This is a genomic window from Shewanella sp. UCD-FRSSP16_17, assembly GCF_001675935.1.
GTDB lineage: Bacteria > Pseudomonadota > Gammaproteobacteria > Enterobacterales > Shewanellaceae > Shewanella > Shewanella japonica.
Genome location: NZ_LZFV01000003.1, coordinates 57,672 through 105,322, shown reverse-complemented (window position 1 = coordinate 105,322; position 47,651 = coordinate 57,672). Strand labels below are relative to the sequence as shown.

At 40.1% G+C, this 47,651-nt stretch carries 47 protein-coding genes and 1 rRNA gene; 15 read left to right on the top strand and 33 right to left on the bottom strand.

The features are described 5' to 3' along the window. Positions 1 to 195, bottom strand: a 16S ribosomal RNA gene (locus tag A9267_RS07960); the annotation flags it as partial. A 500-nt stretch (positions 196 to 695) separates the two neighbouring features. Next, positions 696 to 2,123 carry a cytochrome c oxidase accessory protein CcoG gene (gene ccoG, locus A9267_RS07955; RefSeq protein WP_065108837.1) on the bottom strand — a complete coding sequence of 476 codons (1,428 nt, stop codon included), beginning with the start codon at positions 2,121 to 2,123 and terminating at the stop codon, positions 696 to 698. A gap of 167 nt (positions 2,124 to 2,290) precedes the next feature. Between ccoG and A9267_RS07950 the strand changes: the two genes are divergently transcribed. Then, entirely contained in the window at positions 2,291 to 2,638 is a 348-nt protein-coding gene (locus tag A9267_RS07950; RefSeq protein ID WP_065108836.1) for a hypothetical protein, read from the top strand. Between the two features lie 83 nt (positions 2,639 to 2,721). Further along, entirely contained in the window at positions 2,722 to 3,624 is a 903-nt protein-coding gene (locus A9267_RS07945) for a 1,4-dihydroxy-2-naphthoyl-CoA synthase (RefSeq protein ID WP_065108835.1), read from the top strand. Positions 3,625 to 3,740: 116 nt separating this feature from the next. On the opposite strand, the gene A9267_RS07940 is transcribed toward A9267_RS07945, so the two are convergent. Then, a complete protein-coding gene (locus A9267_RS07940; protein WP_082972281.1) occupies positions 3,741 to 4,889 on the bottom strand; it encodes an endo-1,4-beta-xylanase in 1,149 nt (382 codons plus the stop codon). Positions 4,890 to 5,219: 330 nt separating this feature from the next. Between A9267_RS07940 and A9267_RS07935 the strand changes: the two genes are divergently transcribed. Together A9267_RS07935 and A9267_RS07930 are read left to right on the top strand one after the other, a co-directional pair. Next, entirely contained in the window at positions 5,220 to 5,951 is a 732-nt protein-coding gene (locus A9267_RS07935; protein WP_065108834.1) for an NUDIX hydrolase, read from the top strand. Positions 5,952 to 6,160: 209 nt separating this feature from the next. Beyond that, entirely contained in the window at positions 6,161 to 6,355 is a 195-nt protein-coding gene (locus A9267_RS07930; protein ID WP_055025422.1) for a DUF2061 domain-containing protein, read from the top strand. 18 nt (positions 6,356 to 6,373) lie between these two features. Here A9267_RS07930 and A9267_RS07925 read toward each other — a convergent pair whose 3' ends face one another. Further along, positions 6,374 to 7,573 carry a potassium/proton antiporter gene (locus A9267_RS07925; protein WP_065108833.1) on the bottom strand — a complete coding sequence of 400 codons (1,200 nt, stop codon included), beginning with the start codon at positions 7,571 to 7,573 and terminating at the stop codon, positions 6,374 to 6,376. Between the two features lie 552 nt (positions 7,574 to 8,125). Between A9267_RS07925 and A9267_RS07920 the strand changes: the two genes are divergently transcribed. The 5 genes from A9267_RS07920 (at position 8,126) to A9267_RS07900 (ending at position 12,005) form a co-directional block, all read left to right on the top strand. Then, positions 8,126 to 8,935 carry a phosphate ABC transporter substrate-binding protein gene (locus tag A9267_RS07920; protein ID WP_055025424.1) on the top strand — a complete coding sequence of 270 codons (810 nt, stop codon included), beginning with the start codon at positions 8,126 to 8,128 and terminating at the stop codon, positions 8,933 to 8,935. Between the two features lie 100 nt (positions 8,936 to 9,035). Further along, positions 9,036 to 9,941, top strand: a complete 906-nt coding sequence (gene pstC, locus A9267_RS07915; RefSeq protein WP_055025425.1) for a phosphate ABC transporter permease subunit PstC — start codon at positions 9,036 to 9,038, stop codon at positions 9,939 to 9,941. A 2-nt stretch (positions 9,942 to 9,943) separates the two neighbouring features. After that, positions 9,944 to 10,813, top strand: a complete 870-nt coding sequence (gene pstA, locus A9267_RS07910) for a phosphate ABC transporter permease PstA (protein WP_055025426.1) — start codon at positions 9,944 to 9,946, stop codon at positions 10,811 to 10,813. Between the two features lie 58 nt (positions 10,814 to 10,871). Continuing rightward, on the top strand, positions 10,872 to 11,621 hold the full coding sequence (gene pstB, locus A9267_RS07905; RefSeq protein ID WP_055025427.1) for a phosphate ABC transporter ATP-binding protein PstB: 750 nt from the start codon (positions 10,872 to 10,874) through the stop codon (positions 11,619 to 11,621). Positions 11,622 to 11,753: 132 nt separating this feature from the next. Next, the gene (locus tag A9267_RS07900) at positions 11,754 to 12,005 is read left to right on the top strand and encodes a hypothetical protein (protein ID WP_055025429.1); all 252 of its coding nucleotides are present in this window, start codon (positions 11,754 to 11,756) and stop codon (positions 12,003 to 12,005) included. 32 nt (positions 12,006 to 12,037) lie between these two features. Here the strand turns inward: A9267_RS07900 and A9267_RS07895 are convergent, their stop codons facing one another. The 11 genes from A9267_RS07895 to A9267_RS07845 all read right to left on the bottom strand — a co-directional run bounded on the left by A9267_RS07895 (position 12,038) and on the right by A9267_RS07845 (position 22,990). Further along, positions 12,038 to 13,315 carry a winged helix-turn-helix domain-containing protein gene (locus tag A9267_RS07895; RefSeq protein WP_065108832.1) on the bottom strand — a complete coding sequence of 426 codons (1,278 nt, stop codon included), beginning with the start codon at positions 13,313 to 13,315 and terminating at the stop codon, positions 12,038 to 12,040. A gap of 125 nt (positions 13,316 to 13,440) precedes the next feature. Then, positions 13,441 to 14,283 (bottom strand): ABC transporter permease, encoded by an 843-nt coding sequence (locus A9267_RS07890; RefSeq protein ID WP_065108831.1) that lies wholly within the window; start codon positions 14,281 to 14,283, stop codon positions 13,441 to 13,443. Then, complete coding sequence (locus A9267_RS07885; protein ID WP_065108830.1) at positions 14,267 to 15,217, bottom strand: ABC transporter ATP-binding protein; 951 nt, start codon at positions 15,215 to 15,217, stop codon at positions 14,267 to 14,269. The genes A9267_RS07890 and A9267_RS07885 overlap by 17 nt, the downstream gene beginning before the upstream one ends. A 2-nt stretch (positions 15,218 to 15,219) precedes the next feature. Beyond that, entirely contained in the window at positions 15,220 to 16,536 is a 1,317-nt protein-coding gene (nosD, locus tag A9267_RS07880) for a nitrous oxide reductase family maturation protein NosD (RefSeq protein ID WP_082972279.1), read from the bottom strand. Between the two features lie 4 nt (positions 16,537 to 16,540). Beyond that, the gene (locus tag A9267_RS07875; RefSeq protein WP_225442133.1) at positions 16,541 to 17,044 is read right to left on the bottom strand and encodes a nitrous oxide reductase accessory protein NosL; all 504 of its coding nucleotides are present in this window, start codon (positions 17,042 to 17,044) and stop codon (positions 16,541 to 16,543) included. 93 nt (positions 17,045 to 17,137) lie between these two features. Next, positions 17,138 to 18,085, bottom strand: a complete 948-nt coding sequence (nrfD, locus tag A9267_RS07870; protein ID WP_065108829.1) for an NrfD/PsrC family molybdoenzyme membrane anchor subunit — start codon at positions 18,083 to 18,085, stop codon at positions 17,138 to 17,140. Between the two features lie 2 nt (positions 18,086 to 18,087). Continuing rightward, the gene (locus A9267_RS07865) at positions 18,088 to 18,792 is read right to left on the bottom strand and encodes a 4Fe-4S dicluster domain-containing protein (protein WP_055025512.1); all 705 of its coding nucleotides are present in this window, start codon (positions 18,790 to 18,792) and stop codon (positions 18,088 to 18,090) included. A 57-nt stretch (positions 18,793 to 18,849) separates the two neighbouring features. Continuing rightward, positions 18,850 to 19,548: a tetratricopeptide repeat protein gene (locus A9267_RS07860; protein WP_065108828.1), complete on the bottom strand. Its 699-nt coding sequence runs from the start codon at positions 19,546 to 19,548 to the stop codon at positions 18,850 to 18,852. Between the two features lie 49 nt (positions 19,549 to 19,597). Then, entirely contained in the window at positions 19,598 to 20,389 is a 792-nt protein-coding gene (locus A9267_RS07855) for an FKBP-type peptidyl-prolyl cis-trans isomerase (protein WP_443018789.1), read from the bottom strand. 60 nt (positions 20,390 to 20,449) lie between these two features. Next, entirely contained in the window at positions 20,450 to 20,875 is a 426-nt protein-coding gene (locus A9267_RS07850; RefSeq protein ID WP_065108826.1) for a rhodanese-like domain-containing protein, read from the bottom strand. Between the two features lie 93 nt (positions 20,876 to 20,968). Further along, complete coding sequence (locus tag A9267_RS07845) at positions 20,969 to 22,990, bottom strand: cytochrome c3 family protein (RefSeq protein ID WP_055025438.1); 2,022 nt, start codon at positions 22,988 to 22,990, stop codon at positions 20,969 to 20,971. Between the two features lie 477 nt (positions 22,991 to 23,467). Here A9267_RS07845 and A9267_RS07840 point away from each other — a divergent pair, with 477 nt between their 5' ends. The 6 genes from A9267_RS07840 to A9267_RS07815 all read left to right on the top strand — a co-directional run bounded on the left by A9267_RS07840 (position 23,468) and on the right by A9267_RS07815 (position 29,044). Further along, positions 23,468 to 25,456 carry a heme lyase CcmF/NrfE family subunit gene (locus A9267_RS07840; RefSeq protein ID WP_065108825.1) on the top strand — a complete coding sequence of 663 codons (1,989 nt, stop codon included), beginning with the start codon at positions 23,468 to 23,470 and terminating at the stop codon, positions 25,454 to 25,456. Beyond that, complete coding sequence (locus tag A9267_RS07835) at positions 25,453 to 25,890, top strand: cytochrome c-type biogenesis protein (protein WP_055025440.1); 438 nt, start codon at positions 25,453 to 25,455, stop codon at positions 25,888 to 25,890. The genes A9267_RS07840 and A9267_RS07835 overlap by 4 nt, the downstream gene beginning before the upstream one ends. Continuing rightward, positions 25,883 to 26,488: a TlpA family protein disulfide reductase gene (locus tag A9267_RS07830; protein ID WP_065108824.1), complete on the top strand. Its 606-nt coding sequence runs from the start codon at positions 25,883 to 25,885 to the stop codon at positions 26,486 to 26,488. Before A9267_RS07835 ends, A9267_RS07830 begins: the two co-directional genes overlap by 8 nt. Before the next feature lie 181 nt (positions 26,489 to 26,669). Beyond that, positions 26,670 to 27,029: a hypothetical protein gene (locus tag A9267_RS07825; RefSeq protein ID WP_065108823.1), complete on the top strand. Its 360-nt coding sequence runs from the start codon at positions 26,670 to 26,672 to the stop codon at positions 27,027 to 27,029. Between the two features lie 150 nt (positions 27,030 to 27,179). After that, positions 27,180 to 28,046: an AraC family transcriptional regulator gene (locus A9267_RS07820; protein ID WP_065108822.1), complete on the top strand. Its 867-nt coding sequence runs from the start codon at positions 27,180 to 27,182 to the stop codon at positions 28,044 to 28,046. Positions 28,047 to 28,249: 203 nt separating this feature from the next. Continuing rightward, complete coding sequence (locus A9267_RS07815) at positions 28,250 to 29,044, top strand: nuclear transport factor 2 family protein (protein WP_443018788.1); 795 nt, start codon at positions 28,250 to 28,252, stop codon at positions 29,042 to 29,044. Between the two features lie 94 nt (positions 29,045 to 29,138). Here the strand turns inward: A9267_RS07815 and deoD are convergent, their stop codons facing one another. From deoD to mnmG, 18 genes are all read right to left on the bottom strand, one after another. Next, positions 29,139 to 29,849, bottom strand: a complete 711-nt coding sequence (gene deoD / locus A9267_RS07810) for a purine-nucleoside phosphorylase (RefSeq protein WP_065108820.1) — start codon at positions 29,847 to 29,849, stop codon at positions 29,139 to 29,141. Positions 29,850 to 29,905: 56 nt separating this feature from the next. Beyond that, positions 29,906 to 31,132 carry a NupC/NupG family nucleoside CNT transporter gene (locus A9267_RS07805; protein WP_065108819.1) on the bottom strand — a complete coding sequence of 409 codons (1,227 nt, stop codon included), beginning with the start codon at positions 31,130 to 31,132 and terminating at the stop codon, positions 29,906 to 29,908. Positions 31,133 to 31,622: 490 nt separating this feature from the next. Beyond that, positions 31,623 to 33,452, bottom strand: a complete 1,830-nt coding sequence (glmS, locus tag A9267_RS07800; protein ID WP_065108818.1) for a glutamine--fructose-6-phosphate transaminase (isomerizing) — start codon at positions 33,450 to 33,452, stop codon at positions 31,623 to 31,625. 28 nt (positions 33,453 to 33,480) lie between these two features. Further along, positions 33,481 to 34,254 carry a DeoR/GlpR family DNA-binding transcription regulator gene (locus A9267_RS07795; protein WP_065108817.1) on the bottom strand — a complete coding sequence of 258 codons (774 nt, stop codon included), beginning with the start codon at positions 34,252 to 34,254 and terminating at the stop codon, positions 33,481 to 33,483. 173 nt (positions 34,255 to 34,427) lie between these two features. Further along, positions 34,428 to 35,795, bottom strand: a complete 1,368-nt coding sequence (gene glmU / locus A9267_RS07790; protein WP_055025448.1) for a bifunctional UDP-N-acetylglucosamine diphosphorylase/glucosamine-1-phosphate N-acetyltransferase GlmU — start codon at positions 35,793 to 35,795, stop codon at positions 34,428 to 34,430. Positions 35,796 to 35,989: 194 nt separating this feature from the next. Continuing rightward, positions 35,990 to 36,418, bottom strand: a complete 429-nt coding sequence (locus A9267_RS07785; protein ID WP_055025449.1) for a F0F1 ATP synthase subunit epsilon — start codon at positions 36,416 to 36,418, stop codon at positions 35,990 to 35,992. A 33-nt stretch (positions 36,419 to 36,451) separates the two neighbouring features. Then, the gene (gene atpD / locus A9267_RS07780) at positions 36,452 to 37,843 is read right to left on the bottom strand and encodes a F0F1 ATP synthase subunit beta (RefSeq protein WP_055025450.1); all 1,392 of its coding nucleotides are present in this window, start codon (positions 37,841 to 37,843) and stop codon (positions 36,452 to 36,454) included. Between the two features lie 33 nt (positions 37,844 to 37,876). Then, entirely contained in the window at positions 37,877 to 38,737 is an 861-nt protein-coding gene (gene atpG / locus A9267_RS07775) for a F0F1 ATP synthase subunit gamma (protein ID WP_055025451.1), read from the bottom strand. Positions 38,738 to 38,788: 51 nt separating this feature from the next. Further along, on the bottom strand, positions 38,789 to 40,330 hold the full coding sequence (gene atpA / locus A9267_RS07770; protein ID WP_065108816.1) for a F0F1 ATP synthase subunit alpha: 1,542 nt from the start codon (positions 40,328 to 40,330) through the stop codon (positions 38,789 to 38,791). A gap of 14 nt (positions 40,331 to 40,344) precedes the next feature. Then, entirely contained in the window at positions 40,345 to 40,878 is a 534-nt protein-coding gene (gene atpH / locus A9267_RS07765; RefSeq protein WP_055025453.1) for a F0F1 ATP synthase subunit delta, read from the bottom strand. A 16-nt stretch (positions 40,879 to 40,894) separates the two neighbouring features. Continuing rightward, a complete protein-coding gene (atpF, locus tag A9267_RS07760) occupies positions 40,895 to 41,365 on the bottom strand; it encodes a F0F1 ATP synthase subunit B (RefSeq protein ID WP_055025454.1) in 471 nt (156 codons plus the stop codon). Positions 41,366 to 41,392: 27 nt separating this feature from the next. Further along, complete coding sequence (atpE, locus tag A9267_RS07755) at positions 41,393 to 41,650, bottom strand: F0F1 ATP synthase subunit C (protein ID WP_012157432.1); 258 nt, start codon at positions 41,648 to 41,650, stop codon at positions 41,393 to 41,395. 32 nt (positions 41,651 to 41,682) lie between these two features. Then, a complete protein-coding gene (atpB, locus tag A9267_RS07750) occupies positions 41,683 to 42,504 on the bottom strand; it encodes a F0F1 ATP synthase subunit A (protein WP_055025455.1) in 822 nt (273 codons plus the stop codon). A 12-nt stretch (positions 42,505 to 42,516) separates the two neighbouring features. Further along, a complete protein-coding gene (locus tag A9267_RS07745) occupies positions 42,517 to 42,900 on the bottom strand; it encodes an ATP synthase subunit I (RefSeq protein ID WP_055025456.1) in 384 nt (127 codons plus the stop codon). Between the two features lie 224 nt (positions 42,901 to 43,124). Beyond that, positions 43,125 to 44,018 carry a ParB/RepB/Spo0J family partition protein gene (locus tag A9267_RS07740; protein ID WP_055025457.1) on the bottom strand — a complete coding sequence of 298 codons (894 nt, stop codon included), beginning with the start codon at positions 44,016 to 44,018 and terminating at the stop codon, positions 43,125 to 43,127. A gap of 15 nt (positions 44,019 to 44,033) precedes the next feature. Then, a complete protein-coding gene (locus tag A9267_RS07735) occupies positions 44,034 to 44,816 on the bottom strand; it encodes a ParA family protein (RefSeq protein ID WP_055025458.1) in 783 nt (260 codons plus the stop codon). Positions 44,817 to 44,873: 57 nt separating this feature from the next. Beyond that, complete coding sequence (gene rsmG, locus A9267_RS07730; protein WP_055025459.1) at positions 44,874 to 45,494, bottom strand: 16S rRNA (guanine(527)-N(7))-methyltransferase RsmG; 621 nt, start codon at positions 45,492 to 45,494, stop codon at positions 44,874 to 44,876. 119 nt (positions 45,495 to 45,613) lie between these two features. Continuing rightward, positions 45,614 to 47,503 (bottom strand): tRNA uridine-5-carboxymethylaminomethyl(34) synthesis enzyme MnmG, encoded by a 1,890-nt coding sequence (gene mnmG / locus A9267_RS07725; RefSeq protein ID WP_065108815.1) that lies wholly within the window; start codon positions 47,501 to 47,503, stop codon positions 45,614 to 45,616. Positions 47,504 to 47,651: the final 148 nt, after the last annotated feature.

The window sequence follows — 47,651 nt, the reverse complement described above, 5'->3', positions numbered from 1 at the left end:
TCCCCCGTAGGGCGTATGCGGTATTAGCAGTCGTTTCCAACTGTTATCCCCCTCGACTGGGCAGATCCCTAGGCATTACTCACCCGTCCGCCGCTCGTCAGCAAAGTAGCAAGCTACTTTCTGTTACCGCTCGACTTGCATGTGTTAGGCCTGCCGCCAGCGTTCAATCTGAGCCATGATCAAACTCTTCAATTAAAGTTTTTTGAGACTAAGTCTCGGCTCAATGAATTCTGATTACATTATGCAGACTCGGAAGAATCTACATCCTGTTTGTTACATATTGCTATGAACACTCATCGTTACATTGATAATAATTTTGATTGCCACCTAAGTGAGCAATTTCGATTAACTCAACACCTGTGAGTGTCCACACAGATTTACTTGTTTGATTGTTAAAGAGCGTTGACCGTGTTGGTCAGGGATGCGTATTCTACACCTCCCGCTGTCAGCGTCAAGTGTTTTTTCAAACTTCTTTTCGCCGTTGATTTAAGGTGGTTAAAACCGCTTCAAATCAAGCTGACTCAGTGTTGGCTAGTGCCTGTTGCCGTGTCAGTGGATGCGCATTATAGGGAGATTATGAAACCGTGCAAGGGCTAAATTGAATTAATTTAATAAAACAGGGTTAACAGCTGAGATTTTGAACGAAACGCATAAAAAAGGGGCTAAACAGCCCCTTTTACCCATAATACCTAGGTTTAATCACCGAAGAACCTTGACTCTTGTTTGATAGAAACAGGCTTTCCATCGATATTTGCAACCACAATTAGATTAATTTTTGTCACTGTTCGCTCTAAAGCACCTGGATCAACCGCAATACTGACAGGAAGCGTTAATACTTCTCCAGCTTGTATAGAAACGTCTGTCGGACCGGTCCACTGATAGTTATCTAAACCTGACATCGAAAGTTGATACTCTTGGGCTTGTTCAGTTTTGTTGAGCAGCTTCAATGTATACGTATTTTCTACAAGCCCGTCATTAGTAATACGATATAAAGCGTTTCTATCTCTAATGACATCCATACGCACTGGCGCAATAGTCGCGCTAGCATATACAAAGACGAGTATCATGACTGTTAGCGCTACGCCATAGCCAACAAGTTTTGGTCTAACAATTGTCTCTTTAATATTCTCAAGTTTATTTTCGGTGGTGTAACTTATTAGGCCTTTGTCATAGCCCATTCTTTCCATGGTCGTATCACAGGCATCAATACAAGCACCGCAATTAATGCACTCATATTGCAAGCCATTACGAATATCGATTCCGGTTGGGCACACTTGCACACATAAATCACAATCTATGCAGTCGCCCAATCCCATTTCTACAGGGTTTGCTTTACGAGATCTTGGCCCTCGAGTTTCACCACGCTTTGCATCATAACCAACTATATAGGTATTCTTATCAAACATAGCAGCCTGAAAGCGAGCATAAGGACACATATGAATACACATAATCTCGCGCATCCAACCAGCATTACCATAGGTTGCTAAAGTAAAGAATACGACCCAGAAGTAGATGCTTAGATCTGCGTTTAGGCTGAAAACATCAATGTAGACTTCACGACTCGGTACAAAGTAAGACACAAAGGTCATTGCTGTTAATAGTGAAACAAGTACCCAAGAAGTATGCTTCGCCGTTTTTCGCCAAAGTTTATTAAAGCTCCATGGCATTTGATCCAACTTGATACGCTTATTTCTGGCACCTTCGAATTTTTCTTCAAACCAAATGAAGATGAACGTCCAAACCGTTTGTGGGCAAGTATAGCCGCACCATACCCTGCCTAGATAAGTGGTCACAAAAAAGAGGCCGAATGCAGCGATAGTAAATAGTGCTGCTAGCAAAGTCAGATCTTGAGGCCAAATAGTCAAACTAAAGATATGGAATTTCTGTTCACCTAGATTAAACCAAACGGCTTGACGGTCTCCCCACGGTAACCATGGCAATATCAGAAAGAATGACATGGTTGCCCAACCAATACGTCTTCTTACTGTTGTCCAAAGTCCGGTTACAGCACGCACATAAATACTGTTACTTGGATTGAAACGATCTGCTTTATTAGCATCTGGCTGATGGATTTTAATCCGCTTTTGTTTGGAAAAATCTTTAGATGTCGATTCTTTTGTCATCTCGATGCCTTACTACTTAAAAAGGGGCAAACTCTATTGTGATTGCAGAAAAAGTTAATATTTTAAATAATAATCAACTGAAACTGCTACACACTCGTTTACAGAGTGTTAATTGAGTATATTATACTCGTATTATTCATGGTTATTCACTTTAATTGGACTAAATGATGAGAGGTTGGATCCTAATCGCACTGATTGCCGGTGTAATTTACTACTTTGCTACCGAAACCGATAAACTCGATGAGCCGATAGCTGAAATACAATCAGTTATGGACAATGCAGATGATAAAATATCTTCAATGACAGGCACAAAAATCATTAGAAAAAGTGACAAGGTCATTAAAATACCTTCAGGTGTAATAGAAAGATTGTCAGGTAAAGAGGTTAACGCGTTTAAAGACATTTTCACTGACAATGAATCGGTTGCCAATTTTAAGTCAGAATATTGTGGTTTTGGATCAAAACATCCTATTTTTGGTAAAGATAACCTTCAATTAATCTGTGACAAGATTTAATTCGAGCTTTACGACATCTGTAATTGACCTGAGATTTAAATCAGCCTAGCCTTTGGATAATCGTTTGAAAAAGGCTAGTAAACATGACTCAACAGGTTTCAGATATTTTTGACCCTTCTCTTTGGGACACAGTTAGTGGTTTCGACTTTGAAGATATCACTTATCACCGAGCAAAAGATCAAGGCACTGTTCGTATTGCGATAAACCGCCCTGATTGCCTCAATTCTTTCCGACCTAAAACAGTTGATGAGCTTTATACTGCGTTAGATCATGCTCGTCAATGGTCAGACGTTGGCTGTGTGCTCATTACCGGTAATGGTCCATCAGCAAAAGGCCAACACTCTTTCTGTGCCGGAGGAGATCAACGCATCCGCGGTAAAGACGGCTATAAGTATGAAGGGGCAGAAGAAGGTAAACCTGATGTCGCCCGTATGGGTCGCCTTCATATATTAGAAGTGCAACGCTTGATTCGTTTTATGCCGAAAGTGGTTATTGCAGTAGTTCCTGGCTGGGCTGTTGGCGGAGGTCATAGCTTACATGTTGTTTGCGATTTAACCCTTGCTTCAAAAGAGCACGCCGTTTTCAAACAAACCGATCCTGATGTCGGCAGTTTCGACTCTGGATATGGAAGTGCTTACTTAGCCAAAATGATTGGTCAAAAACGTGCTCGTGAAATTTTCTTCCTTGGGTTTAATTACTCAGCCGATGAAGCATTCGATATGGGCATGGTTAACCGCTCAATTCCTCACGCAGAGTTAGAAACAGAAGCTTTAGCTTGGGCAAAAGAAATTAACAGCAAATCGCCAACTGCCATGCGTATGCTTAAATATGGCTTTAACCTGCCAGATGACGGTTTAGTGGGTCAGCAACTATTCGCAGGAGAAGCGACTCGCCTTGCTTACGGGACTGATGAAGCACAAGAAGGTCGTGATGCCTTTTTAGAAAAACGCGACCAAGATTTTTCTAAATTCCCTTGGCACTACTAAAACAAGCTTAATTAACTTTAAGTTACTTGTTTCGCCAATAATTGAAAAAGGCGTGGCTTACTTCATCGTAAGCCACGCCTTTTGACTATAAATGCTTACCCTCAATCAAACCTGATTTAGTTTATGATATCTTTTACAAACGGTTTTAATTGCAGCTCACGATCAAATAGCAATGGGTAATCTGTTCGGCCTGTCATTGGCCAATCGTTTCTCCAAGTTTGACCATCATCGACACCCCAAAATGTCACACGATCGATTTTTTGTTGGTGCTTTATAAATAAATCAATGATTTGCTTATAACGCTGCGCAAGTTGTTGCTCAACATCTGAAGGAAGTCCGTCAGCATAAGGATTAAACTGTTGCTGCAATGCCATATCTAAGCTGATATCTGCGCCTTGATTGTCTTCATCTGGAAAGGGCAATACTGATACATCAACCTCTGTAAACATAACGGTGACGCCTGTATCAGCAAATGCATTAATTGAATTTTCAACTTCATTCAAATCAGGATAATCCAATGCATAATGCCCTTGAATCCCAACACCATCAATGCGAATACCTTTTGATTGAAGCTGCTTAACTAACTTAACTACCGCTTTACGTTTTGCAGGCTTAAATAAATTGTAGTCATTGTAATAAAGCGCAATATCAGCATCAGCTTGATGTGCATATTCAAACGCTTTTTCAATATAGTCAGGGCCGATGATAGCTAACCACTTTGAATCGCGAAGTGTACCGTCCTCATTAAATGCCTCATTAACAACATCCCATGCTTGCACCTTGCCTTTATATTGCCCTAACACGGTATTGATATGTGACTGTAGTCTTTCAAGTAAAGAGTCACGCTCAAGTAAATTCCCCTTCCCGTCTTCAAATACCCAATCTGGCGTCTGCTGATGCCATAACAATGTATGTCCTACCATATACATGCCATGTTTCTGACCAAAACTCACCAATTTATCAGGCGTACTAAAGTTATATTGCTGAGGGCTTGGGTGAATTTCTTCCCATTTCATAACATTTTCAGCAGTTAAACTATTAAACTGCTGAGCAACCAAATCTAATACACCTGGTTTCTTATCTAAGATTTGCGCTTCACTTAATGCTGCACCGATTTTAAATTGTTCAGCAAAATGATCTTTTAATTGTAACTCTGTCTTAGCGTCAGCGGCTTGCAGAGTTACAGGCAAAAGTAGGCAAGCAAGTAATGGTACAAACCTCTTCAAACCAGCGCAGCTTATTAGCGAATTATCAGGTACAAACATATCAATCCCTTTATGTTAATAGTAATAATGAAGTCGCATTTCGATAATCTAAGAAGTGAGGACACTATTCGCTTCATAGGGTAAAACGGACAAAATCTAACAAAACACAACTTATTGTTAAAATGACTATTACATATAATATTCCTAAAACCAAGATTCATTTCAAGTGATTTTTTGTAAACAACAGAATTCGTTGCGCCCAAAGTGCGCTTAATTTACTCTTATTGACTAAAATTTATTTTTCTTTTTATCGTGATTTCATTAGATTAAGCTAAATAACCTTTATATCTGACCGATATAGCCAACGTTTTACATATGCTAGGTACTATGATGACAGTAAAGCCGATTTTAAATGCCAATGAGTTAGCCCAAGAAGAAGCTTTGCCAAAAAACACCATCACGAATGTGTCGGTGGATAATCTTATTTTCTCTATGCATGAAGGTAAGCTGAAAATTCTATTAGTGAAATACAATAGAGGATTAGCGGCAAACAAGTGGGGTCTTATTGGTCATTGGGTAATGATGGATGAAAACCTTGAAGATGCCGCATCGAGGGTTGTGAAACAAACGACAGGTGTCGATAACTTATATTTGGATCAGCTAGGCGCATTTGGTCAAGTCGATCGATACCCTACCCGTCGCATCATTACGGTTGCCTTTTATTCTTTAGTCCGTTTTGATGAAACACGTTTAGCCATGGGCAATAACGCCTATGAAATTGAATGGTTTGATGTCTATAACTTACCGCAGCTCGTTTTCGATCACGCAGAAATTATTAAAAGCTCACTAAGTAATCTTAAATATAAAGTCCACCACGAACCAATTGGCTTTAATTTATTACCAGAGAAATTTACCCTGCTGCAGTTACAAGAGATTTACGAATCAATTCTTAACAGTAAGCTCGATAAGCCTAACTTTCGACGCAAGATATTAAAAATGAATCTATTGATCAATTGCAACGAAAAACAAAAGAACGTAGCTCATCGCGCTGCCGCATTATTTTGTTTTGATAAAGTGGTTTACGAACAGCTTAAACAGTATGGATTTAACTTCGAGTTTTAATTCAATCCGCTAATGAAACGTTATTAAGTCGCCCAAGATACGCTTAAGCGACTTTTTTAATCTTCTAAATCAGATAGATATACACGACCCGACGAGATACTCCAGTTTAATCGAATAAACCTTTTGACTTAATTTGTAAAAAACACTTTAAATGGTAATGATAACTGTTATCATTTGAGTGGTTAAAAACAAACTTATTCGAGGTTCACATGAAAAAAACCATGACTTTCGCTATTTTGCATTTCAGTGTTGCATTCACCATTACATATTTACTAACTGGAAGTATTGTCATTGGTGGTGCTGTGGCATTAATAGAACCTGCCGTAAATACCATTGTTTTTTATTTCCATGACAAAGTTTGGAATAAAATAGAGGCAAACAGCTTAGCTAACGCTATCAGCTAGTGCCTCATATTAAGAAAACTACTTTGCAGGTTTGTCTTTTTCAAGTCCTAGCTTATTTGCCAATGGCGCTATCGCTCCACCTTGAATAAAGATAGAAAATAAGACAAAGAAAAACACCATATGCACAATATCAATTGCGCCTGGAACACCAGCTGCAGCAGGTATTAACGCAAACACAATAGGTGTTGCCCCTTTTAGGCCTATCATAGAAATGAATAGTCGCTTTTTCCAACTGGCTTTTACAAAAGGTAAATAGCACAGTTGAACAGCAAGCGGCCTTGCAACAAATATGAGTAACAAAGCTGGAAGTATAGATATCCATAATACGGTCATCAGCGTCTGTGGGAATATTTGTAGACCTAACACAATAAACATTAGTGCCTGAGCCAACCATGATAAACTGTTAAAAAAGTGCAAGTTAACTTGCTGCCCTCTTTTAATACCGTTCCCAATAACGACACCCGCAATGTAAGAAGCCAATAATATATTGCCCCCCAATAAATCAGCACCGTAAGTCGCAATGATAAAGCTGGCTAATACAAACACAGGTATCAAGCCATACTCTGACAAACTAATCTTATTTAGTAGTGTTACAGCAAGCTTACCAATTAAAAATCCGACGATAATTGCAACAGCGATTTGAGTAAACAAGCTCAAACTTAAAGAAGATATAGTAACCGATTGTGTTGAAGACAGTGCCATCTCGGTTAATACAATAACCATGAGCATAGCTACTGGGTCATTGGTTGCTGACTCAAACTCCAAGACGGTGTCGGTTTCTTCTTTTAACTTTAACTTTTTCGACTCTAAAATCGAAAATACTGCCGCCGCATCCGTTGAAGACACAACAGCGGCAAATAGTAGGCAAATTACAAAATTGAAGTCGAGCAGCAAATATAAAATACAAGCGAAGATGAGAGTGGTAAATATCACCCCAAAGGATGCCAAAACGCCCCCTTCTTTATACGCTATCTTAATTTTATCCGTCGAGGTATTAAGGCCACCAACAAAAACAATCACATTTAGCGCTAAGCCACCAATCCATGCTGTTTTGTCCAAATTGTCATAAACAAAATTAAACTCTCCATTACCAAGTGAAAGACCCACTCCCATAAAGATGAATAGCGACGGGATCCCTAAGGTACGAGATGGATGATGCAATAAAATGCCAATAACGATCAGAATAGACATTCCAATCATAATCATTTCTGTGGTCATAACGTCCCTTTTTATTTTGATAAGAAAATGAACTGAGAAGGCCACCAAAATCAAACTTAAGTTATAAAGACATCGCAGCTTATAACTTAATTATTGGCAGTGCTTGAGTGTAATAAAACTTTAATAAAAATTTTTACGCTAAATAATTTGGCGGCAATATAACATCAATCCTCAAACCCACCTTAACTTAAACTTAATCCAAGATTAACACTAAAAGCATTTTGCGCTTATTCAGTCAAATTGAACACCATTACACTTCAATAATACTTGGCTTTGAACCCTTTAATAGCAATTTAAGGTATTCAGCGTTTTTTTTGCTGAATTATAGTTAATAAACACATCCACCACACATAAATATAACATAAAAAAAACATAAACTTAGGTAGCTTTAGATAATCCAATTCCAACAAAGAACACTGTAACTTAACTGTCATATTGATCTGTCTTAATGCACTCGCTTCAAATTACAGCGAGAAAGAAGCACCCTAACTTTCAATATCCAAGATGGGTATTAAGTACAAATTTAAGTACAAATAATAAGTGGAATTTGTGATGAAAAAAGTGATTGGTTTATTAACTGCTGTTGGCTTAATGACGGCACCTCTTGTTCAAGCTGGTACAGTAACAGTATCTGGTTCAACATCTGTTGCACACGTTATGGAAGTGCTAGCAGAGAACTATCAAAACACTGCTAAAAAGAATGTTGAAGTACAAAGCACTGGCTCTTCTGCTGGTATTCGTGCAGCGAAAGACGGCACCAGCATGATTGGTATGTCTTCTCGTAACATTAAAGAAAATGAGTTAAACGATACAACAAAAGAAATCGTTATTGCTCGTGACGGTATTGCTGCTGCAGTAAACAAAGCAAACCCAGTTCAAGACTTAACTCAAGAGCAAATTTCAAAAATCTACCGCGGCGAAATCAAAAACTGGAGCGAAGTAGGTGGCGAAGCTCGTCCAATCGTTGTAGTAACTCGTGAAAACGGTTCTGGTACTCGTGGCGCTTTCGAAGAAATCATGGACTTACAACGTACTGTTAATGGCCACAAGGTAACGGCTATTACACCTACAGCTCAAGTAGGTAATGGTAACGGTATGATCAAAACAATCGTTGCGAATAACCCATACGCCATCGGTTATATCTCTCTTGGTTCAGTTGATGATTCTTTAGTTGCTCTAAGTGTAGGTGGCGTTGAAGCTACTGACACAAACATTGCAGCTGGCGAATACCAAATTGCTCGTCCATTCATCGTTTTAGTGAATGACCAGCCACACCCGAATGCACAAAGCTTCATCGACTTTATCATGTCAAATGACGGTCAAAGCATTGTTGCTGAAGAAGGTTACATCCGCGTTCAGTAATAACTGACCACGGTATATTAAGAGGAGCTTATGCTCCTCTTTTGTAGTTTCTATCAAATATTAAAAATGATTAATCATCAGTACGACCTCGAGGCATATGATGAATACAGCAACTAAAGTCCAATCACAAGGACTGCAACTTGCACCAAAAAAAGCCATGGACATAAAAGAAATCTTCTTTCATGGCCTTTTCCTATGTTGCGCTATGGTTGGCGTACTATCGGTTTCCACCATCGGATGGTTTGTATTTAACGAAGGTTTACCAGCATTTAAAGAAGCAGGTGTTACTGAGTTTGTAACAGGTAAAGAATGGCTGCCACCAGCACTTTATGGCATTTTACCTATGATTGTTGCCTCAATGATATCAACAGCTGGTGCTGTAATCATTGGTGTCCCTATTGCTATTTTAACCGCTGTATTTTTGGCAGAAATTGCCCCTAAATGGTTAGCAGATTTAGTTAGACCAGCAGTTGAGTTACTGGCTGGCATTCCTTCTGTTGTATACGGATTTTTTGGATTGGTGATTATTGTCCCAGCCATTGAAACGATTTTTAATATTCCTGCTGGTAACACCATTTTGGCGGGAATCATTGTGTTGGCAATTATGATTTTGCCAACCGTCATTACTATTTCAGAAACATCTATTAGAGCCTTACCTTCAGTGTATAAGGAAGGTGCGCTAGCCTTGGGCGCATCACATATATACAGTATTTTTAAAGTACTGATCCCTGCCGCTAAAAGCGGCATCTTTACAGGCGTTGCACTGGGCGTTGCTCGTGCAATTGGTGAAACCATGGCCATCATTATGGTTATGGGTAACGCACCGGCTATGCCAGGTTCGTTATTGGAACCTGCACGTACACTTACCGCTAACATCGCAATGGAAATGTCTTACGCAACAGGCATCCATTCAAGTGCACTGTATGCAACAGGTATTGTCTTATTGGCATTTATCGTTTTGCTTAACGGTTCATTGTTATACCTAAATCGCAAGAGAGCGTATTAATCATGTCTAAGTTTACTCAATCAAACTCATTAGTATCGAGACAGAATCAAGATAAATTACTTCATGGCGCTATTTGGGCTGCTGCCGGTATCACTATCTTATTTTTGTTATGGGTGGTTTGGCACATTCTCTCAAATGGATTAAGCCATGTTAGTTGGGAGTTTATTACTGGTGCCTATACCCGCATTGGCGAAGCTTCTGGTATTTGGGCGATGATTGTATCGACCGTATATATGGTACTACTGTCATTAGCTTTCGCAGCACCAATTGGCATTATGACGGCGATATATCTAACTGAGTACGCCAAGCCTGGCAGTAAAATTGTGCAAGTTATCCGTTTTTGTACTGAGTCACTCGCAGGTATTCCATCGATTGTTTACGGCTTATTCGGTATGACATTCTTTGTCACGACCTTAGGCTTAGGCTTTTCAATCTTGTCGGGTGCATTAACGCTAGCGATGTTGATTTTACCCGTCATCATTCGTACTACGGAAGAAGCCTTAATGGCTGTCCCAATGAGCTACCGTGAAGGTGGTTATGCATTAGGCAGTAGTAAAATTTACACTATTTGGCGCTTAATATTACCAAGCGCTTTACCAGGTATTGTTACATCGGTCATTTTAAGTACTGGCCGCGTTATTGGAGAGTCAGCACCAGTATTTTTAACCGCTGGTATGGTGACTCAAATTCCTGACTCTGTATTAGATTCAGGCCGAACATTGACTGTTCATTTATATAAGTTAACCCAAGAGTTATTTACTCAGCACGAATGGGATCAAGCTTATGCCACTGCAACCATCTTAATTGTATTGGTATTAGCACTAAATTTAGCAACCAAAGTCATTGCTACCCGATTAAATAAATCTTCTTAGCATTAAACAAACGAATAGTAATAACACGTAAAACATCGTGTTAATTAAAGGCCAGATCATGAACAAACTTGAAGTAAGCAACTTAGACCTATTTTACGGCGAAAACCATGCGTTAAAAGATATCTCAATTAACATCCCATCACGCCAAGTGACGGCTTTAATTGGGCCATCAGGTTGCGGAAAGTCAACACTGCTACGCACGCTAAACCGAATGAATGACTTGGTTGCAGGAGTCAAAATTACAGGCACTGTGGCATTCGAAGGTGAAGATATTTATGCCGACGTTGATGTAAAAAACCTAAGAATGCGAGTAGGTATGGTGTTTCAAAAGCCAAACCCTTTCCCGATGAGTATTTATGAAAACATCGCTTTTGGCCTTAAAGCCCAAGGCGTTAAAGATAAAGCTGTATTAGATAAAGTTGTTGAAGACTCATTACGTGGCGCAGCTTTATGGGAAGAAGTTAAAGACAGACTAAATACACCTGCTTTTGGTTTATCAGGTGGTCAACAGCAACGTTTGTGTATTGCCCGCGCGATTGCGATGGAGCCTGAAGTTATCTTAATGGATGAGCCAACCAGTGCACTTGATCCAATCGCAACCCATAAGATTGAAGAGCTAATGGATGAATTACGTAAAAAGTTCACCATTGTTATCGTGACTCACTCAATGAACCAAGCAAAGCGCATCTCGGATAGAACAGCTTTCTTCTGGATGGGTGAATTAGTAGAGCAAGGTGAAACGCACCAAGTATTTAATAACCCACAAGACTCACGCACTCAGGGTTATGTTAGTGGTGAGTTTGGTTAAACAATTTTCTATTTACTTGCTAATGACTAAGCCTTCAATAACATATTGAAGGCTTTTTTATTCGCTTTTAATCACTATCAACTCTACTGCGTTTGATTTACCATTTACTCTTCATTGATATCAGGAGCTATTTTGGCTAAACCAAACGCTAAAGGACCAACCCGCACCGTCGATATTTTTTGTGCTAAATGTAAAACCCAGCTATTTAAATACCGCAAGGGCGGAAAAGGTGCATTAGTTAAATGCTTCAAAGAACGTATTGTAGATGACTACACTAAAACCCCTTGTGTGTGTCCACAGTGTGAAACACCTTTTGCTCGAGATACCTTGGTTCGAGGCACGCCTGCTTTTAAAATAATTGGTGGCAAAGTGACGATGAAATAATCGTTCATCTTTGGTTAAAGGGAAAAGTCTTATTATAAGGAGACTTTTTCATAACGAGTCCAAGTAATAATGTTCTTAAATAGCGGGATTATCCAAACCGCAGTGCCATTGTCATGATAAAGCCGATAAAAATAGAGCTCTTTATCTTTCACATGATGTTTGCGAATACCACGATAAAAGCTCATTGCAGACTCACTCACTTGTTCAGGTAAAATAATATTTTTTTGCTTTACCTTCACCTGAAAGACATCAACTTCAATATCACCAATAGATTGCCGATACTGCTCAAAGTCGCCACGCAATTTATACTTTATCGGCGTCGTTCGACAATCTTCATCTGTTAAACAAATCGAATAATAAAATTGTCCACTTAGTGGTGCTTCGTAGATCATCGAAAGCCCCATATCGACTCTAATCAATAACTTATCGGCAACGGGAAAATAAACATCTGAAAAGTAGTGATGTTTATCTATTTCACCATCACTATAATCGACAGGCAGTATTTCTCTATTCACACGGATACGATTTTCCATACTGTCACGCAGTTGATAAAAATGCTCCATATTCAACCCTGCTGGAGTCTCATCTGTAGCAGCAATATTCATCGTATTGGTTTTTATGCAACTCTCTTCAAAATCTAAACACACGGCAAATGAATGAATATTATCATCAGCAAGAGCAAAGCCTTTAAACTGCTCAAAATGAGCAGATTCATTGCTCTCTGGAGCTAAATGTTTTTGCCACAATGACGCATGGGGCTGGGGTTTATTCTTAGGGTATAAAACGGGAACAGATTCTTTTACCCCACCAATATTTAATGAAATACTCGAGTGAGCATTCCAGCTAGAGGCTCTTTTTAAAACCTGATGGTAGTCACTGTAATACCATTGATAGGCGATGATAATAATCGCGAAGACTACGCCCGCAACCTTAATTAGCAATGACACATCAAATAAAGCAGCTTTAATGGATTGCGGATCGTTAACGGCCAACATCGTTACATGAGACTTAGCAACAATACGTATTTGATAACCACGTCGAGCAATGGTCTTTAGTTGAACTTCAGAATAGGGTTCAAGCTTTTTACGTAACGTACTAATACATTGAGTTAATGAAGAATCGGATACAACGCGACCAGGCCATCCCTGTTTTACAAGTGAGTCTTTAGTAGAAATAGCACCTGGTTCAATAAATAAATGCGCTAATACCGCAGATTCAGAAAATGTTAAATCAATAACCTGATTATTAGTACGATCAATGAGTTGCTTCGCATCTGGCGCGAGCTTTAGATAAGAGGTTATGTTTATCACTGTTCGCCTATAGTCTTATGGTTAATATGACATAGGATCAGCATAATTCAGACGGTATACGATTACTGTGACAACTTACTCAAATAACTAAGTAAAAGCAGAATAAACACTGCAAAATCAATTAACTAACTAGATTTAAATGCAACACTTGTAACACAATGCTTCAACGCAAATAACAGTAAAACAAGCCACAAACAAAGTAAGCCGAACAAGAATGGAACCGTTAACTGTATTTGGCTTAAGGCTCCTTTATCAGCAAAACTGGCATCTATTCCTAACATATTAATCGCTCGATATATGTCAGCAGGGTTAAGAAGCATCATAAAACTAACGAAGCGCTGTGCCTGCAGGCCAAAATCAGCAACAAGTAATGCAAGCAACAACAGATCAAATACCAAAACAAAAGCAAACCACACCATAAATAAAAAACCTAACACTTTCCCCTTTTGCTGAGCATGAACACTCACGAGATAGCTCAGTAAAATAAATACTAAAGCGAGTAAACAGCTACTAATAATCAACTGGCCGTAAAAGCGAATAACTAGTGCAGTATCCGCTTGTTCACTTAACAACCAAAATAATAGTCCACTACCACCATAGGTCAGTGTAATCGCGATTATCAGTAAACCTCCGTGAGCAACAAATTTCCCCAATAAAATATCAATCTGGCTTATCGGATAGGTGAGTAAAAGGGACAAGGTACCCGCCTCCCTTTCACCGACAAAAGCATCATAACTAATTAGTATTGCTACGAGCGGAATAATAAATACCGATAAACTGGTTAAACTACTAATTGTGGAAATAAGGGTCCCACCAGCCAGTTCACCACTCACAGCGCTCCCAGCTAAAGTTACCGTAAATGATAAGCCGCCAAACAACACAAATAGTACAACGCTCCAATGGTTACGTATGCATTCTTGACGTTCTTTTCTGGCAAGAATGTTGACCATTTCAACATGCAATGACATCTTTTACCTCCTGCTGCTGAAAAGGCTGATTGGCAAAACTCAACCCGCCTGTTGTAAGTCGCTGCACCTTCATTTTGTGATGATAAATATCAGTCAAACTAGGTAACTGAATATCAAATTCATATGTGGAACATATTTCAGTAAGCAATTGAATAACTATCGATTTATCTTCAGGAAAACAACGCAAAGTTCCTTGAAAATAATATGGGGACAATACCGGTTTTTTTAACACAAGAGTCTCTATATTTGGCACTATAAACGTCACCATGCAGCCACTTTGAGCCGCCAAGGCGTTAATAGATCCATAAGCTAATTGCTCACCACGCCCTAACATCAATGCGACATCTATGTGTTCTTCAATCAAGGCTAACTCATGAGTACAAATAACCACTGAGCAACCTTGCTCTCTTAACTGATTTATTTTTTGATATAAAAATTGAGATGCTTGTGGATCTAAACCTACAGTAGGTTCATCCAATAGGAGCAATTGAGGAGAGGCAATAATTGCTTGAGCAAAGCCCAGTCTTTGCTTCATACCTTTAGAGTAATATTTGACTTGTTTATGCTGACTTTCCAAAAGACCAAACTCTTCAAGTGTACGAGTAACAAGTTGAGTATTCACGCCTTTTAAGTCAGCAAAAAACTGCAACACTTGTTTACCTGTCATATTGTCATAAAACTGAATATTTTCAGGCAAATAACCAATTTCCACTCCGCCACATAATTGTTTTATTGGCAAGCCTAGAATATTAACCGTTCCTTGCTGTGGTTCGATCAAGCCTAATAGAATTTTAATGAGTGTCGATTTGCCTGCCCCATTATGACCAAGCAATGCCATCAACTGACCTCTAGCGAGCGAACACTGAATGTTTTTCAAAACAGGTTTACCAGAAAATGAATGTCCTACCTTATCTAGTTCAATTGCATAGGTCATGATTAATCCTTAATTGATAAATCTAATGAAGAGACTAAAGGGTAACTATCTATCACCCCGTTATAATCAATTTTTATCAATAACTTATCTAACCACTTGAGCAATATAACTACAGGACTTTCCATCAAAAAGTGGGCCTCAGGATAAAGCCAAAAAAGCTTATCGAGTCGATCATTAGGTAAATGAAACTGCTCGCCTATTCCATTACCCGTTATATCCCATCCTTGATAATCACTCCAATAGTTCCCTTGTTGATTTTCGCTCCACTCAACGCGTATGTCGCCAACATATCTCACTTGAGTTTGATTATTGATAAAGTGATTTAAAAAAACTCGATTTAACTCTCCGCCTAACGCCATAGCGACACCGATATCGCAAGCACTTATCAGATTAGACTGCAAAATATTTCCTTGAGAGCCATAAATAAATATCCCTTTACCTGACTCAAATAAATCTGTCGGATCCCCACCTTTCCAATGTATATGGCGTACATCATTATTTTTTACCAAGGAGTCTTGGGTCAGATTAAGTAACACACCAAATTCGCTTGCATGACTGGCTTGATTGTCAATTAGCTGAATATTATTAGCACTCATTAATGCGTACCCACCTAAAACTTGGGTGGCGATATTCTGGCTAGCCATATCTCCTTGGGTATACATATAATGAATAGCGTACTGTAACCCTTTGAAGTGGTTATAATTCACTACACTATGGCCACCCGACTCGAGATAAACACCGTCTCTGACATTAATGATTTGGTTATTGAGAATTTGGGCATTTTCGCTCTTTTTCAGGTGAATACCATCACCGCGATCAAGTATTGCTAACTGATGATTACCAATAAACTGGTTGTGTTGAATTAAAATATGTTCTATTTCTTCGGCATAAATGCCAAATCCATCTCCTGATAGAACAATGTGTTCGATAACAATATTTTCTTGGCCTTTATCGATAAAAATCCCTGCATTGTGTTGATATAAATCCTCCCCCCAATTCTGCAAATGCAAATGGCTCAAATGAACATTAGGAGCATAAATGCTAATCGCATTTCCTTGACTATTGGCCTCTATAATTGCCCCTTCACCAGTTAAATAAATGCTATGGTTAATCAAGAAGTTGCCGCGATAAATACCAGAAGCCAGATTAATGGTGTCACCGTGCTCCACCCGCTTCAATGTATCGGTTAATTCTGTCGCAGTCGTCACTTTATATACTGTAGACTGGCCCTTTTGTGCCGCCATGCTTGTTTGCATCATTCCTAACAAACAAATAAAGACGAATACTTTACTTATTACCGCAGCATTACCAGAGCACATTCCATTAATCCTCAGCCAGTAATGCTAAATCAATCTGCTCAAAACGAATGACCTTACCACCATAATTAGCAGCAAACTGATTCGCCCCTTGTTCAGAAGCAAAACTTGCCACAGCAGTCCCCATAACTGCTTCTTTGCTAGACCCATACACATACCAAGCAGAGTTAGCAGATATGAAATGATGATTACTTGGCTTTGCCCAATCTGTTTGCTCAATATCATGTACAGACATCTGTACTATTCGCCGAGTATTTTCTGGCTGCAAAGCATAATTAAACATATCTCTGGTAGAACAAAATTTCGGATTAACAGAACTATTGGCTAACTCAAGCACGCCTTTAGGGCCAGGGTACTTGGTGATCATCATGCCACACATATGACAGCGATCATGTTCGCCAATATGAGGGTGGTAAGCATGAGAATTGTCATCATTAGGACTTAAACAACCCATTAGAAATATGCTCAACATGACAACAGAAACTAACATTGGAGAAAACACGTTATACATAGAATCACCGAAAATGAGAGCAACCCCCCAACCCGATAACTTATCCGCTTAACATAGAAAGGATAAAGTATTTGGTTGAGGACTTGCTTTGCGTTAAATAGCGAAGTTTTGGCCAGCGTAAAGGATGAACATTCGTAAGCACATCATACCGCTGACAACACAGATGCCAGATAGGTAGAAGGCTTTAGCCGAATGACTAAACTTTGTGCCTGTTGCAAAATTAAGTAAAAGTGGACCACCAAAACCTATTCCTACAACACCAAACCAAAAAACAGCAGCCCATGATCCTGTTATAAAAGCATCAAAGGCATATTGAGCGCCTGCATTCCCTGTCGCTAATGACATAATAATCATGAATAGAAACAAGGCTTCAGCAAACATAATTGGCCATTCAGCACCGTGAAGCACTTTCATATCTTGGCTATGTAAGTCTTCTTTAAAAACACTCACAGCCACCATTTTTGCAGCTGCAGCACCAGCGGATAAGCCAGAAGCAACAAACAGTGCCGGTAAGACTGACGTGTTAATCATAGGGAATCGCACTAAAGCCGAAATTAAAAAACCTGTGTATGCACAAACGGCTAACGCCAATGCCAAAATCGCCATTTCACAAGGACGACGAATACCACGTAGTTTTTCAATTAATGGCATCAATGACGCTAACATTGATGATTCAGCAATTTCTTCTTCTAAGGCAAACAACAGATTTAATGCCACCAGTGGAATATACGCCATCAACGCAATCACCCCGACCGACATCACTGAGTTCAAGTTGTAATAAACCAAAATTCGCCAGAAAAACAATGGATTGGTTAAGTCCAAGACTAAACACAACATGCCTAACGCAATGGTTACAAATGACACCAAAGAAGCAGCTTTTAAAAATGGCGTATTGATAGTTTGTTTTTTATAAAAGCGAATAAACAGTGCAACAGCTAATGCGCCACCTGAAATCCCTGCAAAAAACAAATAAACAGCAATTGGCCAAGGCCATGCAACCCCTTCAGATAACCCCATTGAGAACTCAATTGTTCCATCCATGACTACACTCCTAATTTAACAATTGGGATATAACGTAAGCTGGGTTCAGTTCCTAAGTGCGACTTTATTCGCACAGAGTCCTTAACCTTCAATAACCGGCTCACATATGAAGTGGGATCATTGGCATCACCAAAGATTAATGCATCATATCGACACTGCTGCACACACGCTGGTTGTTCACCTTTGCTTAATTGGCTGTTCAAGCAAAAATCACAATTGTCGGCAACATCAGTATCTTTATTAATAAAGCGAGCATTATATGGACAGGCAGCAATGCAGTATTTACAACCCGCACACTTACTATCATCCATGGTGACAATGTCAGTGTCAGGATCGCGATGAGCAGCCCCTGTCGGACATACTGCTACACACGGGGCATTTTTACATTGCTGGCAAGATACCCGCACATATTTACGCTGACACTCACAGTTATCTTGACCACACTGAGCACATTTTTGCCCATCGATTCCGCCGTTTTGCTGCTCCGTTTTCAGCTTTGCTTCACCTTCGGGTAAATGGTTAGCTTTATTACAAGCTAACTTACAGTCACCACAGCCGACACACTTGTTTTGGTCAAAAACCATGACATAGTGAGGTTTATTCTCGGCATCACTGTCTTTGGTTGAACTACACCCCATGGGGGCAAGTATCAATGAACCCACTCCTAAGCATTTTAGGAACCTTCTTCTTTCTATATTTTCACTCACAACATCCTCCATCTGTCAGCCATATTGCTGACTTATTGCAACCTTTATTGGGTGACTCTACTCAGATGCAGTCACGGCTTGGTTAGCTATTTCTTGCTCAGCTCTAGAAATCGCATTTTTTATAGATGTTCGGTTAACGCTTAGGTTGTTGCTATCCAATAACTGATGCCAATGCTCAATTGCCTTTTGAAAGTCCTTATTCAAAAATGCATCTGTCGCAATGAGTAACAGCGATTGAACTTCATTTGGGTCAATTGCAAGCGCTTGAGATAACACGATAGTGACCTCCAAGCTCATGTCTCGACCATCACGGTAATAAAGCGCATTTGCTTTCATGCCTAACACTTCAGCATCTGTCTTTATTTCCAGTAATTCATTTAATGTTTGTACCGACTTGTCATACATACCGCCTTCTGCATATGCATTAGCCAAGTTAATTAATGCCAGGCGATTATTGGGGTCGGTATTAACTGCTCGGGCATTTTTATTAATATCCGCAGCAATAAGGTAATCAATGTGCTCTGCTACGTATCCTGTATTCCAATCATTAAAACGCCCCAATTGGCTATAAATGGCGATGGGTACCAGCAGAATTATGAGACAAACAACAAACAGCACCTTGTCATCTTGCTTGGCAAGGGGAACAGATGACTCGGATGAACCTTGCATTTTTGGAGTAACGTATTGGACAGAACGCCATACGATAGTGATGAAAAAGCACAAGGTTCCAATGATGGCTATCAATAAACTATTCATATTTATCTCGACTGCTGATACCACAAACAGATAGGTAAACTCATTGAAATTAATTGCTTGAAGAGCCCATCATTCCACCCATGCCCATACCGCTAAGTCCCATACCATGAGAAGACTCGCTAGGTGACTCAACTTTTAATAATTCAACATCGAAAATTAGAACTGAATTTGGCGGGATAATGCCGACAGTATCATTGCCGTAAGCAAGTTCTGTGGGAATAGTCAGTCGATATGTTGAGCCTTCCGGCATCAACCCAATGCCTTCTTTCCAACCGTCAATAACGGTAAGTAATGGGAAACGATTAGTTTCATTACGTTCATATGAGTTATCAAATTGAGTGCCATCAATGAGCTGGCCTTTGTAATGCACAGTGACCACATCTGATTCAAGTGGGACTTTTCCCTCACCTTGCGTAATGACTTCATACTGCAAACCTGATTCTGTGACCTTTATGTTGTCATTGGTTTTATTGCTCGCTAAAAATGCACGCCCTTCTGCTAAATTTTTACTTGAAAGGGCAGCTAAACGCGCTTCTTTTTCTTTATTAAGCATTTCAGCGCGGGAATTTAAATGAGTCAAAATATCTTCATCTGACATTGAGGTTTCATCTTTTAGTGCATCCACCACACCTTTAATGACGGTATCAACGGTAATATCTCCACCTAACTCCGTTTGATCGTAAATTCGACTCGAAATATATTTACCCACTGACGCTCCCAAGGCATAAGAGACGTTTTCAGTTTCTTGTTGACTACTAGCAGCTGTAGTCATAAAAGCCACGCTACATAACAAAGCAACGCTGGTGGTTTTACATGTTTTCTTCATCATTGTTTTCATCATATTTCTCTCTGAGTTACACTTAATTGATTTCAATTTTTTAACCAACGCACTATTTATGGCTTACGGCATCTCTACGGCTCTACCTGATAGTCGCCAACCATAAATACCATCATGCATTTGCATGACATTGCTATAGCCCAACTTCATGACTTCATGTGCTGCGATTTCACTGGCATTACATAAGCGATTAGCACAATAAAAAACCATGTAGGTTTGTTTGTTTTCAGGTAAAAGTTCTTTCCAATTACTCACATTGAAATAGGTTGCCCCAGGGATATAACCCTCAGCCCAAAGCTCTAAGGTATTCACATCAAAAAACAGTACTTCAGGTTGCTCTAGCAAAGCTTCGCCTTGCGCTAAGCTAATGGTTTGCAATGTATGTTCATATTGGTGCGCAGGCCCAAAATCGCCACCACTGCCAGCATTCGCATTAAAGCCTGTTACTCCCAGCATGACTGCGATAGCAACGCCAATATATTTGACCATCTCACTCTCCTTCTAAGCGACTTAAAGAGCCTCGGTGTTGCGGTGCGCTGCAACACCGAAGCTACTGGCTAAGCCATATTGATTAAACGGGTTTTAAATACTGTTTTTATCAATAATTTTCTGTGCCTGTGTTACGTAAGTCAGTGCTGCATCAAGGCGTTTTTGGCTATAACGGAAACCATGAACACCCCAAGAACCATCGGCTTTAATTAGATCAACCGTTTCTTGTGCTTTTTCAGTCAATAACAAGACCTGAGTTTTGTCTTCGATTGATAACTTAGTGACTTCTAGTAGCTTATCGATGCGAACCAGTGCTTGTTCAACTTCAGCAAACGTTTCTTTAATTGGCTTCTGCCATTTTTGAACTTCGCCGTAGATTTGAACTTGGTCCTTGTAATGAAGACCCGTATCGAGTTCAGACTGGAATTGACTGTGACAACCTTTATTTTCGACCACGTCGTGATCAGAGATTGCGGTACGCGCACAAGACCACATTAAGTCTAAATAAGTGCGTCCTTCTTCATTCTTAGCCACTGTCCAGCCTTTCCCACCTTCAGGGCCTTGAATGCGTGGTTCACCTTCTGGTGGATTTAATGTTTTACGTTCTGGGTCAACATCAATTTTCCACATGTGGGATTTACGCACGGCGTCAAAGCCTGCTTGATCAGGGAATTGCATCGCTTTAAAGTTTTCACAACTACCCATGTTAGGCATGTGACAACTTTGACAGGTCTGCTGCGAGTGAGTGTCGGTATTGCTAGCAATTAATGTTTGCGCAGCATGACAGTCTGTACAGTCTTTTTTGAGCTTAGGTTTGGTTACACCTGACATCCAACTGCCATCAGTCACCTCATGTGGGTCATGACATGTTGTACAACGCATACCTTGTTCATAATGCTTAGAACCAAACATTTGTGAGCCTTCGGTACCACAAGATGGACAAAGGGATTTCATTTTCACCCCAAAAGCAAGCTCTGGTTTGCCTTGCTCTGCCGCATACTCTGTCATGGTTGGGTCATACTCAAAACGTTGATGACAACGTTCACAGTTAGACTGCATTCCACCAGTACCACCATCTAAGTGACCACCAGCGCCATGACACTCTTCACAAGCAATACCTCGTGAAATCGTATGTTCTTGTAATTTTTTAGGATCACCTAATGCATCAAAGAACTCATCTTTAGATTTAAAGTCAAACTTAAAGGTATGGCAGACTTCACAATAAGAACTTGCCGGCTGGAACAGCATTTCTGTACGGTATTTTGCACCATAAGAACTCATGCCTTGTTGGTGAGATCCTGAAGCACCGAAGTCCGCCACTGTGAGCGGAAACTCAGGAATAACATCATTAATTTTTTTAGACATTTCTGGTGTAAGCCACTCAGCCCACCCACGTGAGAATTGGTTTGCACCTGCCACCATTTTACCAGTGCCATCTCGAAGTAACCCACCTTCAATATGATAAGTACCACGCACTAACCAGCTATCAATAAAGCCATATTTTGTTCGCGGTGTTCCCACCGTGGCATAGATTGCATCAGGGGTAATACCATCAGGCAATATTGAGGTATCTTTGGTGTCATACATGGTTTTGTTTAGGTCATTATCCACTTCAGGGTGTTCACCTGGAAAACGGATGGTTTTCGCATGACGTGAACGCGACCATTTCTCATATTGCAGCGCATGACATTCAGCACATTTTTCTGGGCCAACAAAGTTATTTGGGTAATCAAGAATTGATTTGGCCCCTAAACGGTATTGAATAGCGCGAGGCTTACCATCTAACTTACTGTAGTCTTGACTGTAACCGGTATCTAGATACTCTTCACCGCGGTCACTAATATGGTAATCGCCAACTAAATTCCCAGCTTGCTGATATTTAAACATAGGATGATTTTCAAAAAGAAAATCAAACAACTCAGCTTCTTGAACAATATAGTCTTGAAGTGTTTTTACACCATTAATTTGTTCTGTACCTTCATACTTTGCTAATGATTTTTTTGCAGTTTTTCCCATTTCTGGAATGCTATTGTATTTACCTGCAGCATTTACATTGGCAATGGCACCAAAACAACATAGCGCACTTAACGCCACCTTGAATTTCCATTGTTTCATCATTCACTCCTAAATTTCTTTTGGTTTTTTTATTTGTAATACCTATCACTAACAGTTCATCCATTTCGCTATTAGTCACTTGGATTAACTAAACCTAACCGTCCATCAAACGATTCTTTACAACTGAGCAAGGCTTATTCTTCATAAAAAAACCGCTAAAAATTTGACCTAGAGCACAACAAAAAATTGATCCAATATCAAAAGTTACCAAAAACAAATAATCAATATAAAACAGACAGATAAATAACCAAGCAGTGGATTTTTGAAACATTTAAGCATGACTTTAAACTATCAAAACTTAACAATTAGCCACTTAAGAAATAAAAAGTTGCCACCTACAAAACACCATAAAGTTAACTTGTGGCCGCTCACAAAATGATTAAGGAAATTGAATTATCGTCAGGTAGCGTAAAGCAGAAGAGTATGAAGCAGTGCTTATGACACTGTTTTTTAATAATTAATCTATTAGGTGACTTTATGGCTGCAGAGATAGGCTTACTATTACTCATCATCAGTTTAGTAATATCATTCTTAGTGGCCACACTAGGATTTATCGCCCCTCAATTTGAAAAAAGCCATCATTTATGTGCATCAGCTAACCAGCTCATCCCATCGTTAGTGCATCTCAATGCGTTTGCTCTAACCATGTCGATATTGATTCTGGGTCATGCTTTTTGGGTCAATGACTTTTCTCTTACTTATGTGGCGAACCATTCAAATACGCAATTAGCCAACATATTCAAAATTGCTGCAGTATGGGGAGGACATGAAGGCTCAATGCTATTTTGGATTGTCGTAACTGCACTTTGGGGAAGTTTTACTTGTTTCAACACCCCAAAAATGAACCACTTTGCTTATTACTTTAACGCTGTCATAGCCAGCATCTTATTTGGTTTCTTATTATTTTTACTCTTTACTTCAAATCCATTTGAACGGTTATTGCCGGAAATACCGATAGAAGGAAGAGATTTAAACCCTATTTTGCAAGACATTGGACTGGTTTTTCATCCACCCCTTCTTTTCATTGGTTATGTTGGTTTATCAATTTGCTTTTCAGGGGCTATAGCCACATTACTTTGCCATAAATCGAATATTCAAGAGCACTGTAAACGAATACAACCATGGGCAATAATCACTTGGATAGCTTTAACTGGCGGTAATGCATTTGGTTCTTGGTGGGCATATAACGAATTAGGATGGGGTGGCTGGTGGTTCTGGGATCCTGTGGAAAATGCTTCATTTATTCCTTGGATAGTTTGCACCGCATTAATCCACTCATTAAGGTTAAATCAAAAAACGAATCAAGCGTATTTGAGCAGCTTGTTCCTGTGTATTTTTGGTTTCTTTGTCTGCTTACTTGGCACATTTTTAGTGCGCTCTGGTGTTGTTCAATCAGTGCATGCATTTGCCTCAGATCCTACTCGAGGTGCTTCAATATTATCGCTAATGTTAATCTACTCAACACTTGGTTTTACGTTATTAGTTGCCAAAATCCCTGTGATTGCCAGCATAAAACCTACCCAGGGAATGACCAAGAGTACATTAATGGTCATTGGTAATTGCTTACTATTAATCACTGCGCTAACGGTGTTGCTTGGCACCTGCTATCCACTTTTATTTGAGACCGTTACCGGGCGAGTTATTTCTGTTGGCGCACCTTATTTTAATAGTGTATTCGTACCATTATTAACATTAATGAGTATTGCCATGGGCGCAGCCCCCTTTCAACCTTGGTTAAAGGAAAACAAACGCAATTCAAAAGGACTGCTCGTACTTGGCGCTATCGTATTTTTGTTAGCAATATCAGTTAATCTCCATCTATTAGAGCAAATCGAGTTTAATTTTATATGTGGTGTTTTTTGTATTATTTGGATGACCACCTGTACTGGCTTATTGCTACTTCAGCGATATTTACAAACTCAAAAACTAACCCTCAATGTTGTTGCCATGCTATTAGGGCATACAAGTGTTCTAGTCGCCATTACTGCGGGAACTATTGTTTCTTATTTTGAGCAAGATGAACTGCTACGAATGGGTCCCGGCCAAGGAAAAGAGGTTGCTGGGTATAATTTTATTTATCAACAAACTCGACATGTCGATACTCGAGCATTTACTGCTGTTGAAGCCGTTATTGCAGTTGAAGATCTTGACGGCAAACTTATCAGTTACATCACCCCTCAACGTAGAACCTTTAAAAGCAATGCTGTAGAACTTTCTGCAGCAGGCATTTATCACAGCTTTTTAAGTGACATGTACATTTCTATGGGAACCCAACTCAGTGATGATGAATACCTGATCCGTATTAGTTATAAACCTTTCGTAAATGGCTTGTGGTTAAGTGCTTTTATGATGATGTTAGCTGGTGGAATCGCATGCGTGGTGCACCATCGGCAACAAAGACTCGTTAAAACATATAACCCGCAAAACTCCCATCCATCACTACTGGTTAATAAGGTTAAGCCATGATTAAACTTCTCATGTTTACGCTAATGTTATTTAGTGCAGCAAGTATTGCGGCTGAGCAGATTACTCCCGAACACTTTCAATCAAATAGCCAAGCAGAAATTAAAACAACTGCATTTGATATTGCTAAATCTTTGCGCTGCCCAGTTTCAGCCAATCAAAGTCTGTTTGAGTCCCAAACTAAAATAGCTCATGAGCTCAAAGGCGAAATATTTTTGCAATTACAGCAAGGCAAAACGAAGCAACAAATTATCGATTTCATGGTCAACAGATACGGCGAAAAAATTCATTACATGCCGATATTTTCATGGGCTACTGCGGGGTTATTTTTACTTCCACTTTTATTGGTTTTATTCATGATGGCCTGGTTTATTCGACTTAATCAAACCTCTCGACATTCCCTGCATTATCAAAATATGGAGTCTACTAATGAATAAGTTATTTGCAACGTTCGGTGTCGTTATTGCCTGTTACTTACCTTATTCTCAAGCGACAATGCCTGAGGAGAAAATATATTCTACGGGTGAGAATATTGAAAAGCCGATGATAATGTCTCGGTTTATTGAAATGACCCATGCACGTAAAGTCGAACATGTGCCATTTACTGATCTTTCAGGTAATGAAGTTTCACTTCAAGCTCATCAAGGTAATCTCGTTATTATGAATTTATGGGCGACGTGGTGCGCTCCCTGTATCAAAGAAATCCCCATGATGGATAAAATAAGAGTCGATAATAAACATCGAAACTTAGTTGTCTTGCCTTTATCAATTGATGAAGAACATGAAAAAGTCGCCGCTTTTTTAACGCGTCATCAACTTGAAGGTTACCCAACTCTGATAGATCCCCAGCAACATGCCAACAAAATGCTGCCCATCAATGTGGTACCAGCGACCTATATATTTGATGGAAATGGCCATTTAGTCGGTTTTTTAAGAGGTTATTTAGATTGGGGAAATAAAGATGTGCAGCCTTTTATTGAACAGCTTATTGAAAAATACGCTGATCCCAGCCCTTTAATCGCTAAAGCGAATTAATCATCGCGTATAAAACAAGCTCAAAATATACGCATTTGCGGATTTTAATAGATAAAAAAGCCTAAAAAATATCTGCAGAAGGAGCTTGTTAACAAAATCCGTATCGTTCTTTAATTAACATTTTGCGTTATCAACATCTATTTTTATGAAAAACCAATCCAATTAATAAAGGTTTGAAATTATGAAAAAACTAATAACCGCAGCTATTGTCAGTACTTTATTTACTAGTCCTGTGTTTGCAGCCAAACAACTTTCAACAGAAGATGCAATTGGTATGGCAGGCTTAATGATATGCGATGTATTTTATAGTGATATTGATACTAAAGAGTCTGCACAACAGGCTGCCATCATCAAAAAATTGGTAACAGAACAATATAAAACGGGTATAGAAGACATGATGATGACGCAACAGACCAGCGATGAATTAGATCTTTATATTGCTCAATTTAAAGCATCAGATGAGCCCAAGAAAGTACAATTATGTCAGGATGCAATTAATTACACGCAAGACAGTACTGTCGCAAGTTTAGGAATGAGGTAATCACTTTATCACCTAAGTATTTAGCTAAGTATTTAGCTAAGTATGCACATATTATCGCGCAACCTAATCATGATGAACTTTCATCCCATGACTTGCTAGGGAGTGTCTAATTCCACTACACTTTTATGATTGAACTAGTGGAGTTTAACGTTGAATATACCCGATATTGGCTTTAACCATCAGCAATCAGATGAGGAAGAACTTGAGATAATTGATCTTGCATCATTATATCAAAGAGCCAATATCGACCACGACCCACAGCTTCCTCATAAAGTGAACTTCTTTATGCTCATTTATATTGAGCAAGGCGAAGGCGTTCACATGATTGATTTCAATGATTACCCTTTTTGTGCAGGCTCTGTCTTACTAGTCCAGCGAGAACAGGTTCATGCGTTTGATTTTTCTACTAAGCCGCAAGGTAAAGTGCTTATTTTCACACAGGCATTTTTAGATCAAGTCCATGCTAATATGCGCTTACCTAAATACACCCCAACACACCTTAATCAACAGCACTCACCACTATTAAAACTTGATAAACAAACTTACCAACGAACCCGTTTATTGATTGAGCAAATCACTGTTGAGTTTAATCATCAACAAACTGATCCTCTCATCGTTATGTATCTGTTCTCAGCGCTGGCATTGATATTACATCGATTAAGGCCTGCAGCGAAACATGACAACATGTCATTAGAGCAAAATGTAAAACTTGCACGCTTTTTTGAGTTAATGCAGCAACACTTCCGGAAAACTCGAGATGCAAGCTGGTATGCCAACCAAGTTAATACCACTTATAAAACCTTAAATCACATTTGTAAGCTGGCAACAGGATTAACCGCCAAACAAATGATTGATGCTTTTACTGTTATAGAGATAAAACGACATATAGTCATCAGTAAAAAGCCTTCTCAGCAAGTTGCTTATGATTTTGGTTTTGACGATGCCAGCAATTTTGTTAAGTACTTTAAAAATCAAACTAATATCACACCAAGTCAGTTTTTAAAGCAGGTTGGATAATAATAAATATCCTGCTTTAGGTTCGATATTCACCATTTTTACACTCAAATACACTCTGCCAAGTGACCCCAGCGATCGCTAATATTGTTCTCAAGCAAATTGAGGACAACACAATGACAACACCTAATCTTGTTAAACATTCACTTTTAGCGGCCAGCCTTTTTAGCCTTATCGCATGCACATCAAATCAGGAAGTAATCACTATGACAGACTCAAGCGCACAAACATTATCTAATAAGCAAAAAGCTGTAGCGGTTATATCAAGTATCGAAACGGGCGAGCAAACAGCAATTGGTTACATCAATCCAGAAAAGTATATCCAACATAACTTAGCTGTTGCCGACGGATTAGCAGGGTTTGGGGCTGTACTGCAGCAACTCCCTGAAGGAAGTGCAAAAGCCAAAGTTAAACGTGCATTTCAAGATGGTGATTACACCTTCACTCACACAGAATATAACTTTTTTGGTCCTAAAGTAGGTTTTGATGTATTTCGCTTTGAAGAAGGTAAAATTGTTGAGCACTGGGACAACCTGCAAGCAATCGCCCCAGCTAATCCAAGTGGTAGAACGCAGCTCGACGGTGCGACTGAAGTAACCGATTTAGATAAAACTGATTCGAATAAAGCGATTGTTGCTGATTTTGTCGCAACCATATTAATGAAAGGTGATATGAGCAAGATTAATCAATTTATTGATAATGATGACAATGCTTATATTCAACACAACCCAGCAATTGCAGACGGCCTTAGTGGCTTAGGTAAAGCGTTAGGTGAACTTGCTGCTGCGAATATGCCTATGGTGGTCAGTAAAAACCATAAAATACTCGGAGAAGGTAACTTTGTATTATCGATTAGTGAAGGAACCTTTATGAATCAACACGTTGCTTTTTACGATTTATTTCGCTTAGATAATGGTAAAATCGTTGAACATTGGGACACCATTGAAACCATTCCCGCTCAAACAGAGTGGCAAAACAATAACGGTAAATTCGGCTTTTAATATTCAGCTTAATCACAGATAAAACAACAATGCCGAACTTATTTCGTGACAGAAGTAAGTTCGGCATACTTATGTTCAAGCAGAATGAACTCGGTTATTCGATATGACTAACTGCCTCTAAAGTCAGTTTAATCATTTCATTTAACGTTTGTTGACGTTCTTCCGCTGTTAAGTGAAGACCTTGTCTAATATGATCGGTCACCGTCATCATAGCAAGTGCACGCGCGCCATATTCTGTTGCGACGCCATAAAGACCTGCCGCTTCCATTTCAACACCTAAAATGCCGTATTTTTCCATCAAGTCATATCGGCTTTCATCTTCACAATAGAATAAATCCGAAGAATATAGATTACCTACGTGATAACTTGCACCTTGTTTTTCTGCTGCATCAGTTGCTAAGCGCAATAAACCAAAGTCAGCAATCATGGCAAAATCAGTATTAGCAAAGCGAGTGCGGTTAACGGTAGAGTCGGTACTCGCGCCCATTGCCATTACCACATCCATTAGTTTGATTTTGTCACTAACGGCGCCGCAAGAACCAATACGGATAATGTTTTCTACGCCGTATTCGGTAATAAGCTCTTTGGCATAAATAGAAATCGAAGGGATCCCCATACCTGAACCCATTACAGAGATAGTTTTACCATTATATTCGCCAGTGTAACCCAGCATATTACGTACATCTGTCACAAGTCTTGGGTTATCTAAAAAGTTTTCTGCAATGTACTTTGCACGTAACGGATCGCCAGGCATTAATACTGTTTTAGCGAAGGCGCCCTCTGGGGCATTAATGTGTGGGGTCATGCTCTTACTCCAATGTTGCCAACTAAGACCTTAGCTGGCATAAAAATATTAGTGTTCTAGTTAGCTAAACTAAATAATAAGCCTGCAATGGTTCCGCTCATTAAGTTAGCTAATGCTGCAGCAATCAATGCTTTCATACCAATTTCACTTAAATCATGGCGGCGCTCAGGGCACAGAGCGGCCAGTCCACCAATCACCATGGCTAATGAACCAAGGTTAGCGAAACCACATAAAGCAAAACTGATGATAATTTGAGTTTTAGGCGTCAAATCTTCGGCGACTTTTAAGAAATCAATATAAGCAACAAACTCATTGATCACCATTTTCTGGCCAATAAATGAGGCTGCTTGAGTCGCCTCACTCCACGGTACTCCCATTAACCAAGCTAATGGTGCTAACAAATAACCTAAAATTGCTTGCATGGTGATATCACCATGACCAAACCAACCACCAACACCGCCAATTAAGCCATTAACCATGGCTATTAAGCCAACAAAGGCAATGAGCAGAGCTGATACCGCAAGCACTTGTTGCATCCCCATAGCTGCGCCGCTTGCTGCTGCATCCAAGACATTGGTAGGCTTGTCTTCTTGTTCATCCATGACTTGCTTAATATCATTGCGTGGCGTTTCTGTTTCAGGCCACATTAACTTGGCGAAGAGTAATCCTGCTGGAGCCGTCATAAAGGCTGCGGTAAGAACGTATTTAATGTCCACGCCCATTTGTATGTAACCAATCATAGTGCCACCAGCAACAGAAGCTAAGCCACCAGTCATCACAGCAAACAACTCTGAACGGGTCATATGTTTAACAAATGGTCTCACCATTGATGGCGCTTCAATTGGGCCGACAAAAATATTGGCGGTTGCTGATAATGATTCAGCACGGCTAGTGCCTAATAGTTTAGAAAGTCCACCACCAATAACGCCGATAATCAGTTGCATAATGCCGAGGTAATATAGCACTGCAATCAAGGCACTAATAAACACCACAACAAACAGAACGTTAATAACAAAGATAAAACCAACACTGAATTTAGCTAAATCACCAAATACAAACGCTAAGCCTTCATTACCATAGTTGATCACATGCATTACTGCGCTAGATGCGCCATCCAACATGCTTTGCCCCATCGGTAAATACATGACAAATGCACCAAATGCGATTTGAAATGCGAGTGCACCGATTACCGTTCTTGGCTTAATTGCACTGCGTTTTTCTGACAATAAAATAGCTAAACCAATCAAGGCACACATGCCTAGTAAACTGATGAAAACTTCCATACATTTTTGACTCGTGAAACGATTTGATACATGCAGTTTATCGAGCAAATAAACGGACTCAAGCCTTGTTTGTCGTCAAAAATAACTATTTTAGTAAAAGATAAGAATGTGGAGAAAATGCCGAAATAGCACCTAAAAAACCAAAACAAATACTGCATTTAACAAATATGAAAAACACATAAAAATCACAAAAAAAACATTTCCAAACCAATCCATAAGATGTGTAAACATTCACTTTTCACTCTGTAGAGAAGCCATATTTAATAAAGCAAAATTTCGCTCTATTAATTGTGTTATTGGCATATCAATTCTGAAATTAAACTACTTTAAATTGAGTAAAAATAGCGCATTTTTGCGCTTAATAAATACAAATAAAAAACCTCCATATAAGTAAGACTTACCTGGAGGTTTAAAGGCTGCACTAATCACAGTTTTGATGCGTGATTTTTACTTTAACTGTGCACGAGTGTTTTGCTAACACGCCAAAATATTATTCTACCGTGACTGATTTCGCTAAGTTACGTGGCTGATCCACATCAGTGCCTTTAATTAATGCCACATGATATGACAATAACTGTAATGGAATAGTATAGATAAGCGGCGCCATAAACTCATCGCAATGTGGAACCGGAATCACCTTCATGGTGTCATCAGATTCGAACTCTGCATCTTTATCAGCAAAGACGTACATTAAGCCACCACGGGCACGGACTTCTTCAACATTTGATTTAAGCTTTTCAAGCAATTCATTATTTGGCGCAACAACAATAACCGGCATATCGGCATCAATCAGTGCTAATGGGCCGTGCTTTAGCTCACCCGATGCATAAGCTTCAGCATGAATGTAAGAAATCTCTTTTAGCTTAAGCGCACCTTCCATCGCGATTGGATATTGATCGCCACGACCTAAGAATAAAGCATGGTGCTTGTCAGCAAAGTCTTCTGCAAGTTCAGCAATCGCATCATCTAAACTTAACGCTTGCTCTACTTTAGCTGGCATAGATTGTAAGCTTTGAGTGATCTCAGCTTCCATCTCTTCGGTCATGCCGTTATGACGACCAATTGCAGTGGTTAGCATTAATAAACCAGCAAGTTGTACTGTAAAGGCTTTCGTCGATGCCACACCAATTTCAACACCGGCTTTCATCATATAAGCCATATCAGACTCACGAACTAATGAAGAACCCGGCGCATTACAGATAGTTAAGGTCGCTTTATAGCCCATCTCTTTTGCTAAACGCATCGCCGCTAAGGTATCTGCAGTCTCACCAGACTGAGAGATAGTCACTAACAGGCTGTTAGGGAACATATGTGATTTGCGGTAACGGAACTCAGACGCAATTTCAACATTACACGATACGCCAGCCCAGTCTTCTAACCAATAACGGGCTGCCATACCAGCATGATAACTGGTACCACATGCTATGATTTGCACATGCTTTATGTCTTTTAAAAATTCTACCGCATTCTCACCAAATGCTGAATCTAACACTTTACCAGCAGCTATTCGGCCTTCAAGAGTATGGGCAATTGCTGTTGGTTGCTCATAAATTTCTTTAAGCATGTAATGACGATACTCGCCTTTATCGCCAGCATCATGAGTCACTTCAGATTCTTTTACCTCACGCTCAACCGGATTACCATCAACATCAAAAATACTGACTTCACGACGAGTAATTTCAGCGACATCACCTTCTTCTAAAAAAGCAAATGAACGTGTTACAGGTAATAGGGCTAACTGATCAGAAGCAACAAAGTTTTCGCCTAGACCATAACCGACAACCAATGGGCTACCACTGCGAGCAACAACCATACGCTCGCTATCACGACGATCTACAACGACTGTTCCGTATGCGCCTTCAAGCTGTTTTACTGTGGCCTGTACTGCAGCCAGTAACGTGTCATGGCTTTTTAATTCATGGTGAACTAAATGACAAATCACTTCTGTGTCAGTATCAGATGCGAAGGTATAACCTAAGCCTTTTAACATCTCACGCAGTTTGTTGTGGTTTTCAATAATACCATTGTGCACGACCGCAATATCACCTTCCGATAAATGAGGGTGTGCATTACGTTCACTCGGTTCACCGTGAGTTGCCCAGCGAGTATGAGCAATACCCGTTCCACCTGCTAACGGAGAAGTTGCTAGTGCATCATCTAGTTCTTGTACCTTACCGACTCGACGAGTCCGTCCTAATTCACCTTGATTGATGATGGCAACACCAGCGGAATCATAACCTCGATACTCAAGACGCTTTAAGCCTTCTACTAAAATTTCTGCCACATCCCTTTGCGCTACTGCACCTACAATTCCACACATAATTTAATACCTAATTTATAAAACTGATTTATTTGTTTTTATATGGCGCTAATAAGACTTTAACGCCATATTGAGTAATTTTGTTGACCATATCCGCAGGTAATCTGTCATCAGTCACTAAAACACTGATGCTTTCCCAGGCAAGCTCGAGATTAGGAATTCTGCGACCAAACTTATCTGATTCAAGCATCACAATAACCTCTCGTGATACTTCAGCCATCACTTTACTGAGACCAGTTAATTCATTAAACGTAGTTGTTCCACGCTCAAGGTCAATACCATCAGCACCAATGAAGAGTTGATCAAAGTTATAAGAGCGCAGTACTTGTTCGGCAATTTGTCCTTGGAAAGACTCAGAATGCGGATCCCAAGTACCACCGGTCATCAATAAAGTCGGTTCATTTTCTAATTCATGAATAGCATTCGCTAATTGCAGGGAATTAGTCATGACTAATAAGCCCCGCAAATTATCAAGCTGCTGAATAAGACCTGATGTTGTACTGCCACTATCAATAATAATGCGATTATGATCTTTAATAAGTTGTGCAGCTTTTTTAGCAATTGACAACTTATTTGGAGCAATTTTGGAGCTAAACTGTTGAGTAACCTCATCAGGAACCGCAACTGCGCCACCATAACGACGCAGCAATAATCCTGCTTCTTCTAATGTCGCTAAGTCCTTTCGGATTGTGACTTCAGAAGTTTCAAACCGTAACGCCAACTCATCAACACTCACCTCACCTTGCTGAGATAAAATACTGATAATATTATGTCTGCGTTGTTGTGTATTACGTTTGTTCATAATAACCATAAGTTTCGATTCGAAAGATAATTATAAACAAACGAAACTTTTTAGACAATATTTCAAACAATTAATATCCAGTTTCATTAGGCATAAAAAAACGGCCTGTTTTAACAGACCGTTTATAAATTTGATTAATAAACTGATTTTATGTCAGTTTTTAAAGCTCAATTTTATGATTTAGGCTTTTTGACTGGTCTTGCCCAACCACTAATGTGACGCTGCTTAACACGAGTAATAACTAACTCACCCTCGCCGACATCTTTAGCAATCGTAGAACCAGCACCTAATGTGGCGCCTTTCCCAATAGTCACTGGCGCAATAAGTTGCGAGTCGCTACCGACAAACACATCATCTTCAATAGTCGTTTGGAATTTATTTGCACCATCGTAATTACACGTAATAGTACCAGCACCAATATTTACACCGCGACCAATACTCGCATCACCTAGGTAAGCTAAATGACCCGCTTTAGACCCCTCACCCAATACCGCTTTTTTCATTTCAACAAAGTTACCAATATGGGCATCTTCTTTGAGTTCTGCACCTGTACGTAAACGAGCAAACGGCCCAGCACTAGCAGCTTTACCTAGCTTGGCGCCTTCGACTATTGAATAAGGTTTAATTTCAGCGTTATCAGCAATCTCACAGTCAATAAGAATGGCACCAGCACCAATCGTCACGTTATTACCAATCGTCACTTTTCCTTGGAAAATGACATTGATATCAATCATTACATCCATGCCAACGCTGACATCACCGCGAATATCAAGTCGAGCAGGATCACGAAGGTTTGCACCTTCAAGCATTAACTTTTCAGCCGCTCTTGCCTGATAAGCTCTTTCAAGTTGTGCAAGTTGAATGCGATTATTCGCCCCTTCAACTTCTACAGCTGATTCAGGTTGGGCTGTATCGATGGCCACACCATCTTCTTTTGCCATGGCAACAATATCCGTTAGATAGTATTCACCTTGAGCATTAGCATTTGATAAGCGACCTAACCAAGATTTAAGTTGTTTACCAGGAACCGCCATGATACCGGTGTTTACTTCTTGAATCAGTAATTGCTCAGCATTAGCGTCTTTTTGCTCAACAATACCAACCACGTTACCCGCTTCGCGAACAATTCGACCATAACCTGTTGGGTTAACTAAATTGACCGTTAAAATAGCCATACCGTTTTCTGGTCTTGCTGCTAATAACTTTTCTAAGGTCGACTGCTGTATTAGAGGCACATCACCATAAAGAATTAACACGGTGTCGTCGTCATTAATGTTTGGATTAGCTTGAGCCACAGCATGGCCAGTACCTAATTGCTCAGCTTGTAGAACCCAATTTACAGCTTGTTCACCTAAAACAGTTTGAAGTTTATCTGCGCCATAACCATAAACCAGCTGAATAGCATTACTACCAAGCGAATTAGCGGTATCAATAACATGTTGTACCATGCTTTTATGAGCAATGGGGTGTAGTACTTTTGGCAAGTCTGAACGCATCCGTGTTCCTTTACCAGCAGCGAGAATGACAACATTTAATGACATCAGGATTCCTTGAGCAACAATTGAGTTAATAGCCGTTTATTTTATCGCAGATATTGAATGTTAGAAATGGAAATGTGCAGTTCTCTGCTTATTCTGGTTCATTAGCTATGGTTAGTGACACACCTGGTGAGGGACATTTAAATAACAGACACAAAAAAGGCGACCCTTGGGTCGCCTTTTTAAAACAATAACCTTTATCTGGCAATGTTCTTTTTGATGGTTTCAACAACACGAAGTTGAGCTAAAGATTTAGCTAATTCGATTGTTGCAGCTTCGTAATCAAAGTCAGCGCCTGCATTAGCGATACTCGCTTCTGCGCGTTGCTTAGCTTCAAGTGCAGCTTGCTCATCAATATCATCGGCACGCATAGCGACGTCAGCAAGTACAGAAATTGAAGTTGGTTGTACTTCCAGGATACCACCTGATAAATACAATACATCTTCACTTCCATCTTCCTTAATCATGCGCGCCATGCCAGGTTTGATTTTAGTTAGCAAAGGAGCATGGTTAGGCATAATACCTAACTCACCTTCAGTACCGCTCACTTCTAAGAAGGTCACGTCACCGCTGTACATGCTGTTCTCTGCACTTACTATATCAAGTTTGACTGTCATGGCTGCCATCAAGATCTCCTAAAATACTAAGCTAATGCTCAGTTATTTCTTTTTGTTAGCTTTCTCGACAGCTTCGTCGATTGAACCAACCATGTAGAACGCTTGCTCTGGAATGTGATCAAACTCACCATTCAAGATACCCTTGAAGCCACGGATAGTGTCTTTAAGAGAAACGTACTTACCAGGAGAACCTGTAAAGACTTCTGCTACGAAGAAAGGTTGAGATAAGTATTTCTCAATCTTACGTGCGCGGAATACAGTTGTTTTATCTTCATCAGATAATTCATCCATACCCAAGATAGCAATAATGTCTTTTAGCTCTTTGTAGCGTTGAAGTACAGTTTGTACGCCGTTTGCTACATCGTAATGCTCTTGACCAACAACTAATGGATCTAATTGACGAGAAGTCGAATCCAATGGGTCAACCGCTGGGTAAATACCTAGCGAAGCAATGTTACGAGACAGTACAACAGTCGCGTCTAAGTGAGCGAAGGTTGTTGCTGGTGACGGATCGGTTAAGTCATCCGCAGGTACATATACCGCTTGTACAGAGGTAATAGAACCAGACTTAGTTGAAGTAATACGTTCTTGTAGAACACCCATTTCTTCAGCTAGTGTTGGTTGGTAACCTACTGCAGAAGGCATACGGCCTAATAGTGCAGATACTTCAGTACCGGCCAAAGTGTAACGGTAGATGTTATCAACGAATAACAGTACGTCACGACCTTCGTCACGGAATTTTTCAGCCATTGTCAAACCAGACAATGCTACACGTAAACGGTTTCCTGGAGGCTCGTTCATTTGACCATATACCATGGCTACTTTGTCGAGAACGCCAGAATCTTTCATTTCGTAGTAGAAGTCGTTACCCTCACGAGTACGCTCACCAACACCAGCGAATACAGAAAGACCTGAGTGTGCTTTTGCGATGTTGTTGATTAATTCCATCATGTTGACGGTTTTACCAACACCAGCACCACCAAATAAACCAACTTTACCACCCTTAGCGAATGGACAAACAAGGTCGATAACCTTGATACCAGTCTCTAAAAGTTCAGTTGTGTTTGACTGATCTTCGTATGAAGGTGCTTCACGGTGAATTTCATAACGCTCTTCTTCACCAATGTCACCCGCTTCATCGATAGGCTCACCCAATACGTTCATGATACGGCCAAGGGTTGCAACCCCAACCGGAACAGAAATTGGTGAACCTGAGTTTGCTACCTCTAGACCACGACGCAGACCATCAGAAGAACCCATAGCGATGGCACGAACTACACCACCACCTAGCTGTTGCTGAACTTCCAGCACCAAGCCATTACAGTCGCCTTCACCTGTGATCTTCAGAGCGTCATATACCTGAGGTACAGAATCTTGTGGAAACTCTACGTCCACAACCGCGCCAATTACTTGGACAACAGTACCTGTGCTCATGATTAATCCTCTAAACTTTATTAGTTACCTAACCTAAACCGCTGCAGCGCCTGAAACAATCTCCGACAATTCTTGCGTAATCGCAGCTTGTCGTGCCTTGTTATAGACTAATTGCAGATCATCGATCAGCTCACCAGCGTTATCAGTTGCAGCCTTCATTGCTACCATACGGGCAGCCTGTTCAGACGCAATATTCTCAACAACACCTTGATAAACTTGAGACTCAACATAACGAGTCAACAATACTTCCAAAATATCTTTTGGATCTGGCTCGTAAATGTAATCCCAAGGATACTTAGCTACTTCTTCTTCCGATTTAGGTAAAGGTAGCAGCTGTTCGATCACAGGAGTCTGAGTCATAGTATTCACAAATTTGTTGAATACGATAAACAGACGATCCAGTTTGCCTTCGTTGTAAGCTTGTAGCATAACTCTCACGGTACCGATTAAATCGGCTAACTTAGGCGCATCGCCTAAACCTGAGGCATGGGCAGAGATTTCTCCACCAAAGCTATTGAAGAATTGCACACTTCGTGCACCAATTGGACAAAATTCAACTTCTGCCCCTTGGTCTTTCCAATCCTTCACATCTGACACAACCTTTTTGAAAAGGTTAACGTTCAGACCACCACAAAGGCCACGGTCGGTTGACACAACAATGTAACCAACCCGCTTGGCATCTCGAACTTCCAAATATGGATGTTTATATTCAAGAGTACCTTGCGCTACGTGACCGATCACCTTACGCATATGCTCTGCATATGGACGGCTCGACTCCATGCGATCCTGCGCTTTGCGCATTTTGCTGGCAGCCACCATTTCCATTGCAGAAGTGATCTTTTGAGTGTTTTTAACACTCGCGATCTTGGTTTTAATCTCTTTAGCGCCGGCCATTTCTACTCTCCAATCTGGGACCTGAGGCGCCTTACGACACCTCGATAATTATTACCAGGTTTGGGTTTCAATGAACTTGTCCAGGCCAGCTTTTAATTGACTTTCAATGTCTGCGTTGTAATCGCCAGTTTCATTAATAGTATTAACAAGCTCAGCATGTTCGCTGTTCATGAATGAAAGCAGAGCAGCTTCGAAGCTACCGATTTTACTTAATTCAACAGTCTTCAAGTAGCCTTTTTCAGCTGCGAAGATTGAGATAGCTTGGGCAGCGATGCTCATTGGAGCATATTGCTTTTGCTTCATAAGTTCGGTAACACGCTCACCATGCTCAAGTTGAGCACGAGTTGCATCATCTAAGTCAGATGCAAATTGTGAGAACGCAGCAAGCTCTCGATACTGTGCTAACGCGGTACGAATACCACCAGACAGTTTCTTGATGATCTTAGTCTGAGCCGCACCACCAACACGAGAAACAGAAATACCAGGGTTAACAGCTGGACGTAAGCCAGAGTTAAATAAGTCAGTCTCAAGGAAGATCTGACCATCTGTAATAGAAATTACGTTGGTCGGTACGAATGCAGATACATCACCTGCTTGGGTTTCAATAATCGGTAACGCAGTTAAAGAACCGGTTTTACCTTTTACTTCACCGTTAGTGAATTTATCTACGTAGATTTCGTTTACACGTGAAGCACGTTCTAATAAACGAGAATGTAGATAGAATACATCACCTGGGTATGCTTCACGTCCTGGTGGACGCTTCAATAGTAGAGAGATCTGACGGTAAGCAACTGCTTGCTTAGATAGATCATCATATACGATTAAAGAATCTTCACCGCGGTCACGGAAGTATTCACCCATTGAACAACCTGAGTAAGGTGCTAAGTATTGTAATGCTGCAGCTTCAGAAGCTGTTGCTACTACAACGATAGTGTTAGCTAGTGCACCGTGCTCTTCAAGCTTGCGTACTACGTTAGCAATTGTAGAAGCCTTTTGGCCTACCGCTACGTATACACATTTAATGCCTGAATYTTTCTGGTTGATAATTGCATCGATAGCCATCGCTGTTTTACCAGTCTGACGGTCACCAATGATCAATTCACGTTGTCCACGACCAATTGGGATCATAGAGTCAACGGCTTTATAACCAGTTTGGATTGGTTGATCTACTGATTGGCGCTCAATTACACCAGGAGCAATTACTTCAACAGGAGAGAAACCATCGTTATCGATTGGTCCTTTACCGTCAATTGGCTCACCAAGGGTGTTAACTACGCGGCCTAATAAACCACGACCTACTGGTACTTCAAGAATACGACCAGTGGTCTTAACTTTTGCGCCTTCTGCTAAATTAGCATAAGGACCCATTACTACGGCACCGACAGAATCACGTTCTAAGTTCAACGCGATTGCAAAACGGCCACCAGGCAGTTCGATCATTTCACCTTGCATTACATCGGCAAGGCCGTGAATGCGAATGATGCCGTCACTTACTGCAACGATTGTACCTTCGTTGCGAGCTTCACTAACGACGTCGAACTGCTCGATCCGCTGCTTAATCAGATCGCTGATTTCAGTGGAATTCAGTTGCATGCTCAAACTCCCAATTACGATTGTAGCTTATCAGACAAGCGCGATAAATTACCGCTAACCGAGCCATCGATGACTAGGTCGCCTGATTTAATAATTACACCGCCAATAAGCGATGCATCTACACTACAATTCAGCTTAACTTTGCGTGCGAGACGTTTCTCAAGAGAAACACTAATTTGCTCTTGTTGCTCAGAGCTCAGCTCAGTCGCTGAAACAACAGTTGCTTCAACTTCTTTAGCCCACTCATTGCGGTATTCAGCAAAAAGTAAAGATACTGTTGGTAGTATCTCTAAACGACCGTTTTCAGCCATCACCTTAATAAGGTTCTGACCTTGCGCATTCATTTGCTCACCACATACTTCGATAAATAGTGAGGCAAGTTGTGCACTAGCCAATGAACCACCAAGCAACGGTTTAATTGATTCGTTTTCACTTACCAATGCCGCGAAGTTAAGCATTTCTGCCCAATCTTCAATTGCTTTGTGTTCAACAGCAAAATCAAAAGCTGCCTTTGCATAAGGACGAGCAATGGTGCTTATTTCAGCCATAACTCCGATTCCTTAATTAAATTTCAGCAACAAGTTTATTAACTATGTCACTGTGAGCTTCTGGATCAATCGAACGTTGAAGAATTTTCTCTGCACCAGTTACGGCAAGAGTAGCAACTTGCTTACGCAAGTCATCTTTAACGCGATTACGTTCGTTTTCAATTTCAGCTTGACCTTGAGCGATAATTTTCGCACGTTCGGTATCAGCTTCAATTTTAGCTTCTTCAACTATTTGAGCTTTGCGCTTATTAGCTTGCTCAATAATTTCATTAGCAGTCGCCTTCGCTTCTTTTAGTTGCTCATTAGCTTTCGCTTGAGCCAACTCTAGATCTTTTGCAGCACGTCCTGCATCAGCTAGCCCATCGGCAATTTTCTTCTGGCGTTCTTCGATAGCGTTCATCAATGGCGGCCATACAAACTTCATGCAAAACCACACGAAGAGTGCAAAAGAAATCGCTTGGCCTAGCAGGGTAGCGTTAATACTCATAACGACAACTCCTTCTAAGGGGGGCGATTAGCCAGCTAATTGACCTAAGAATGGGTTAGCGAATACGAAGAATAATGCAACACCAACTGCAATCATTGAGATCGCATCAAGTAGACCAGCTACGATGAACATCTTAGTTTGTAATGCTGGAGCAAGTTCTGGTTGACGAGCTGAAGCTTCTAAGAACTTACCACCTAAGATAGCAAAGCCAATACCAGTACCTAGCGCTGCTAAGCCAATCATGATTGCAACAGCTATTGCTGTAAAGCTAATTACAGTTTCCATTTTATCTCCGATAAATAACTAATTTTATTAAATTAATGTTCTTCATGTGCCATGCTTAGATATACAATCGTAAGCATCATGAAGATAAACGCCTGCAGCACAATAACCAAAATATGGAAAATAGCCCAAGGCACTGATAATGCGAACTGAGCCCACCAAGGCATCAGTGCTATCAGAATAAAGATCAACTCACCTGCATACAGGTTACCAAACAGACGAAGCGACAATGAAATCGGCTTCGCAACCAAAGTAACTGTTTCCAAAATCAAGTTAACTGGAATCAGTGACCAATGGTTGAAAGGTTGTAAGGTCATTTCTTTTGTGAAACCACCAAATCCTTTAACTTTAATACTGTAAAAAACAATCAACGCAAACACACTCAAGGCCATACCTAGAGTTACGTTTAAGTCAGTTGTTGGTACAATTTTAAGGTAAGGAACACCTAAAAATCTGTTTGCGGCTTCAGGTACAAAGTCAACCGGAATTAAGTCCATTAAATTCATCAGGAAAACCCAGACAAAAATAGTCAGACCTAATGGTGCGATAACCGCGTTACGACCATGAAATGAGTCTTTAACGATTTTATCTACACCTTCCACGCACATTTCAACGAAACATTGAAATTTACCTGGAACGCCAGTTGTTGCTTTTTGTCCTACTTTGAAGAATGCCCACAAAAATAGAACCCCAAGACCTACTGAAAACAAAAGTGAGTCAATGTGCCAAGTCCAAAACCCGGCATCTTGACATGCATAGTTAAAAGCAATTCCGCCATCAGCAGAACACATTTTCGCATTAGTCAGGTGATGCTGGATATACTCGGAAGCATTTAATGCTTCACCAGTTGTCGCCATGATTAATCTCACTTAATTTTGCTTGAAGTATAAAGGGGCTGTCCAAGGTATTAATAGCGCCAACAAATAACAGCTAAATAACGGCATAAATGGCGTTTTCAGCATGCCAAATGCAATGGCGAATAACACAATGGTTAGCAGCAACTTTACCGCTTCCCCCAAGAAAAACATCCAAACGACTTTTCCTGACGCTTTAGCTCCCGCATGAGAGAAAGCAAGGGTTGCGAATACAAAATTAGGGAGTACAGCAATGAGACCACCTGCTAAAGCAGATAAGCCATACTGAGCTCCCCACAGAGCGAAAAATAAAATTGAAGTTCCCCCAGCTACCGCCGCCTGCAACAACACTATTCTATAGGCTGACCACCGGCCACGACGCGCTAAAACCTTACTCAATTTTTAATCTCCGCATTAATGCTTATTTCTCTTCTGGGCGGTTAATGTGATCATTAACAACTCAGACAGGAAAAAAGCATGCAAAGTATACCTTTTCACACCTTGTTTGCAACTTTGATGAGAGGTTAAACAGTGATATTAGGCGTGATTTGAGACTTAATTTCTAAAATCTCAAATTTACGCCTTGTTACAAAGTTACTATTGAAATGACTTTGTTGGAGGATTTAGTGGATTTTGCTAAGTATTCCATCTAATTCAGCAAGATCTTGGTAGTTTATTACAATTTTACCTTTACCTTTACTGCCATGATTTATAGCCACTTTAGCACCTAATTTTTCAATTAACTGTTGCTCCAAGCGGGTTACATCATGATCTTTAGCTGGCTTTTCGGCTTCTTTGGTAGGATTTAGGGCTTTATTCACTAATCGTTCAGTTTCACGAACTGTCATTTCTTTAGAAGCGACTAATCGAGCAAGGTTTGTTTGCTCATCACCTTCAATAGCCAATAATGCTCGAGCGTGACCCATATCAATATCGCCATACTCTAATAAACGTTTTACAGGCTCATTTAAACTGTTTAATCGTAATAAGTTAGAAACACTTGCTCTAGATTTTCCGACCGCATCAGCCGTTTGTTGATGGGTTAATTCAAATTCTTCAAGTAAACGTTGTAATGCAATGGCTTCTTCCATTGCATTAAGGTCTTCACGCTGGATATTTTCAATCAAGGCAATTGCTACGGCGGATTCATCAGGTACTTGCTTAACAATACAAGGAACTTGCTCTAATTGAGCAATTTGCGATGCTCTCCAACGACGTTCGCCAGCAATGATTTCGTATCTTTCAGCATCAACTTTACGAACAACAATAGGCTGAATGATACCTTGTGACTTAATAGATTCAGCTAATTCATCCAGTGCTTCTGGTGACATGTCTTTACGCGGCTGATATTTACCAGATTGCAATAAATCCACATCTAGCATTAATAAACCATCTTCTTTCGGCGCTTGGTCGATATTGATGTTAGGTTGAGTCTGTTCTGTTTTTCTATTCGCAGCGCTACTATTGCTTAGTAATGCATCCAAACCTTTACCTAAACCACGTTTTTTTAACGTCATTTTATTCCCTTACGCTTACTTTGATTCTGTTTGTTGCTCTGCACGGCGAATAATTTCACCCGCTAAAGCTAAATAGGCTTTGGCGCCAGCACTTGATTTATCATAATACATCGCAGGAGCACCAAAACTAGGCGCTTCAGCTAAACGGATATTTCTTGGAATAACGGTGCGATATACTTTTTCGCCAAAATGTTGTTTTAGCTGATCGGACACATCATTAGATAAACGGTTTCGAGGATCATACATGGTTCGTAAGATCCCTTCGATGCTCAAATTAGGGTTAACCATCGCACCTAATTTGGTGATGGTATCGATCAATGCAGTTAAGCCTTCTAATGCATAGTATTCACACTGCATTGGCACTAATACAGAATCAGCGGCAGACATCGCATTGACCGTTAACATGTTGAGCGATGGCGGACAGTCAATAAAAATAAAATCATAATCATCTTTTACTGCTGCCAAAGCATTTTTTAATCGAATTTCTCTTGCAAAAAACTCCATCAGCTTAATTTCTGCTGCAGTTACATCACCATTACCCGCAATAAGGTCATATTTACCGGTCGTATCTTTGATCACTATCTCTTCGAACGGCTTTTCTTCAACAAGCAATTCGTATGCGGTATTTTCAACTTCATATTTATCGACACCGCTGCCCATAGTGGCATTACCTTGCGGATCAAGATCGATTAACAGCACTTTGCGTTTTGTGGCTGCAAGTGATGCTGCTAAATTAACACAAGTTGTTGTTTTTCCAACGCCACCTTTCTGGTTGGCTACGGCAATGATTTTACCCACGTGTTCACCCTAAGGACTTATTTACGATGTCCGATAATATTTATTTTTTCGTGACTATTATTTCTTGGTCAGTTTTAACAGATGTCTTTGCTCATCGAGCTTTGGCACTGTTAATGAAATGGTTTCAGTGACTGTAAACTCGTTAGGAATACTGGCCATTTCTGCATCACTAAGTTGGCCTTTAAGCGCATAAAATTGGCCATTGTCAGCTGGTAAGTGATGACACCAAGTCAACATGTCTTCAATTGATGCAAAAGCACGGCTAATTACGCCATCAAATTTTTGCTCGGGCTCATAGGCCTCAACACGACTTTCAACTGAAGTAATGTTATTGATCTTTAATTCAAATTGAACCTGTTTTTGAAAACGAATACGTTTTCCTAAACTATCAAGTAATACAAACTCTTTATCGGGATTAAGAATTGCTAGTGGGATCCCAGGTAAACCAGGTCCAGTCCCAACATCAATAAAACGCTGCCCTTTAAGATAAGGAGAAACCACTAAACTGTCCATAACATGACGGATTAACATCTGTTCAGGATCTCTAACCGAAGTTAAGTTATAAGCTTTATTCCATTTATTTAGCATGGTAACAAACCCAACAAGCTGTTGTTGTTGAGTTTCTGTTGCTGATATACCAGTTTCAGCAAGATAAATCTTAAGTTGATCGGCTAACACGCTAAGTGACCTCTAAATCAAAGGGAATCGTTAATCATCGGGTATTATGAATGGCAGAAATGACTAAGGGAAGTCTCAATGCTTCCCTTATTGGTTAAAACACAACTTTTTACTGCGATTTATGCGCTTTTACGTAATAAACCACGTTTTTTAAGGTGTACAAGCAAAATCGAAATGGCGGCTGGAGTCATTCCAGAAATACGTGAAGCTTGGCCAATGGTTTCAGGTTTATGCTCATTCATCTTAGCAATGACCTCATTCGACAAACCTTGCACTTCTTGATAATCCAAATCCAATGGTAAAACAGTCGTTTCATGACGGATTGCTTTGTCAATTTCACCCTGTTGTCTTTGAATATAGCCTGAATATTTCACTTGGATCTGAACTTGCTCTGCAGCACGCGGATCGTCAACACCTGGGCCGAAACCTTCTAAACTCATTAATTTACCGTAATCCATTTCTGGACGACGTAATAAATCTTCAAATGATGCTTCACGTGAAATAGGTGTATTTAATTCAGGATTCAATACATCCAGTAACGGTGAGTTTTTATGAACCCAATTACTGCGTAAACGCTGTAATTCAGTTTCAATTAACTCTTGTTTTTCACTAAACTTCTGCCAGCGCTCATCATCAACTAAGCCTAATTCACGGCCTTTTTCAGTGAGACGTAAATCAGCATTGTCTTCACGAAGTAACAAACGGTATTCAGCACGACTAGTAAACATGCGGTAAGGTTCTTTTGTGCCAAGTGTTGATAAATCGTCAACCAATACGCCAATGTATGCCTGATCGCGTCTTGGACACCAAACTTCTTTGCCTTGTACTTGCAACGATGCATTCATACCAGCTAACAAGCCTTGTGCGCCCGCTTCTTCATATCCGGTTGTGCCGTTAATTTGTCCAGCAAAGAATAAACCATCAATATTTTTAGTTTCTAAAGAGTTTTTAAGATCTCTTGGATCAAAATAATCATATTCAATGGCGTATCCAGGACGAATTATCTCAGCATTTTCCATACCTTGAATAGATCTAACCAAATTCAATTGTACATCGAAAGGTAAACTTGTTGAGATCCCATTAGGGTAGATCTCATTAGTGGTTAACCCTTCTGGTTCAATAAAAATTTGATGGGAGTTTTTGTCTGCAAAACGATTAATTTTATCTTCGATCGATGGGCAATATCTTGGACCAATTCCTTCAATAACACCTGAGTACATTGGGCTACGATCGAGTCCTCCACGAATAATATCGTGAGTTTTTTCATTGGTATGTGTGATGTAACAAGAAACTTGTTCAGGATGCTGGCTAACATCACCAATGAATGACATGACAGGTAACGGACTGTCACCTTTTTGTTCTTGCATTTTATCGAAATCAATCGTGTTTGCATCAATTCTTGGTGGCGTGCCCGTTTTTAGACGTCCAACACGAATTGGTAATTCTTTTAGTCTATTAGCGAGTGCAATTGCAGGTGGATCACCCGCTCTTCCGCCGCTGTAATTTTCTAAGCCAATATGAATTTTACCACTTAGGAAAGTACCGGTTGTTAATACAACGCTTGGGGCTTCAAATGCTAAGCCCATTTGAGTAACAACACCTAAAACTTTATTGTTTTCAACAACTAAATCGTCTACAGCTTGTTGAAAAATACGTAGATTGGGTTGATGTTGTAAAATTTGTTGTATTTTTTGACGATACAAAGCTCTATCAGCTTGTGCACGAGTCGCTCTAACAGCTGGGCCTTTGCTTGAATTTAACGTTCTAAATTGGATACCTGCAAAGTCAGTTGCGGTTGCCATTGCACCGCCTAAGGCATCAATTTCTTTTACCAAATGGCCTTTGCCAATCCCACCAATGGCTGGATTACAAGACATTTGTCCAAGGGTATCAATATTGTGTGTCAGTAATAGGGTTTTTGATCCCATTCTGGCAGCAGCTAAGGCTGCTTCGGTTCCGGCATGACCACCACCAACAACAATTACATCAAACCGTTCATGAAAATGCATTTTGTAACCTTGGATAAAATAAATTTCTAATTTAGATCTTTAAACGAAAGACTCTCTGAGCCGAGTATTTTAGCACCTGGTTTGCTTTTCGGGAATGATCAATTTTCGTCTTTCGATCAGAGGAGGTTTGCTTAATAGATCTTAAGAT

Excerpts from the sequence above, each read along its gene's own strand:
- A9267_RS07925 (WP_065108833.1), bottom strand. The coding sequence starts at position 7,573 with ATGACCACAGAAATGATTATGATTGGAATGTCTATTCTGATCGTTATT.
- atpD (WP_055025450.1), bottom strand. The coding sequence starts at position 37,843 with ATGAGCACAGGTACTGTTGTCCAAGTAATTGGCGCGGTTGTGGACGTA.
- glmU (WP_055025448.1), bottom strand. The coding sequence starts at position 35,795 with ATGTCATTAAATGTTGTCATTCTCGCTGCTGGTAAAGGAACACGGATG.
- A9267_RS07935 (WP_065108834.1), top strand. The coding sequence starts at position 5,220 with ATGACAGTAAAGCCGATTTTAAATGCCAATGAGTTAGCCCAAGAAGAA.
- ccoG (WP_065108837.1), bottom strand. The coding sequence starts at position 2,123 with ATGACAAAAGAATCGACATCTAAAGATTTTTCCAAACAAAAGCGGATT.
- pstC (WP_055025425.1), top strand. The coding sequence starts at position 9,036 with ATGAATACAGCAACTAAAGTCCAATCACAAGGACTGCAACTTGCACCA.
- A9267_RS07795 (WP_065108817.1), bottom strand. The coding sequence starts at position 34,254 with ATGAACAAACGTAATACACAACAACGCAGACATAATATTATCAGTATT.
- A9267_RS07920 (WP_055025424.1), top strand. The coding sequence starts at position 8,126 with ATGAAAAAAGTGATTGGTTTATTAACTGCTGTTGGCTTAATGACGGCA.
- atpF (WP_055025454.1), bottom strand. The coding sequence starts at position 41,365 with ATGAGTATTAACGCTACCCTGCTAGGCCAAGCGATTTCTTTTGCACTC.
- A9267_RS07890 (WP_065108831.1), bottom strand. The coding sequence starts at position 14,283 with ATGTCATTGCATGTTGAAATGGTCAACATTCTTGCCAGAAAAGAACGT.
- deoD (WP_065108820.1), bottom strand. The coding sequence starts at position 29,849 with ATGACCCCACACATTAATGCCCCAGAGGGCGCCTTCGCTAAAACAGTA.
- glmS (WP_065108818.1), bottom strand. The coding sequence starts at position 33,452 with ATGTGTGGAATTGTAGGTGCAGTAGCGCAAAGGGATGTGGCAGAAATT.
- A9267_RS07805 (WP_065108819.1), bottom strand. The coding sequence starts at position 31,132 with ATGGAAGTTTTCATCAGTTTACTAGGCATGTGTGCCTTGATTGGTTTA.
- A9267_RS07840 (WP_065108825.1), top strand. The coding sequence starts at position 23,468 with ATGGCTGCAGAGATAGGCTTACTATTACTCATCATCAGTTTAGTAATA.
- A9267_RS07860 (WP_065108828.1), bottom strand. The coding sequence starts at position 19,548 with ATGAATAGTTTATTGATAGCCATCATTGGAACCTTGTGCTTTTTCATC.
- pstB (WP_055025427.1), top strand. The coding sequence starts at position 10,872 with ATGAACAAACTTGAAGTAAGCAACTTAGACCTATTTTACGGCGAAAAC.
- atpE (WP_012157432.1), bottom strand. The coding sequence starts at position 41,650 with ATGGAAACTGTAATTAGCTTTACAGCAATAGCTGTTGCAATCATGATT.
- pstA (WP_055025426.1), top strand. The coding sequence starts at position 9,944 with ATGTCTAAGTTTACTCAATCAAACTCATTAGTATCGAGACAGAATCAA.
- A9267_RS07855 (WP_443018789.1), bottom strand. The coding sequence starts at position 20,389 with ATGATGAAAACAATGATGAAGAAAACATGTAAAACCACCAGCGTTGCT.
- A9267_RS07875 (WP_225442133.1), bottom strand. The coding sequence starts at position 17,044 with ATGTATAACGTGTTTTCTCCAATGTTAGTTTCTGTTGTCATGTTGAGC.
- atpH (WP_055025453.1), bottom strand. The coding sequence starts at position 40,878 with ATGGCTGAAATAAGCACCATTGCTCGTCCTTATGCAAAGGCAGCTTTT.
- A9267_RS07945 (WP_065108835.1), top strand. The coding sequence starts at position 2,722 with ATGACTCAACAGGTTTCAGATATTTTTGACCCTTCTCTTTGGGACACA.
- A9267_RS07850 (WP_065108826.1), bottom strand. The coding sequence starts at position 20,875 with ATGGTCAAATATATTGGCGTTGCTATCGCAGTCATGCTGGGAGTAACA.
- A9267_RS07940 (WP_082972281.1), bottom strand. The coding sequence starts at position 4,889 with ATGTTTGTACCTGATAATTCGCTAATAAGCTGCGCTGGTTTGAAGAGG.
- A9267_RS07930 (WP_055025422.1), top strand. The coding sequence starts at position 6,161 with ATGAAAAAAACCATGACTTTCGCTATTTTGCATTTCAGTGTTGCATTC.
- nrfD (WP_065108829.1), bottom strand. The coding sequence starts at position 18,085 with ATGGATGGAACAATTGAGTTCTCAATGGGGTTATCTGAAGGGGTTGCA.
- atpG (WP_055025451.1), bottom strand. The coding sequence starts at position 38,737 with ATGGCCGGCGCTAAAGAGATTAAAACCAAGATCGCGAGTGTTAAAAAC.
- A9267_RS07835 (WP_055025440.1), top strand. The coding sequence starts at position 25,453 with ATGATTAAACTTCTCATGTTTACGCTAATGTTATTTAGTGCAGCAAGT.
- atpB (WP_055025455.1), bottom strand. The coding sequence starts at position 42,504 with ATGGCGACAACTGGTGAAGCATTAAATGCTTCCGAGTATATCCAGCAT.
- A9267_RS07830 (WP_065108824.1), top strand. The coding sequence starts at position 25,883 with ATGAATAAGTTATTTGCAACGTTCGGTGTCGTTATTGCCTGTTACTTA.
- nosD (WP_082972279.1), bottom strand. The coding sequence starts at position 16,536 with ATGTGCTCTGGTAATGCTGCGGTAATAAGTAAAGTATTCGTCTTTATT.
- A9267_RS07740 (WP_055025457.1), bottom strand. The coding sequence starts at position 44,018 with ATGACGTTAAAAAAACGTGGTTTAGGTAAAGGTTTGGATGCATTACTA.
- mnmG (WP_065108815.1), bottom strand. The coding sequence starts at position 47,503 with ATGCATTTTCATGAACGGTTTGATGTAATTGTTGTTGGTGGTGGTCAT.
- A9267_RS07845 (WP_055025438.1), bottom strand. The coding sequence starts at position 22,990 with ATGAAACAATGGAAATTCAAGGTGGCGTTAAGTGCGCTATGTTGTTTT.
- A9267_RS07950 (WP_065108836.1), top strand. The coding sequence starts at position 2,291 with ATGAGAGGTTGGATCCTAATCGCACTGATTGCCGGTGTAATTTACTAC.
- A9267_RS07885 (WP_065108830.1), bottom strand. The coding sequence starts at position 15,217 with ATGACCTATGCAATTGAACTAGATAAGGTAGGACATTCATTTTCTGGT.
- A9267_RS07815 (WP_443018788.1), top strand. The coding sequence starts at position 28,250 with ATGACAGACTCAAGCGCACAAACATTATCTAATAAGCAAAAAGCTGTA.
- A9267_RS07785 (WP_055025449.1), bottom strand. The coding sequence starts at position 36,418 with ATGGCAGCCATGACAGTCAAACTTGATATAGTAAGTGCAGAGAACAGC.
- A9267_RS07825 (WP_065108823.1), top strand. The coding sequence starts at position 26,670 with ATGAAAAAACTAATAACCGCAGCTATTGTCAGTACTTTATTTACTAGT.